This window comes from Arthrobacter sp. Alg241-R88 (genome assembly GCF_900537115.1).
GTDB lineage: Bacteria > Actinomycetota > Actinomycetes > Actinomycetales > Micrococcaceae > Arthrobacter.
This window is the reverse complement of sequence record NZ_UNRG01000001.1, coordinates 567,252-624,048: the sequence shown is the minus strand read 5'-3', so window position 1 is coordinate 624,048 and position 56,797 is coordinate 567,252. Positions and strand designations below refer to the sequence as shown.

Here is a 56,797-nt window from a genome sequence, read left to right as displayed (position 1 = left end):
CCTCACTCCCGGTCCCCGGCCAGCAACTGGCTGCACCCACCACCCTCCCGGCGACGGCCGCCGAGACCACCCCGGACAACCCCTGGCCGCTGCAGCTCCTCTCGCAGAAGCTGAAAGCCCACATCGACCGCACGCCGTCGGCCTGGGTCGAAGGCCAGGTCATCGAACTGAACCGCCGCGGCAGCAACGCGTACCTCACCTTGCGGGACGTTGACGCGGAAGTATCGCTGCCGGCCTCGGTGTGGACCAAAGTGCTCGAGCGCCAGAACATTCCGCTGGAACGCGGTTCCCGGGTGGTGGCCCTGCTGAAGCCGGAGTTCTGGATTAAAACGGGCCGGCTGAACATGCTGGTCAGGGACATCAGGCCGGTGGGCCTGGGCGACCTCCTTGCCCGGATCGAGCGGCTCCGCCAGGCCCTCGCCGCCGAAGGCCTTTTTGCCGACTCCCGCAAGAAGCCGCTGCCCCTGTTGCCGCATCGCATAGGCCTCATCACCGGCCGCGATTCCGATGCCAAAAAGGACATCCTCCGTAATGCCGCCCTCCGCTGGCCCGCGGTGGAGTTCGAAATCCGGGAGGTTGCCGTCCAGGGAAATACGGCTGTCTCCCAGGTGGTGCGCGCGTTGCGGGACCTGGACGCCATGCCGGAGGTGGACGTTATTGTCATCGCCCGCGGCGGGGGTGCCCTGGAAGATCTCCTGCCCTTCAACAGCGAGGAACTGATCCGGGCTGTGGCAGTGGCCTCCACTCCCGTGGTGAGTGCCATCGGCCACGAGGCGGACAGGCCCCTGCTGGATGACGTTGCCGACCTGCGCGCCTCCACTCCCACAGATGCCGCCAAGCGCATCGTGCCGGAAGTCTCCGAAGAACTGGCAGGGGTCCGCCAGGCCCGGGAGCAGTTGCGCCGGTGCATGGAGCGCCTCGTGGACAGGGAATCGGACCGCCTGGCATCCCTTCACTCAAGGCCCGTGATGGCTGCCCCCGAAGGCATGGTGACCAACCGCTCCGAGGAGATTGAGCGGCTGCTCCGACGGTCCTCCGCGGCGGTGAGCTCCACGGTGGTGCGGGCTGCCGACCAGCTGGAGCACCTGAAGGCCCAGGTACGCGCGCTGTCCCCGCAGAAGACGCTCGACCGGGGGTACGCCGTCGTCGAACTCGTCGATGCACTGGCTGCACGCTCCGCCAACTCGGGGCACGCCGTGGTGCGCCGCCCGGCGGAGGCGCCGGCGGGAACACCGCTCTCGGTCCGGGTTGCGGAAGGCCGCTTCGGCGCCACGTCCACGGGCAGGCTTGAACAGCACATATCGGAAACCGGAGAACGCAATGACTGAGCAAAAGCCAGGAAACGACGTCGCAGCACTGAGCTATGAGGAAGCCCGCGAGCAGCTCATCGCGGTGGTGGGCAGGCTGGAGGCCGGAGGAGCCAGCCTGGAGGAATCGCTGGCACTGTGGGAACGTGGCGAGGCCTTGGCTGCACGGTGCGAGGAATGGCTGGAAGGCGCCAGGAAGCGGCTGGCCGCTGCCCGCGACCAGCCGCTGTAAAGCGTCAGGAACGGAGGATCAGCTCCCGCTCGGTGGGGACGTCAAACTCGGCCTTGGGCCACTCAAGGTTCAGTCCGGCCAGAGCTCCCAGCAACAGCTGCTGCACGGCGATCCTGGCGTACCACTTCTTGTTGGCCGGAACCACGTGCCAGGGCGCGTCCGGGGTGCTCGTTACATCGATGGCCGCCTGGTACGCATCCATATAGTCCTCCCAGAACGCCCGCTCATCGAGGTCGCCCCGGCTGTACTTCCAGTGCTTGGCGGGGTCATCCAGCCGGGCCAGCAGCCGGGCCTTCTGCTCCTCGCCGCTGATGTGGAGCATCACCTTGACGACTTTCGTCCCGGAGTCCCGCAGGCGCGCCTCGAACTCGTTGATCGCCCCATAACGTCGCTTGATCTCGTCGGGGCTGGTCCAGCCGTGGACGCGGTGGATCAGCACATCCTCGTAGTGGGACCGGTCGAAAACGCCCACCATTCCCGCGGCCGGTACTTCCTTCTCGATGCGCCATAGGAAGTCGTAGGACTTTTCTTCGTCCGTCGGGGCTTTGAACGCCTTGAACTGGACCCCCTGCGGGTCCATGGCTGCCATGACGTGGTTGACAATGCCGCCCTTGCCCGCGGTGTCCATTGCCTGCAGGATCAGCAGGATCCGCTTCCGGCCTCCGAACCGCGACTCGGCAAACAGCTTTTCCTGCAGCTCGCCCAGCTCGTCGTCCAGGTCCGCCAGGAGGGCCTTTCCGTCTACCTTGCTGCCGCTGTAGCCGGGGGTGGAGTCGGGATCAACGTTTGCCAGTGAGAACCCCTCCCCCGCCCGAAGGGTCTCGGAGGGGTGCTGATCGAACTGGACGACGCCGGCCATTGGGAATCCTTTCCGCGAAGGTTCACGGGACCGAATCGCCCGTGTCCACAGGCTAGTTCCCCTGATACCTGCTTAGGAAGTCCCCCATCCGCCCGACAGCCTCTTCGATGTCCTTGACGTTGGGCAGGGTGACCATGCGGAAGTGGTCCGGGCGTACCCAGTTGAAGGCGCGGCCATGGGAAACCAGGATCTTCTGCTCCCGGAGGAGGTCCAGGACAAATTTCTCGTCATCCCGGATGTGGTAGACCTCGGGGTCCAGCCGGGGAAAGAGGTACAGGGCGCCGCGTGCCTGCTGGGTGCTCACGCCGGGGATGGCGTTCAGCATGTCGTAGGCCTTGTTCCGCTGCTCCAGGAGTCGCCCGCCCGGCAGGATCAGGTCGTTGATGCTCTGGTAGCCGCCGAGCGCCGTCTGGATTGCGTGCTGGGCAGGAACGTTGGCGCAGAGGCGCATGTTGGCAAGGAGGCTGATGCCCTCAAGGTAATCGGCTGCGTCCTTCTTGGGACCGGAGATGGCCATCCAGCCTGCGCGGTAGCCGCACACCCGGTAAGCCTTGGACAAGCCGCTGAAGGTAAGGCACAGGACGTGGTCGCCAGTGAGCTTGGCGAGGTTCACATGGACTGCGTCCTCGTACAGGATCTTCTCGTAAATTTCGTCAGCGAAAATCACCAGTCCGTGCTTCTCGGCAAGCGCCACAATCTTCTTCAGCGTCTCGTCGGGGTAGACGGCGCCGGTGGGGTTGTTCGGGTTGATGACCACGATGCCCTTGGTCCGCGGCGTGATTTTGGCTTCCATGTCCTCGAGGTCAGGCTGCCAGCCGGATTCCTCGTCGCAGAGGTAATGGACCGGCTTCCCGCTGGCGAGTGCCACGGATGCGGTCCACAAGGGGTAGTCAGGAGTAGGGATCAGGACTTCGTCGCCATCATTGAGCAGGGCCATCAAGGACATGGTGATGAGTTCGCTCACCCCGTTGCCCAGGTAAATGTCATCCACGTGGATGTTCTGGATCCCGCGGGTCTGGTAATACTGCGAGACGGCGGTACGTGCGGAGAATATGCCGCGGGAATCGCTGTAGCCCTGGGCGTGCGGCAGGTGGCGGATCATGTCCACCAGGATGGCGTCCGGCGCTTCGAATCCAAACGGGGCCGGGTTTCCGATGTTCAGCTTGAGGATCCGGTGCCCCTCCGCCTCCATCTGCTGGGCGGCCTGGAGGATTGGTCCACGGATGTCGTAAAGGACGTTGTTGAGCTTCGTGGACTGCTTGAATTCTGCCATCCACTAAATATGCCACAGGAGGGATGCGCTTCCGCTGAGACATCAGCCACACCGGTGTCGGGCGCAGCCGGCAGGAAATGCCCTTGGCACCACGACGGCGGCTGCCGGACGTGGATAAGTCCGGCAGCCGCCGTCGTACTGGCACAGCAGGTAAGCAGGCTCCTACTTGACGATGCCCTTGTCCTTGAGCCAGGCCTCGGCCGCTTCCTTGGCACCCTGCTTCTGGTCGCCGCTGACAGCACGGTTGAGGTTGATCAGGTCCTCGGTAGTGAGGATCCTGGAGACAGAGTTGAGCGCTTCCTTCGCCTTGTCCGTCATCTTTGCTTCGTTGTACAGCGGGATGACCTGCTGGGCAATGAAGTTGTTCTTCGGGTCCTCCAGGACCACAAGGTCGTTGTCCGTGATGGACGGGGTGGTGGTGTAGATGTCCGCCACCTGCACCTGGTCTTCAAGCAGGGCCTTGAGCGTCACCGGACCGCCGCCGTCGCTAAAGGGCTCCAGCTTCTTGGGCTCGCAGTTGTAGTTGCTCTTCAGGCCCGGCAGCCCGTAGGCGCGCTCAGCAAAGGTGGCCGGGGCTCCCACCACAATCTCGCTGCAGACCTTGGCCAGGTCCTCGATGGACTTCAGCTGGTACTTCTCCGCGGTTGCCTTGGTGACCACCATGGCGTCCTTGTTTTCGGCCTTGGAAGCTTCCGCAACCGCAAGGCCGTCGGGCAGCTTCTCCGGCAGGGCCTTGGCGATGTCTTCCGCCGATTCCTCTGTGGCTTCCTTGTCCACATGCAGCAGCAGGTTTCCGGTGTAGTCCGGAACCACGTCCACCGAGCCGTCCTGGACAGCCTTGAAGTACACCTCGCGGGAGCCAATGTTCGGTTTGGTGGTGGCGGTGACGCCGGCCGCCGTGAGCGCCCCTGCATACAGCTCAGCGATGATCTGGCTCTCCGGGAAGTCCGCCGAACCGATCACCAGCGACGTGGCGCCCCCCGACGCCGTGCCGCTGGTTGCCGGGGCGTTGCTCAGCGGATCTGACGATCCGCCGCAGGCGGACAGCGCCATGGCCAGGCCAATTCCAGCGGCCACGCCGCCGAACGCCCGCCTGCCAAAACCTTGTGGTCGGCTTTCTTTCATGACTTACCTCCTTGTGCCACAGTCTCCGCAACAACGGGGACGGTGAGATCGACCGCAGCCTGCTGGCCGCGGTGGGACTGCTTCGAGGCCCCTGATGACAGGAACAGCCTCTGGATGAGGGCGAGGACAAGATCGACGCCGATGGCCAGCGCGGCGATCAGCAGCGATCCTCCCAGCATTTGCGGGAAGTCGCTGAGGACCAGCCCGTCGAACAGGTACCGGCCCAGGCCACCCAGGTTGATGTAGGCCACCACTGATACGGTGGCGATCACCTGGAGCACACCGGTCCGGAAGCCGCCGAACATCACCGTCAGGGCGTTGGGCAGCTCCGCCCGGAACAGGACCTGAAGTTCGGTCATTCCCATGGCGCGGGCGGCGTCCACCACGTTGCGGTCCACGCTGGAGATGCCCGCATAGGTACCGGCCAGCAGGGGCGGCACGGTGAGGATCACCAGCGCCCAGACGGGAGGCATCAGGCCAATTCCGGCGAGCAGGACAAACAGTGTCAGCAGGCCGAGTGTGGGCAGGGCGCGCAGGGCACCGGCAAGGGCCACGATGGCCACTCTCCCCCGTCCCGTGTGGCCGACGTAGAGGCCGACGGGGACGGCGATTGCGGTGGCGATCAGCATCACGAGCCCCGTGTACTGCAGGTGCTCGCCCAATCGTGCGGGAATACCGGCGCTCCCGGTCCAGTGCCGTGGGTCGGCCAGCCAGGCGAAGGTATCGGAGAAGACGTTGCTCATGTCGATCCTCCCGCTGGCGCAAGGCTCAGCCGGCCGGGATCAGTCCTGTCTGTGCCGGCCCGCCCATGGTTGCCCCGCTGGCCGGCCCGCTCCCACGGTGTCAGCAGCCGCTCAAGGATGACCAGAATGGCGTCCATCAGCAGTGCGAGGACGAGGATGGCAACGATGCCCACCACTATTTCCGTCACAAAGCCCCGCTGCAGACCCGAGGTGAAGAGCATGCCCAGGTTGCCGACTCCGAGCAGGGCGGCCACGCTGACAAGCGAAATATTGCTCACGGAAACAACCCTCAGGCCGGCGAAGAGCACGGGCAGGGACAACGGGAGGTCCACGTGCACGAAGCGGGCGAGCGGCTTGTACCCCATGGCGACGGCGGCCTGGCTGACGTCCCCGTCCACTGAGTCGAAGGCATCAAGAGCAGCCCGCACCAGCAGGGCGACCGCGTAAATGGTCAGGGCCACCACCACATTGAGTGGATCGAGGATCCTGGTCCCCAGGATCGTTGGCAGAATGATGAACAGTGCCAGCGAGGGAATGGTGTAGAGCAGCGACGACGCCGTGAGCACCACCGAGCGAAGCACGGGATGCTGCCGCGCCAGCTGGGCCAGCGGGATGGCCACCACCAGTCCCAGCACCATGGGCACCAGCGCAAGGACCATGTGCTGGCCGGCCCGTTCCAGGACCATGCCGCTGTTGGCCAGGAACCACTGCATCAGAGCGCAGCCTGCCGTACCTGGCGGGCCTCTTCGATGAGGGCCAGGACTTCGCCACCCCTTACGACGCCGAGCACCCGGCCGTCCGAATCCACGGCAACGCCGAGGCCGGACGGCGAGGACAAGGCGGCATCAAGGGCACGGCGCAGGCTCTCGCCGGGACGGAAGAGTGATCCGCCGGGAATCAGTCCGGCACCGGTTCCGGGGCCGGTCCAGCCGAGCGGATGCCCGTCGGCATCCACCACGAGCTGCCAGCCGGCGGCGGGATTGGACTCCAGGCTGCCGCCCGGACCGCGGACCACCGTCGGCACCTGGTGGACGGTGACGCCGTCGGACGCCGTAAATCCCAGGTGGCGGAATCCGCGGTCGCGCCCCACGAAGGAGGCCACGAAGTCGTTCGCGGGCGCCCTCAGGATCTCCTCCGGAGTGGCATACTGCGCGAGCTTGCCGCCGGTGGCAAAGACGGCCACTTTGTCGCCCAATGTTGTGGCCTCGTCGATGTCGTGGGTAACAAAGACGATGGTTTTGGCCAAGTCCTTCTGGAGCCTGAGGAGTTCCTGCTGAAGCTCGTCACGGACCACGGGATCCACGGCGCTGAACGGTTCATCCATCAGGAGGACAGGCGGGTCTGCGGCGAGGGCCCGGGCTACGCCCACGCGCTGTTGCTGGCCGCCGGAGAGCTGCGACGGGTAGCGCTTCCCCAGGGAAGGGGCCAGGCCGACGACGTCGAGCAGTTCCTGGGCGCGTTTCCTGGCGTCGGACTTGGAGACGCCGTTGAGCCTGGGCACGGTGGCGATGTTGTCCAGCACCGAGCGGTGCGGCAAAAGTCCGGAGGACTGCATCACATACCCCATGGAACGGCGGAGTTCCGGCGCCGGGACGGTGGTGACGTCCTTGCCCGCTACCGTGATGACGCCTGAGGTGGGCTCGACCATGCGGTTGATCATGCGCAGCGACGTGGTCTTCCCGCAGCCGGAGGGCCCCACAAAGACGGTGATGGAACCTGGGCTGATGGACATGGTGAGCTGGTCCACGGCCGGCTGCCCGCCCTGGTACTGCTTGGTGACGCTCTGAAACTCGATCATGGCCTGGTCCATGCGGACTTACCTGTTCTGTTGGACGGCTTCGGAAAGCAACGCGAAATTGTCACAGCACGCTGATAGTTACGGTAGCCCAAACCGGACGCGGCAACACCTGCAGCACACCCCAATTCCGGCAAAGGAATCCCTAACTGTAATCATTCGGTGCCGGTTCCCGGCCGGATGGGTAGGGGTTGGGCCGGGGGCGGGGACGGACATACCGCGGGGTGGTATCCGGGCCTAAAGTGGGGAGGTGACCAACTTGGAAGTTTCCCCGCAACAGGAAGTTTGCCCGCCGGCGAAGCCGGAAGGGAGCTCGGGCCCCTGCCTGCAGCTATGGCCTGAACGTGAAGTACCGCTGGGCGGGGTGCGTGCCATGAATGTCCAGCGGACGCTGCCTCAGCGCGGGCTCCCGACCATCGGCGCCTGGTGCTTCCTGGACAGCTTCGGCCCGGACCGGACTGCGATGTCCGTGCTTCCGCACCCGCATATCGGGCTGCAAACGGTGACCTGGCCGCTGGCCGGGACCATCCGGCACCGGGACAGTGTGGGCAGCGACGTGGTGGTGCGGCCCGGCGAGCTGAACATCATGACGGCGGGGCACGGGGTTTCCCATTCTGAGTTCGCAGTGCTTCCACCCGGGGGCGAACTGCCCCTGCAGCGCGGCCTTCAGCTCTGGGTGGCCCTTCCGGATGGGGAACGGCACCGGCAGCCGGCGTTCGAGCAGCATCGTGACCTTCCCACAGCGGCCGGCGAAGGTTTTACCGCCACCGTGATGGTGGGCGAACTCGGCAGTGCGGTCTCGCCGGCAACGATGTATTCCCCGATTGTGGGAGCGGATGTTTCCTGCGAAGGCAGTGCCGTACTCCCCCTCAACGAGCACTTCGAACACGGCATCCTGGTGCTCGACGGCGGGCTGACGCTGGACGGGCAGGAACTTTCTCCCGGGCCGCTGGGCTACCTTGGCATCGGCCGGCGGGAACTTCAGGTCCAGGCGAAGCCCGGTACGCGTTTCCTCCTGATCGGCGGTGAGCCCTTCCAGGAGGAGCTGCTGATGTGGTGGAACTTCGTGGGACGTACGCACGATGAAGTCGAGCAGGCCCGGGATGCCTGGGAAGCGCAGGCGGCCCTTCCCGACGGCGGGATGGCAGCAGCCCGCTACGGCCTGGTCCGCGGGCACGGTCCTGACGCCGGCCCGGAGGCCGGGCGCATCCCCGCTCCCCCGCTGCCGGCCGTACGGCTTACTCCGCGGAAGCGGTCCGTGTAGGAACCCGGCCCGGCGAGGGCGCCCTGCTCACGCTCCGCGTCAGGCCTGTTCTGCCAGCAGCTGCAGCACACCGAAAACGGGTTCCTGGTCCAGGACCCGGACATCTGTCACCCCGGCTTCCGCAAGGTGCCGGCGGAAGGAGTCCTGGAGGGGCACCACGTTCATGCCCAGCCCGCCGCCCAGGATGACCGGCCCGGGGATCTCCAGCTGGTGCAGCACCTGCAGGGCCAGCCCGGCAAGGTCCTGGCCCGCCTGCTCCAGCAGTTCCTGGCTTGCCGGGTGGCCCGCTGCTGCCGCCTCCACCACGTGCCGGGCCTGCTGCGCCCAGAAACGGCGGCCGGTGTCCGGGGAATGGAACTGCGCAATGAGGCGGTTCGGATGGTCCACTCCGCAGGACGCCAGCAGGGCCGCACTCAGCTGGTCCACTGGAAGGCCCTGGTTCATCCGCCGCAGGCTGTACCGCACAGCCTCCCGTCCCAGCCAATAACCGCTGCCTTCGTCGCCCAGCAGGTAACCCCAGCCTCCCGCCCTGGCCTCGGCGCCGTCGGCGTTCCTGCCCCAGGCTGCCGAACCTGTGCCGGCGATCACCGCCACGCCTGTCCCGGCGTGGCCTGCAGCGAGAAGCAACCGGGAATCATGCACCACCGTGATGTGGGCGTCGGGAACGTGCGGTTCGATCAGCCCGGCAAGGGCTGCGGCGTCCTCTTCGGTATCGATGCCGCCGGATCCGGCGTAAACATGGGACACCGTTCCCCCGCCGATCCTGCCAAAGAGGCTGGCCAGGTTGCGGGCAGCCTCGTCACGGGTGACGTTTTGGACGTTCGAACTCCCAGCAGACTCATCGGCCACCGGGATCCCGTTTTCAAACCGGATGCCGTGCGTTTTCGTCCCGCCGATGTCCAGGCCAATGATGACGCCACCGGGCGGATTCGACGGGGGGTTAAGCGTCTGGGCGGGCAGGGCAGATGGATTCTCGGTGTTCGTCACGTCACAAGGGTACTGGTCACAGGACCATTGAAGTTTCGGGTCCCTGGTCACGGGTGTTGACCAGCCGGGACCGCCGTTCCACCAGCCCGGCCAGGAGCTCCGGTCCGTCGGTGAGGACCATGTCCCGGAACAGCCGGACGGCAGCCGGTTCAACCTCAGCTTTACGCTGCCGCCAGCTCAGGCCGACCTCACGGAAGGCCAAAGCCGAGTCGAGGGGCACTTCCACCCAGCCCAGGTTGCCTGTTTCCGCACTGACGTTCCGGCCGGGGTCATCCCCGCCGGGTGGCAGGATGCTGACGCCGAGTCCGGCCGAAACGAGGCCCCGGACGGTATGGGAGTCCTGGCTTTCGAAGGCGATGCGGGGACGGTATCCGGCCTCACGGAACAGGGCATCGGTCAGCGAGCGCATGCCGTAACCGGGGCCGAGTGCCACAAACGGTTCGGAGCGGATGTCCGCCACGGACGCCACAGCCCTGCCCGCAAGCGCATGGGTGTGGTGGACCACCAGGCGCAGGGGTTCCCGGTAGAGCGGGGCGGACAGAAGGCTCTTACCGGGAGGTGCCACCGGCGCGGTCAGCGCCAGGTCGGACCCGCCGGCCGCCAGCTCGGCGAGGCAGGAGTCGCGCGCTCCCTGGCTCAGCGTAAACACGGCGCCCGGGTGGCGGCTGCGGAACGCGCTGATGAGGAGCGGGAGCGTGGACTCGCCAAAGGTGTGCTGGAACGAGACGGAGATTTTGCCGCGGACAACATCGGATTCGTTGCGGACCAGGTCCAGCCCGGCCTGGAACTCCGTCAGTGCCCGCTCGATGTAGGGCAGCAGGGACCGGGCAGCCGGGGTGAGGCGCACTCCCCTGCCGTCCCTGACCAAGAGTTCGGTACCGACGACGGCGCTGGCCCGCGCCAGTGCCCTGCTCACCGTGGACTGGGGTACTCCGAGGAGTTCGGCGGTTTCGGTGACATGTTCGGTCCGGCCAAGTTCAGCGAGCAGCGGCAGGAGCGGAAGAAGCTGCGCCAGCTGCTTGTGGTCGGGCTCCATAGGTCCTTCCTGGTTCCAAGGCTGCGAAGGGGGCATTGTTCCCGATTTGATATGAGTCTGGCACAAAAGATGCATTGGAAGCAGGTATTGGGCCGGGTCTACGCTTGCCACATGCCACACAGCCAGCAGCACCCCGGGCACCAAACGTCCCTGCCGGGCTGGGAAGGACACGCGAAAGGCTCCACGGCATACGGCCGGATCATTGCCGGCCTGGCCTTTGCCGGGGTGGCGACTTTTGCCCAGCTGTATTCCACCCAGGCCGTCCTGCCGATCCTTGCCTCTGACTTGCACGTCACTGCCGCAGAGGCCGCGCTGACCATCTCGCTGGCTACGGTAGGACTGGCCGTCACGGTGATCCCGTGGTCCTTCCTTGCCGACAGGATAGGCAGGGTCAAGGCCATGATGTGGGGAATCTCCGTGGCAACAGTGCTGGGGCTGCTGGTGCCCCTGTCCACCAGCTTCGCCATGCTGCTGGGGCTGCGGCTCCTCGAAGGGATGGCGCTTGGCGGGATCCCGGCCATTGCAATCGCCTACCTCAACGAGGAGGTTACCAAGGCCCATGCCGCAGTGGCAGCGGGAAGCTACGTAGCAGGCACCACGCTTGGCGGCTTGGCCGGCCGCCTGGTGGCCGGACCTGCCGGGGAGTTGTGGGGGTGGCGTGCCGCAGCCCTGGCCGTTTCCGTGCTGGCGACGCTGGCCGCGGTCGCCTTCCTGGTCCTGGTGCCGCGGGCGCGGGGATTCACCGCCGCCAAGGCTCCCGGGCTCCGCGGAGCCGCCCGTACCCTTGACGGCCACCTGCGCAACGTCCGGCTGCTCGCCCTCTACATCCAGGCTTTCCTGATGATGGGCGGCTTCGTGGCCGTCTACAACTACCTCGGGTTCCGGCTCTCCGGCGAGCCCTTTGGCCTGCCCACCACCGTGATCAGCCTGATTTTCCTTGCCTACCTTTCGGGGACCTTCTCCTCCCGCTGGGCAGCAGGGCTGACGATGCGTTTCGGGCGCCGCAACGTACTGCTCGCCGGGCTGGCCCTCTCGACGGCGGGCCTCGCCCTCACGCTGACCCCGTCACTTGTGCTGATCCTCGCGGGGCTGGTCATTTTCACGGGCGGCTTCTTTGCCGCGCACAGTATCGGCGCAGGCTGGACGGGTGCGATTGCCAGCACCGGACGTGCCCAGGCCGCCTCGCTCTACAACCTCGCCTACTATCTGGGATCAAGCCTCATCGGCTGGGCCGGCGGGCTGCTCTTCCAGTCCTATGGCTGGAACGCCCTGGCCGCCGCCGTCATGATCCTCGCCTGCCTCACTGCGGTGACTGTCGCCGTCGTCCATCCGAAGGCAGCGGGCACCGCCGCAGCCTGAACGCGGGCCCGCGGGCGTCTAGGATAAACGCAGGAACTTTGTGAGGAGCCGCCGTGAGCACCAATGCCAGGAACGTCAGGCCGGGAGTGCATCTGGAGCCCCTTGATGCCATCGACGAACGCCTTCTTGCCGCTTTGGTGGAGGACGCAAGGATCTCGAACAAGCAGCTTGCCGAGCTGGTGGGCATCGCCCCCTCCACAGCCCTGATGCGGACCCGTGCGCTCACGGAGCGGGGGATCGTGCAGGGCTTTGAGGCGAAGCTCAACCTGTCATCCATCGGCAGGTCGGTCCAGGCCCTGGTCGCTGTGCGGCTGAGGGCGCACGACCGGGACCAGATCGACCGCTTTACGGCGCGCGTCCCACGTCTCCCGGCAGTGCTGTCCACGTTCCATACCTCGGGCTCGGTGGATTACCTGCTGCACATTGCCGTTGCCACCACCGAGGACCTGCGGGACTGGGTGCTGGACAACCTGGCCACCGATCCTGTGGTGGGCCACACGGAAACCACGTTGGTGTTCGAGCACATCCAGGGCAACCACGGGCCACTCCCGGAGTAACCGGACCTGCGGCCGCTAGCCCCGTGTGCGAATAGCCTGACGGAGTGTGACGGCAGCCAAAATGAGCGCTGCGGAGCCACACAGCACCACGAATCCGGCCACCGAAGGCGCCAGGCCGAACACGCCGGCGGCCCAGCCGAGCCCCAGCACCGGGACAGCGCTGCCAAGGTAGGTGATGACGTACACCGTGCTGATGGTCTGGGCCTGGCGGATTGGCTCCACCCGGGCGGCAACATCATTGAAAACGGTGCGGAAGGCGAGGCCCTGCCCCACACCGGCGGCAGCGCTTGCAACCACCAGCAGCACCGGGCTGTTCCACACTCCTGCCCCGCCCAGCAGGAGTACCGAGATGCCCAGGACCGCCAGCCCGCACGGGACAACGAAGCGGCCCCGAAGGGTCACCAACTGGGTCAGCGCCGATGCCGCGAGGGTCAGGCCGGCCAGCACGCCGATCAGGGGTCGGCTGTCCACGGCCAGGATCCGGGCGAAGTAGCCAGGGGCCAACGAGAGGCAGAAACCAAACACTGCGAAGCTGAGGAAGCCGACGCCGGCTGCCAGCCAGAATGCGCCCCTTGCCGCCCGCGTCACGGAAGGACGGCGGGGTGCGAGCAACTGCAGCGGCTTGGGGCCTGCGGGCGGCTGGATGGCGGGGCGTGCCCGCAGGAGGTACAGCGGGACCAGCAGCGCGGCGAGGACGGCAGCATGGACGTAGTACGGGGTCGACGTAGCCCCGGGAAGCAGGGACAGCAGCCCGCCGATCACCGGGCCGGCGGCCACTCCCCCCGCTGAAGCCAGTAGCGTAAAGCGGGAGGCCCACTCGGGGCGTGAGGGCAGCAGTTCACGCAGGGCAGCGGCGCTGGCCCCTGTGGCGAGGGCGACCGCAACTCCCTGGAGCGCGCGCCCGGCGCACAGCGCACCCAGCGTGTGTGCCTCGGCAAATAGCCAGCCGCCGCCGAGACCGGCAACAACGGCGAGGATGAGGGCCGCCCTCCGCCCGATATGGTCCGACCAGTGCCCCGCCAGCATCAGCGTGGCCACAAGCGCCAGCACGTAGCTCGTGAACGCGGCGGTTACATCCAGCGGGGACAGCCCGAGTTCCGCCTGCAGGAGGGGGTACAGGGGCGTAGCAAGGTTGGCACCAACCAACAGCGTGAAAATGACGGCGCCCGCCAGCACCAGCCGGGCAGTAACCGACGCGTCCCACCCGGCCGTTGTGGCTGGAGCCGGACGCATGCGGAGTTCGCTGAAGACCGTCATTGTGCCGCCTCTGCTGCTGCCGCGGCAGGTGGTCCTTGTGGGAGCCCGGCGCGGATGTATAAGTGATAGGTCCAGAGTGCAGCATTTCTGCTCTTTCGGGCGGAAAGTGGTGCCACAATTGAGCATCATCATCAATATTCTGATGCCGAAGTGATGGAGAGTGATCATTTGAACAACCTGGACCCCGTTGACCTGAAGATCCTCCTGGAGCTCATCCGGGACCCCAGGATCCAGATCGGTGAGCTCAGCGATTCGCTGGGGGTTGCCCGCAATACGGCCCAGTCGCGGGTCCGGCGCCTGCTCCGGGCCGGGGTTTTGCGGTCCGGGGGCCGCGAGGTGGACCTGGAGGCTGTGGGCTACGACGTGGTGGCGTTCGTGACCATTGAGGTGTCGCACCGCGAACTGGACGGGGTGGTAGGGGGACTTAGGCTCATTCCGCAGGTCCTGGAGGTCCACGAGATCTCCGGACGCGGTGACGTCTGGTGCCGGGTGGTGGCCACCGACACCCACAACCTCCAGGCAGCCCTGCGGCAGGTCCTAAGGATTAAAGGGGTTATCCGGACTGAAACCGTCCTGGCGCTGCACACACATATCCCTTACCGGACGGAGCCACTCATCAGTGGCCTGGCCAAAGCTGCCGGGGCCGGGCAACACGGCCCGGCGAAACCCTCCCGGGCGGCCGGGGTGGAGACGGACAGCTAGGATTTTCAGAATGGATTGGCTCTCGTACGTTTCACAGATCAACTGGCTGGCCGTGCTGCTTGCCTTCATCGCCACCATGGCCATCGGCTTTGTCTGGTACATGCCTGCCGTCCTGGGCAACCGGTGGATGGCCGCGATCGGAAAAACCGAGGACGATCTCAAGAACATCAGTGGCGGTGCCGGAATCTGGGTGCCCATGATGGTGGCGGCGGCCTTGACGGCCATCCTGCTGGCAGTTTTGATCAGCAAGCTCGGGCTGGACACTGCCCTGGCGGGCGGCTGGTTCGCTTTGGTTCTGGCGCTGGTCTTCCGTGCCGGCGGCCACGTAATCCACAACGGCTTCGCGGGCCAGCCTGCCGCCGTCACCCTTATCGATTCCGGCCACGACCTGCTGGCCATGACAGTGTCAGGTGCCATCATCGGGGCGATGTCCTGATGACCCGGACCCCCTCGGCGAAGGACAGCCGGCCATGACCATCATTGACAATGCGGTTTACGTGGACGGCGTGCGGCACGCCGAACCCGAAAACCTGGAACAAACTTTTGAGACCCTTGCGCAGCACGGCGGAATGGCTTGGATCGGCCTCTACCGGCCCACCGCCGAGGAAATGGCAGCGGTGGCCACCGAGTTCGGACTGCATGCGCTGGCGGTGGAAGACGCGATCTCCGCGCACCAGCGACCCAAACTGGAGCGCTACGAGGACAACCTTTTCACCGTCCTGCGGCCTGCGCGGTACCTGGACGCCACGGAAACGGTGGAGTTCGGCGAGCTCCATATTTTTACGGGCAAAAACTTCGTAGTTACTGTCCGGCATGCCGAGACTGCTGGTGTGGCACGGGTGCGGCAGCGCCTGGAAAGCCGGCCGGACCTGTTGCGGCACGGGCCCGAGGCCGTCCTTTACGCCCTGCTGGACCGGGTGGTGGATGACTACGGGCCCGTGGTCGCCGGGCTGGAAAACGACATCGACGAAATTGAAGACCAGCTGTTCAGCGGCGACACCACCGTGTCGCGCCGCATTTATGAACTCGCCCGCGAGGTCATCCAGTTCCAGCGGGCCATCCACCCCCTGCCGGACATGATGCACCAGCTTAAGCGGGGGTTTGAAAAGTACGATGTGGAAACCGACCTCCGGCACAGCCTGCGCGACGTGGAGGACCACGTGGAGCGGGTGATCTCACGGGCAGATTCGTTCCGCGACCTGTTGCAGAATGCCCTGACCCTGGACGGCACCCTCACCGCGAACCGGCAAAACGAAGCAAGCGCGCAACAGAACGAACAGGTAAAGAAGATCTCCTCGTGGGCCGCCATCCTCTTCGCGCCGTCGTTCGTGGCCGGCGTCTACGGCATGAACTTTGACCACATGCCCGAGCTCCACTGGCAGCTGGGCTATCCCATGGCCATTGGGCTGATGGTGGCTACGGCGGCACTGATGTACGTCATCTTCAAGAAGAAGGGCTGGCTGTAGGGCGGCCGCCACGCGGCGAGGGCCGCAGTACTCCGGCAGGGAGAGATGGGTGGAGCTAAGGGGATTCGAACCCCTGACCTCTTCGATGCGAACGAAGCGCTCTACCAACTGAGCTATAACCCCGGAACCAGCCGCTTGGTCAACAGGAGCGGCACCGGTGAACCTAGGCTACAAATTTTCCCGGCCCAATGCCAACCGGCGCCCGGAAGCCGTCACGGGAAACCTTCCGCGGGACCCAATGTCAGGCGCGGCGGCGCTGCAGGACGTCGTCGAGATTGCTGAGGGCGCTCTGGGCCTTGGTGAGCTGCTGCGCTTCCGGAGCCGGCACGGCGGGGACGGCGGCAGCACCCTGCTTGAGGGACGGCTTGCCGGTGGCCTTGGGTGCTTCCGGCAGCTCCAGCGGCTCGGGTGCCGGGCGCTCGGCCTTGGCCGCCTCAACGTAAACAGGCTTGGGCACCTCCACGGGCTCCCAGGTGGTTGCGGGTGCGGGCAGTGCTGCACTGGTGTCACCGGCAGCCACGGCAACGGCAAGGGCGGCTTCGCGAAGTTCCACGGCTGTCAGGGGTTTGATCTTGGGCTTGCCGGCCTCCGCGTCGAAGAGCGGGCTTTCCGGGCGCACCGGCGCGGATTCCGGCTTGGGCGGAACGTGCTCGGCTGCGGGCCGGGGGGCAGGTGCGGTCATCGCGGAGCGGAAAGCAGCGTTGACTTTGGACTTGCGGTCCCGGACGGCCAGCCAGCGGAGAAGGACTACGGACGCCACCGTCAGGGCTACGCATGTCAGGGGGAGAACCGGAGATCCCAGCCCAAATGCCAGCAGGGCCGCAGAAACGATCGCGGTCAGCAGGGAAACCAGTCCCACGAGGGCGAGTGCCGTGCGGCCGTATCGGATCCGGAACTGGCCCGTGGGGGCAGCGCTGGCCGCTGTGGCCGCAGTGGATCCGGTGCTCTTCCTGGTGTCCATGGCTTTCTCCTGCTGGGCGGCGACCTTCAAGACCAGCCCTGCTCGAGGGTCCGGTATTTCATCGGCGGGGGCGTCTGCCAGGAAGTCGCCGGCGGGTTGGAACTGGTGCCGGCGGTTCCGGAGGACGTAGGGGGCAACCCATACAATCCAGAGCACAACGGCAACCACAAGGATCACTGAGCTGCTAAGGGGGAAGTCCACACTCAAAACCGTATGAGCATCACGTCGGCTCCAGCCGCATTAGCCCCGGTGTGTCGTGGCGCGGCTGGCAAATCAATGGATTTATGACGGCCTGGAAGCAAGCCAGCGGTGCAGCAGCCCCTCGGGAACTTCCTCTGAGGTCAAGGCAAACGACCGGTGGTCGGCCCACTCGCCGTTGATGTGCAGGTAGCGCGGCCGGTATCCCTCATCCCGGAATCCCAGTTTCTCCACCACCCGCAGGCTGGGTCCGTTCTCGGGCCGGATGTTGATTTCCATCCGGTGCAGCCCCAAGGTCCGGAAACAGTGGTCCGTTACGAGGGCGACAGAGGTGGGTGCTATCCCCCGCCCCGCGCGCGCCTGGTCCACCCAGTACCCAAGGGTTGCCATCATGGCCGAACCCCACACAATCGATGAAACAGTCAACTGGCCAACAATCGCAGGGTTCCTGCTGGCAGGAACGCGCTCGGTGATCACAAACGGAAGGGCCGTTGCCTGGGCGGCCTGTGAGTTCAGCGAGCGGACCATTTGCCGGTAGTCGGGCAGGCCGCCGGCGGGGTCCGGGTTGGAAGCCTCCCACGGTGCCAGCCACTGGCTGTTGCGGGCGCGCACTTCCGTCCACTCTTTTTTGTCCCGGTACCTGATGGGCCTCAGGACCAGGTCTCCGCACTCGAGGGTCACGGGCCAGATGGGGCCGGGGCGCACAGTGCTACTTGGACAGGCTGGCGGTGAAGCCCGGCAGCCACTCCCGCAGGCCGGGGCCCAGGTCTTCGCTGTCGATGGCGAGCTGGACGCAGGCCTTGAGATAGCTCAACTTGTCCCCGGTGTCGTAGCGGCGGCCGCGGAAGACAACGCCGTACACGCCGTGCCCCTCGCCCTCTCCGGACGCAAGCTCCTGCAGGGCATCGGTGAGCTGGATTTCGCCGCCCCGCCCGGGACCGGTGTGCTCCAGTACGTCAAAGACGGCGGGATGCAGTACGTAGCGGCCAATAACGGCGAGGTTGGAAGGGGCTTCGTCCGTGGCCGGCTTCTCTACCAAGCGGTTGACCCGAACGTAGTCCTCGCCGTCAATCTCCGCAATGTCGGCGCAACCGTAAGCGCTGATCTCTGACGGCTCCACCTCGATGAGGGCAATCACGGACCCTCCCGTTTTCGCCTGCACCTCAATCATGGTGCTGAGGAGTTCGTCGCGGGCATCGATGAGGTCATCGCCCAGGAGGACGGCGAAGGCCTCGTTGCCCACGTGCTGCTTTGCGCGGAGGACGGCGTGGCCCAGACCGTTGGCGTCGCCCTGGCGGACGTAGTGGATGTCACCGAGATTGCTGGCAGCCTGGATGGAGGCCAGTTTCGTCGTATCCCCTTTGTCTTCAAGGGTGGACTCCAGCGCCGGCACCCGGTCAAAATGGTCCTCCAGGGCCCGCTTGTTCCGCCCGGTGATCATCAGCAGGTCGTTGAGGCCCACGTTTACGGCTTCCTCAACCACGTACTGGATGGCAGGCTTGTCCACGACCGGAAGCATTTCCTTGGGCATGGCCTTGGTGGCGGGCAGGAACCTGGTGCCGAGTCCGGCAGCGGGTATAACGGCTTTGCGAACTCTGGGGTTACTGGTAGTCACCCGACTAATCTAACGTCAGCGTCAAGCATTCAGTAATCATTAGGCAGCGGAAGGTCCCTGTGACTGCAGGGCCCAACGCCGCAATGCAACGATGGAGGAAGACACAGTGCTTGAGGACGCAAAGGCAACCAAGACCAGGATCCGCACTGCCCACCGCCAGCGGCGTGCCGCCCTAAGCCCGCAGCAACTGGAGGCGGCAGGGGCTGCCATCGCCCGCCACGGCGCAGGCTGGGCTGCATCCCTCGCCGGCGGTTCCCCTGCCACATTCTGCGTCTACTTCGGTGTGGGCGTCGAACCGCCAACCCTTCCACTGATCAGCGCACTCCATACCGGCGGCCATCAGGTCCTGTTGCCCGTCTGCGAGCCCGGGCGGGAGCTCGCCTGGGTGTTCTGGAACCCCGAAGCCGGCTTCGAGCAAAGCCGGTACGCCCCGATCCTGGAACCCAAGGGCGACAGGCACGGGCCGGACGTGGCCGGAACGGCAGCCGCCCTCTTCATACCGGCCACCGCCGTCGACCTTTCCGGCAACCGCGTTGGGCAAGGCGGAGGGTACTACGACAAGTTTTTGGGCCATCTCGCCACCGCAGGGAAGAACATCCCACTGGCTGCCGTTATCTATGACGAAGAACTGCTCCCCGCCGGCGAGATCCCCGAGGAGGAATTCGACCGCCCCGTCCCTGCCATCCTGGCGCCGTCCGGGTTCCTGCCGCTCGACGGGCACCGCTGAGCCCCACAGCCCAACGCTGCGGGGATGATAGAATTAGCACTCAGGCCCTGCGACTGCTAACGGGGACATCCGTCCAGGCAGCACGGGACCTCTCGTTTGCCCAAGAGGAGGAGCACCAGTGCCAACGTACGCGTACGCCTGCAAGGATTGCGGCCATGCCTTCGACATCGTCCAGTCGTTCTCTGACAGTACTTTGACCTCGTGCCCCGAGTGCCAGGGGACGCTGCGCAAGAAGTTCAACAGCGTCGGTGTCGTCTTCAAGGGATCCGGCTTCTACCGCACCGATTCCCGGGACTCCAAGGGAAGCACCGTCTCGCCGGCGCCTGCAGCATCAGCTCCTGCAGCGGCACCTGCCGCGTCCGCTCCGGCGGCTGCTGCAGCCAGCTAAGCAGGACTGTCCGACGCCGGCGCCCCCGGCTTTGTCCACATAGCACACCGCGCTCCTGTTGCGGGTATTACCGTCGCCATAGCGTAGGCGTATGCCTGCAAACCTTCTCCGCCCCGGCCGCGCTGCCTCCCGATATCCGCGCACCCCCCGCCGTTCCGGCCGTGCCGGTCGCCGGCCCGCAGCGGTCCGCTTTGGCGGGTGGCTGAGCCGGAACCGCCGGCTCGCTGTGGCGTTGCTGCTTTGCGCGGCGGCTGCAATCACCGTCCATCAGCTCACTCCCGCGCCGGTCCACACCGTCACAGCTCTGGCTGCCGCGAGGGACTTGCCTGCCGGCTCGGCCATGGCGGCCTCAGACCTTGCCCACGTGCAGGTACCGCCGGACATGATGGCCGCGGGATTCCTGGACGAAGAAAACGAATTGGCCGGCAAGCAACTCGCGGCTCCCCTGCGCAAGGGCCAACTCCTGACGGACGCCCAGCTGCTCGGTCCCGGGCTGCTCGCCGGCACGCCTCCCGGCTCGGCCGCCGTGCCCCTTCGGATGGCCGATCCGTCATCCATCCAGCTCGTCTCGCCCGGCCAGCTGGTCAACGTAGTGCTGACGGCGGCGAACGGCTTTGACCAGCAGGCACCGTCCGAGGTCCTGGCAGCATCCGTGCCCGTGCTCTGGACGTCCGGCAAGGGTGGCCAGAGCGGGCAGTGGCTGGGCACCGCCGAGACGGACGGGCTTATCGTGGTGGCGGCAAGCGCAGAGCAGGCTGCCCGGCTGGCCGGGGCCTCCACCCAGGGCAAACTGTTCTTCGTCCTGGTTGGGCCCTGAGCCGGCGCAAAGCTGCCGGCCCCGTCACCCAGGCCCCGTCACCCAGGCCCGGTCACTCAGCCCCAGTGCGGCGGCTTTTGTTCCTTCAGCCAGGCGTCGTGGTCGTCGTCAGCATCGCCCCAGCGCCGCGGGTCGTCTTCGGCGGCCTTGGTGGGCAGAATGCCTTCCGTCACGCCCTGGCCCTTGGCGTCCCCTTGGCCCTGTTCGCCTTCGGGGGCCGGACCGGCAGGGGCGGACTGCCCGGCCACCTGGCCGTTGCTGTTTTGTTCAGTGGCCACGGAGACCGCCTCCTTGCTGTCCAATTTTTTCTCCTGCGGCCGGCGGCGTGCGTGCTCTCCGGCGTCGATTCCATTGAGCGCCTGGTCCACGTCGTCGTCAAGGAACCCTGTTGACGTTGACGTCCGGTCCCGCAGCACCGCCCGTTCAAGGCCCAGGTAGGCGGCAATCCGGTCTGCGCAGGCTGACGGGTCAGTGAACACCTCGATGGTCCACAACGGCATGTACCGCCACCCCAGGCGCTCCAGCAACTGCGGACGCAGCCGGCTGCGTTCACGCACGCTCATAGTGCGGTACTGCTCGGTACCGTCCGACTCGATGGCCACCGGCCAGGGCAGGTCGGTCTCGTCCTGGCCCATGGTGCTCAGCGGATCGGCGGCCGCCACGACGTCGATCGCACCGTCGTACTGGTGCCAAACCCGCGCGCCGCGTGCCCGGAGCCTGTCCCCCAGGTCAGCGACCAGGGGATCGGCACCAAGTGCCTGTTCGCTGGCGGCGGCCCGGGAAGCGGGAGTTCCCAGATCAGTATTCCCCGATATTTCGCGGTCCAGCAGCGAGTACAGGTCCACTGCGCCGTGCGTCAGCCGCGTGTGGTCCAGGTCCTCCGGCCGGAAGCAGGTCAGCACGTGTATCGACCGGCGTGCGCGGGTCATGGCCAGCGCGAATTTTTCCCTGCCCCCTTCAGCGGAGAGCGGGCCGAAGTTGTGCAGGGCGCGGCCGTGCGGGGTGCGGCCAAAACCGGGCGAGAAAATGACGTGGTCGCGCACCAGGCCCTGGGCCCGTTCCAGGTCAACTACCCGGAAAGACTCCGGTCCGGCACCAAAGAATCCGGCCAGGCCGGGGTGGTTGGGCAGCTGGAGCCGGATGGATTCCCCGATCCGGGCAGCATGGCGGAGGCTGGCCGTAACCACTGCCAGTGAGGTGCGGGGGCGCGTGCGTGCGTGTTCGAAAACCAGCTGCACCACCCGGTTGACCTCGGCCACCACCGACTCCACGCCTTCGTGGTCCGCGCTTGGCAGCCCGGTGCCGTCCGGCAGGTACTCCACCAGCAGGGACCGGTCCAGGCCGGTAGCGGACTGGCCCTCCGGAAGGCGGCGCAGGGCGCCGTCGTAAAAGTTCTTGCTGAGCTGGAGGACCAGGTCCTCGTCCACGGCGCGGTACACGAAGTTGAGCCGCCACACGGGGAGCACGGCAGACAGCGCTTTGAATGCACTCTCCACCCGCTGGTGTGCCGTCTCGCCTGCGGCCAGCCGCTCTACGCCCACGGTAAAGGTGCGGGGGCTGGCAATCATGGCGTCGCCGAAGGCAATGACCTGGCGGGCACGGGCGATGGATGGCAGCACCGCCTGGAGCGACGTCGCCTCGGCGTCCAGGATGACCACCGCGTCGAAGTGTTGCTCCGCGGGCAGCAGGCCGGTCATCAGGTACGGGCTGACGGACCAGACCGGAACGAGGGTGCCGATCAGGTCCGGAGCCTGTGCAGTCAGCGCTGGCAAGGACACCCTGCCGTCCTTCAGGAGGCTGCGCAGGAGGTCTGCCTGGCGGGGGTGGGCCGCGATGCCGGCCCGCCACCGTTCCGCCAGGTCCCACCGAAGGCGGGCAGCACCGCTGGCGATGTGCGCGTTGTCGGCCAGCCGGTACTCGGCCTCCAGCTGCCGCAGGGCGTCGCCGTCGGACATGGCGAGGTAATCGTCCCCGCTGATCATGGCTTCCAGCGCCGACTGCCACCAGGCGAGTTCGAGTTCCGCCGCGACCGAGCCTGCCGGAACCTCCCGCTCCGCCAGGTCTGCCAGGAGCTCCCCCAGCCCGTGCTCGCGCATGTTCTCCACCAGGAGGGTTCGCTCGGGCAGCGTTTTGAGGGTGTCGGTGTCCGCCACGAGGCGCTCGAGCCGTTCCATCAGCTCTTCATAGCGGACCGTGGACAGCGAGCCGCCTGCCTCCGTGTGCCGGAGCGCCTCGCCCAGCTGGGCAAGTTCGCGTTCCAGTGCACGGTACATCATGCTGATCTCGGCAAGTCCGGACGGCACTGCCGGGTGGCGCTGCGTGGTGGCATAGCCCGCCCACAGTGCACGCTGTTCCTGGACAAGGACCAGGGAGCTGTGGAGGTCGGCGATGTGGACGCCGGGCCGGACGTATTCCTTGGCGACCCTGCGCAGGCGTGACCGCTGCATGGAGGTCATCTCGATGCCCCGCTCACGGCGCCAGGCCGACGGCGCCGTGGCCGAAATGAGGTCGGTGACCGGGCGGTCGAAGATGTCGGGGGTGAACTTGTCCAGGCTCCCCCGTACGGCCACCAGGAGCTCGAGCTGTTCGCCCCATTCGGCGAAGGAAGCACCCAGCCGGATCTCGGCGTGCTCCGCCACGGCGTTCATGCGTTCCCGCAGGGCCGGCAGGCTCTTCTCAACGGACCGGACCAGGTCCTGGGCTTCCTCGGTCTCCTTGCGTGTGAGGAGGCGCGCACCGTGCCAGGGACTGGTGGTGGAGGCCTTGCTGAAGCTTCCCAGCTCTGCGGCACGCCGGAGCCTGCCGGCAAGCTCATCGCGGTCCCGGATGCTGTCCAGGACACTGCGTTTCAGCCGCACGGTGGTGGCGGGTGCCGGGTGGATCGACGTCAGCTCAGCGAGCGACTGCATGGCCTGGTAGGGCGAGCAGCCCCAGCGCTGGCGGACGTTATGCAGCGACGCCACATGGTCCATTAAGGCGTGGCGGTGCTCAGTCAGGGTGTTGTGCAGGTTCCCCAGCTGGGGTTCCAGGGATTTTTCGTTGCGGACAATCGCCCGGACCAGCTGGCCCTTCAGCTGCTGCGGGGTAACGTTCCCGGACAGCTGGAACAGGATGGACTCAAGGCCCAGGCTCTCCAGTTGCGCAGACACTTCATTGAGGCTGGCACGGCGGTCGCCCACCACCAGCACCGTTTTTCCGGCGTCCACCAGGGCACCGATGGTGTTGATGGCCGTTTGGGTCTGGCCGGTTCCCGGAGGGCTGCTGACCACAAGGGAATCGCCGGCGCGGGCGGCATCAATGACGTACTGCTGGTCGATGTCCGCGTCCAGCAGGAGCATCTCCTCGCTGGGGTGCCTGCTGTCCAGCGGCGGGAAACGGGACGGGTCAGGCTCCTCAACATCCACCACTTCCCCGCCTGCTGCGGTGGCCAGTGCGGACACCAGGGGGTTGGAGTCGTTGATCCACGGATCGTCCAGGTTCCCGGAAAGGTCCGCGAAGGTGGAAACCAGCAGGTTGTGCTGCGCCTCCGCACCGTGGATGGGCCGGATGAGGGCAGCCAGCTTGTCCAGGACCGGCTGGGGATCGAAGCGGGCCGTGCTGTAGGCCAGCCGGGTGACGGCATTGACGTCAAAGACAATGCCGTGGATGTTCTTCAGGTGCCGCACCAGGGCCGGGTTGATGTGGGCCTGCTCGGTCAGCTGCAGTTCGTAGTCGTCCTCCCCCGGACGGACGGTGAGCGAGATCGCCGTGAGCATAACGGGAGCAGAGATGCGCTGGGGCTTGCCGCCCACCGCAGACGTCCACACCACCGTGCCCGCCGAGAAATAGCCGGCATCGATGCCGCGGTCGTTGGCAAGCTCGAAAATCTTGGACCGGATGTTGCGCGAAGCCCTGGCCGCGACGACGTACTGCTGGCGGTCCCGGATCAGCGTGGAAAGCCGGGTCTTCCGCCCGGCCATCAGCTGGGCGAGGCCGGACGGGTGCGCGTGCGTCAGGTCAATGGAGCCCTCGGGGGTCTTGGTGAAGCGCAGCATCGTATCCGCCCCGGTGACGGGCTTGAGCCCGGACAACCATTTACGGAGCTCCTCGGAGCCTTCCGGGTGGCCTTGACCAACTGACACTACTGCCTTCTTTTCTGCGCTTGCGCGTGACGCCCTGGACCATACCGGCATAGATTCGAGCGTAGCCGCTTCGATGCCCGGACTGAGAGACCGCAACACTGGAGCAGGCTAAATTGCGGAGTTTTCGGTACTGGAAAACAGCAGTGACCGGCCTCCTTCACCGGAGGCCGGCCACTCATGATGCTATTCCCACTCGATGGTTCCCGGCGGCTTGCTGGTGACATCGAGCACCACGCGGTTGACACCCTCCACCTCGTTGGTGATGCGGTTGGAGATCCTGGCGAGGAGCTCATACGGCAGGCGTGACCAGTCCGCCGTCATGGCGTCCTCCGAGGAGACGGGACGGAGCACGATGGGGTGGCCGTAGGTGCGGCCGTCGCCCATGACACCCACACTGCGGACGTCGGCGAGCAGGACCACCGGCATCTGCCAGACTTCGTTGTCCAGCCCGGCGGCGGTGAGCTCGGCCCGGGCAATCGCGTCGGCTTTGCGCAGCAGGTCCAGTCGGTCCTTGGTCACTTCACCAACGATGCGGATTCCGAGGCCCGGTCCGGGGAACGGCTGGCGGCCCACGATCTCCTGCGGCAGTCCAAGCTGGGCACCCACAGCGCGGACCTCATCCTTGAAGAGGGCGCGCAGCGGCTCCACGAGCTCGAACTGCAGGTCCTCGGGCAGGCCGCCCACGTTGTGGTGGCTCTTGATGTTCGCGGCACCTTCGCCGCCGCCTGATTCGACGACGTCCGGGTACAGCGTGCCCTGGACCAGGAACTTGATCTTCTCGCCGTGGGCGGCTGCCTCGGCGATGATGGCAAGTTCTGCCTCTTCGAAGGCCCGGATAAATTCGCGGCCGATGATCTTGCGCTTGGTTTCCGGATCGCTGACACCAGCCAGGGCTGAGAGGAAGCGTTCCTGCTCGTTGGCCACGTAGAGCTTCACCCCCGTGGCGGCGACAAAGTCGCGTTCCACCTGTTCGGCTTCGCCTTCGCGCAGCAGGCCGTGGTCCACGAAAACACAGGTGAGCTGGTCGCCAACGGCACGCTGGACAAGGGCAGCGGCGACGGCGGAGTCCACGCCGCCGGACAGGCCGCAAATGACCCTGGCATCGCCGATCTGCTTGCGGATGCGCTCCACCTGCTCTTCGAGGATGTTGCCCGTGGTCCAGTTCGGTTCCAGCTTGGCGCCCTTGAAGAGGAAGTTCTCCAGGACCTGCTGGCCGTAGGCGGAGTGCTTGACCTCGGGGTGCCACTGGACACCGAACAGGCCCTTCTCCTCGTTGGCGAAGGCAGCCACTTCAGCACCCGCCGTCGTCGCCAGGACTTCAAAACCGTCCGGAGCCTCGTGGACGGAGTCGCCGTGGCTCATCCACGTGTTCTGGTGCTGGGGCATGCCCTCCAGGACCGAGCGACCCTCGCCGAGAAGGGTGGTTTCCGTGGAGCCGTACTCCCGCAGCCCGGTCTTGTCCACCTTGCCGCCCAGGGCGTTGGCCATCGCCTGGAAGCCGTAGCAAATGCCGAAAACGGGAACACCGGCCTCAAAAAGGTCGGCCCCGACGCTCGGGGCACCGTCAGCGTAGACGCTGGAAGGGCCACCGGAAAGGATGATGGCGGCGGGGTTCTTGGCCAGGAGCTGCTCGGTTGTGTAGGTATGCGGAACCACTTCCGAATACACATTCGCTTCCCGGACGCGGCGGGCAATCAGCTGCGCGTACTGGGCACCGTAGTCAACAACCAGCACCGGCTTCTGGGAAGTCTGGGATGCAGTGGGAGTAGTCACCGTACTAGCCTACTGGGCGCCGTTGCACCGGCGCACCTTGAGAAGCTGCGCTGTGACGCAGCGAACTCCCCACTTCCAGCGGCTGCTTAGTACCTCTGCGGCGCCTGGGGGTTGGCCGCGAGCTCAGCTTCCACCTCGGCGTGGAACTTCTTCTCCACAATGAAGGACAGGAAGGGAACCACTCCGCCCAGTGCCAGCAGGATCAGCTTCAGGAATGGCCAGCGCATGAGGGCCCAGAGCCGGAAGTTTGAAATGAGGTACACCACGTACATCCAGCCGTGGACAATGAGGACGGCGACGGAGAGGTTGACTCCACCCAGCACGCCCTGCGGTTCCGCATCCGCGAAACCAAAGCCGAACGGCTGGCCGCTGACGGCGTCGGTGCCGCCGGCAAAGAGGTACTTTCCAAATCCGTACCGGGCAATCAGTTCGGCACACAACAGCAGCAGCATGGCGCCCGTAAGGTAGGCCAGGACCTTGTAGAACTTCAGGGCGGAGCGGATCTGCGCTTCGGTGCCGCCGAAACGGCGCTTCTTGCCGGACGCCTTGCCGGCAGTTTTGCTGCCGGTGTTGGTGCCTGGGGCCGCGGCGGGGGTGGCCGGTTTCGGATCAATCATGGCTCTACCTTTTGCTGGTTCTGTTCAGGGTGGGTTTCTTCGGGGACGGTGGCATCGTCCTCGTCGTCATCAAGGTCTTCCTCAAGATCCCGGTGGTAGTCGTCCTTGACCAGCCGCCACCAGATGAAGAGGGCAAAGCCGGCGAAGACAACCCACTCAAGGGAGTAGAAGAGGTTGAGCCAATTGATCTGCTGGGCCGGCGGCTGCGGGCCGATCTGCAGGGGAAGCAGATCTCCCGGTACTGCTGCAGGGCTGACGTCCGCGCCATCGGCGATTTCCGCAGTGGCGGCGACGAAGCCCGGATAGCTGCTGACTTCCCAGTAGTTGATCAGCTCGGCCACCGAGACTGCTGTGGCCTCGCCGGGGGCGGCTGCCTTTCCTGCCACGGGCGCCTCGGACGGGAGCAGCCGGCCGGTGAGTTCAACAATGCCCGACGGCGGGGCCGGCGCATCGGCTGGGTCCGCCACCCATCCCCTCGCGACGGGGATCCAGGTTTGGGGTGAGGCGGCAACGCCGCTGAGCGTGGGCGCGCCGTTGACGGAGAAGGCGGAGACTACCCAGTAGCCGGTCTTGCCGCCGTGCAGGCGGCCCGGGACCAGGACCTGCTTGGCCGGGTCATAGGTTCCCTGCGCGCTGACCATCTGGTCGGCGTCGGTACCGTGGAAGAAGTCGCCGGGCTGAAGCGTTTGGATCAGCGGCTGCACCTGCTCGGTGGCGGGGTTGGCAGGCACTTCCGGCTGGGTGGAGCGTCCGAACTGCCATTGGCTGAGCAGCACGAAGACCCCGGAAATGGCGATCGCGAAGATGAAACCTGCGATCCATCGGGGTTTAAGGGCTGTTTTCCACACGTCTTAACCGTACTTCGTCCCGCTGTAGAACAACTAAACGCCCGGGGCCGGAGGGGTCCTTACCAGCGGCAGGAGCCGGCGGGAATGGGCGCAGTGGCCAGGCGTCAGTGGTCGAAAAACACCAGGCTGGAATTGATGAGCTCCGCGATCACTTCGGCGTCGTAAGCACGGCGCAGGGATTCGCGGAAAGACTCCTTTGAGAGTGAGCGGGCCAGGGTGGCCAGGACCTCGAGGTGGTCGGAGAAGGAACTCGCGGGAGTGGCGATCAGGAGGATCACCGTGGCGGGCCCGTCCGTGGCGCCGAAGTCCAGCGCGTGGCCGTACTTGGCGATGCCGACGGCGATAGAGGTGCGGGACACAAATTCGCTGCGGGCGTGGGGCAAGCCGATTCCGCCGGGGAGCCCGGTGGCGAGCTGGTGCTCACGGGCATTGACATGCTTCAGGAACCCGGGCAGATCCGATACCCGTCCAGCGGCGAAGAGGCGTTCCGCGAGCTGGGTGGCGGCGTCCGCCTTGTCCGATGCCTCCAGCTCCAGGATCACCATTTCCGGGGTGGTGAGTTCGGCATCGTACCGGTCAAGTGGTTCCGCCAAGGCGTATCCCTTCAGTCAGCAGTGCTGGTGCCGTGAATCCCTCAGCGCAAGGGCACGATGTCTTCCACACCCAGGCGGGCGGCGTCTGCGGATTCGTCGTCCGGCTGTTGCTGGCTGAGGCGTTCCGCCTCCACCCGTGCAATGTAGTGCCTGACCTCATTTTCACGTTGGGCGTCGCTCCAGCCAAGGACGTCACCCATCAGTTTAGCGACTACCGGCACGGCGGACACACCTCGGTCCCAGGCCTCGATGGAAATCCTGGTCCGCCGGGTCAGCACGTCGTTGACGTGGCGGGCGCCTTCGTGGCTTGCGGCGTATACCGCCTCTGCCTGCAGGTAGTCATCGGCGCCGGGGATGGGTTCGGCAAGGGCAGGGTTCTCTGCGATGATGGCCAGCACCTCGGGCGTCAGGGACCCGTAACGGTTGAGGAGGTGCTCAATCCGGGCGACGTGGACGCCTGATTCCTCCGCCGTGCGGTTCCGGCGGTTCCAGGCGGCCTTGTAGCCGCTCGCCCCCAGCAGCGGGATGGTTTCCGTGCAGCTGGGAGGTACCCGCTCGTCCATGGTCCGTGTTGCCTCATCCACTGCGTCCTTGGCCATAACCCGGTAAGTGGTCCACTTTCCGCCGGCCACCACCACCAGGCCGGGTACGGGGTGTGCCACCACGTGCTCCCGCGACAGCTTGGCGGTGGAGTCGTTTTCGCCGGCCAGCAACGGACGCAGGCCGGCGTACACACCTTCCACGTCTTCGCGGGTGAGCGGGCGCTTCAGGACCTTGTTGACGTGGTCCAGGATGTAGTCGATGTCCTTGCTGGACGCGGCGGGGTGGGCTTTGTCCAGGTGCCAGTCGGTGTCCGTGGTGCCGATGATCCAGTGCCGGCCCCAGGGAATGACAAACAGGACCGACTTTTCGGTGCGCAGGATCAGGCCCACGGTGGACTGGAAACGGTCCCGCGGAACCACCAGGTGGATGCCCTTGGAGGCCCGGACCTTCAGCTGGCCGCGCTCGGTGACCATGGCCTGGGTTTCGTCAGTCCAGACTCCGGTGGCATTGATGACCTGTTTGGCCCTGATGTTGAACTGCGTCCCGTCCTCATGGTTGACCACCTTGGCCCCCACCACGCGTTCACCTTCACGCAGGAAATCCACCACCGCCATCTGGTTCACTGCGTGGGCGCCGTAGTGCGCAGCTGTCCGGATGAGGTTGGCGCAGTATTTCGCGTCGTCCACCTGGCCGTCGTAGTACCGGATGGAGCCAACAAAAGCATCATCCTTCAGGCTCGGCGCCGCCCGCAGCGTACCCCGCCTGCTGAGGTGCTTGTGGAACGGCACTCCCCTGCTGTGGCCGCTGGAGATGGACATGGCGTCGTAGAGCGCAATGCCGGCCCCCACGTAGGGGCGCTCGAGGAAGGGCCTGGTCAGCGGATACAGGAATGGCACCGGCCGGGCCAGGTGCGGCGCCAGTTCGGAGAGCAGCAGCCCGCGCTCCTGCAACGCCTCCTTGACCAGGCCAAAGTCCAGCATTTCCAGGTAGCGCAGGCCGCCGTGGATGAGCTTTGAGGACCTGGAGGACGTCCCGGCAGCCCAGTCGTTGGCCTCGACGATCCCCACGTCCAATCCGCGGGTGACTGCGTCAAGGGCCGCACCGGTACCCACGATGCCGCCGCCGACAATCAGGATGTCCAGTTCCCGTCCTGGCTCAGCGGTTGCACGCAGCCGTTGGATGGCTGCTTCCCTGGCTGCGGGGCCCAGGGCCCCGCCGTTAGCAGGAACACTCTTCATCGAACGCCTCCAGTGCCACTAGTCCCGGTCGTGAAACCACACTACTTCGTTGCGGCACGCTTGGGCAGGGCGGCAGGGAGCGATTAGGCGCAGCCTTGCGTCAGTTTCCTGAGTAGGGGGAAACCACGACGTCGACCCGCTGGAATTCCTTCAGGTCCGAATAGCCGGTGGTCGCCATGGAGCGGCGGAGCGCACCGATGAGGTTCGAGGTTCCGTTGGTGTGGTGGCCCGGTCCGAAAAGGACTTCTTCGAGCGGACCGACAGTACCGACGTTTGCGCGGTCACCGCGGGGCAGTTCGAGGTGGTGGGCTTCCTGGCCCCAGTGCCAGCCCTTGCCGGGCGCTTCTTGGGCCCGGGCGAGCGCGCTGCCCAGCATCACGGCGTCGGCGCCCATGGCAATCGCCTTGACGATATCGCCGGAGGTGCCCATGCCGCCGTCCGCAATCACGTGGACGTAGCGGCCGCCGGACTCGTCCATGTAGTCGCGGCGGGCGGCGGCGACGTCGGAAATTGCCGAGGCCATCGGCGAGTGGATGCCCAGTGCACGGCGGGTAGTGGTGGTGGCGCCGCCGCCGAAGCCCACCAGCACACCGGCAGCACCGGTGCGCATCAGGTGCAGCGCCGGCGTGTAGCCTGCCGCGCCGCCGACGATTACGGGGACGTCCAGTTCGTAGATGAACTGCTTGAGGTTCAGCGGCTCGTGGTCCTTGGACACGTGCTCGGCGGACACCGTGGTTCCCCGGATGACAAAGATGTCGACGCCGGCGGCCACCACGGTCTTGTAGTGCTCCTGCGTGCGCTGCGGGGTGAGGGAACCGGCCACGGTCACGCCGGCGGCGCGCATCTCCGCGAGGCGGGAGGTGATCAGCTCGGGCTGGATGGGGGCCTTGTACAGCTCCTGCATCCGCCCCGTCACGGCGGGGCTGTTGGTCTCGTCCTGCAGCGCACCGATCTCGTCGAGGACGGGCTGCGGGTCCTCATACCGGGTCCAGAGGCCCTCCAGATCGAGGACGCCGAGGCCGCCGAGCTTGCCCAGTGCGATGGCTGTGGCCGGGGACATGGCTGAATCCATGGGGGCGGCGATGACTGGCATGCTGAACTGGTAGGCGTCGATCTGCCAGGAGACGGAGACGTCCTTGGGGTCGCGGGTACGACGGTTGGGGACAATCGCAATGTCATCCAGGGAGTAGGCTCGACGCCCACGCTTGCCACGGCCGATCTCGATCTCGTAAGTCACTGCTCTAGGTTATCCCAGCCGCTGCGGTGTCCTTGGCTACAGTGGCCTGATGGGCAGGCGTTGGATCTTTGATGGGCACATTGCCGGACTCGGGACGGCCTCGGGACTGCGGGCCGTGGTGGGGGTCTGGCAGGAGTCCCCCTTCGGCGCGTTCTCTGATGTAATGGTTCAGCAGCCGTCCGGGCACCGTTTGTTGCTCGCGCCAACGGCGGAGGTGGCCCGCTTCATCTCCGACACCTACTGCTTCGACGACGTCCGCGTGCTGAAGGTGAACACCACGTTGGCCCGCGACCTGCTGACGGTCGACGCCGGCGCCCTGGCTGTCCGCGCCCGGCTCGGCCCGAGGACCCTCCTGGGCAGTGTGCTGCGGGCAGTGCCCCGGCCGCTCGCCGTCCACCCGCGCTGGCTGCGGGTGATCAATCCGGTTGCCGCCGTTCTCAGCGGCGGTTCCCGTACCTCGGGAGCCGCCCTGAGCGGCCGGCACGAGTATTACGGGGTAAGTGACCTGCGGACCATCAGTTCCGCCGTCGTGCAGTGGGACGGGGTGGACGCCGGGGTGCTGACTCCCATCGTGCCGGCGGTGACCTTCGGCTTCAGCAGCGTGCCGCCGCAGCCGAGCCTGGCGCGGGTGCGCACTACCGTGGTGGACACGGGTGCAGCCGGGGACAAGTGCCCATCGCGGCGGCCTGCAGAATGACATAGTTTGGCAGCGGAACCGTTTGGACTGCCGGGAAGATATTTGGGGGAAAACCATGGCGCCGGGAATGTATGGGGCTGACATCAACGAGCTCCGGACGCTGTCCACATCATTGGCAAAGTCCGGTTCGAGCCTGAAAAGTGTGGAAACGACCGTGAATTCGCTACTGCAGTCTGCTGCCTGGAAGGGCACCGACGGCGACAGGTTCCGCAGCGAGTGGTCCTCCACACTGCGTCCGATGCTCCACAAGGCCTCGGAGTCCCTGCGCAGCCAGTCCACTTCGCTGCTGAAGCACGCTGACGAGCAGGATCAGGCCAGTGGCGGGGGCGGTGGTTCCCACTCCGCCCCGTCCGGATCCGGAGGGAGCACAGACCCGGATTCAAGACCAGCTTCCAGCCCCGCCCCCACCTGGGGCGATGCGTTTACTGACCCGGACTATCAGCACGCGCCTTCGGGTATTGAGTGGCTCCTGGAAAAACTGGGGTTCGATGACGGCAGCGCAGCATCCGGAATCGCCACGGCTCTGGTGTTCGTGGCTGACAAGTTCAACTGGAATCTGGAACTCGCGCAGGTGCAGGCCGGAGCCAGTAAGTTTTTCGACTTCATGAAGGGCGCGGGGAAGGTGCTCGGCGTGCTGGGAGGCGCCATCGGCGTCCTGGACGTACTCTCCGGAATCGATGGCAAAGACCCCTTCAGGATCGCGGACGGCGTCATCGGCGGCGGCCTGTCCGTGGCCGCCCTCGCCGCAACAGGGACCATTGTGGGAGCACCGGCCGGGGTGGTCCTGGGCGGCCTTGCCCTTGGGTGGGGACTGCTGGGAATGATGTCAGGGGACGTCCCCGTCACCAAGAGAATCTACGACTTCGGCGCAGGAGTCGTGGGTGCTGTCAAGGATGTGGCCTCCGGCGCCGAAGGTGCCCTCGGGTGGGTGGGCGGTAAGCTCGGTTTCGGCTAGGCAACACCTGCAACACCCTGTGCCCGCCTTTGATGACGACAAGGAAATGATGACCTCAGCTACAGCTACCCGCCCGGAAACTGATGCCGGGCCGGCACTGCCAGACGTGGCGTACCGTATCACCAGCCACGAAATTCTGGCGTTGCTGGCCTTTGAACCCGGTGCGGGAACGTCCCTGACCCGCCGGGTCCTTGGCCTCGCGGAACTTGCTGATGACCACGACCTGGTGCGGGCGGGCCTGGGGACCCTGAACATCAGGAACACGGTGGAGATCAGCGGCGAGGAAGTGACCCTGCTGGCCGAGGCCAAGACCTTGGCACGCATATTCAGCACGTCGACTCAATGGTTCGACATCACGCGGATTGGATCGGAGTCCGCGTCGCCCAGCTATCTGGTGGATTCCCCCGCCGGCCGGGTTGCCGTGTTCCTTCGGCCTTTGAGTGAGTATGTTTGCCTTCCGCTCAGGGACGACGTGGAATTGCTCGATTTCGTGCAGGCCCAGGTGGATGACGCGGTGGCCGCTTTGCGTAACGAGGGCGGCGGCATGGTGAGCACCAGGCGATACAGCGCCAAAACGCCGAACACCATCGTTGCCAACATCAAGGTCACCGACGGCGGTCCTCTTCAACTTGCCTCGGCGCCTTTGGATGAGAACGGGCAGTTGGGCGTCCGTGATTTGGATGCGACCGAGCAACCCGGCCGTGTGGTCCGGACGTTGCTGGTGGCCAGGCCATGATGGATCTCACTCCACCCCGCACCGATCCTTTCCCGGAGCTCGCCTTGGGCTACGCCCATCGGCGGGCGCGTGTCTTCTGGTTCTGGTGGATGGGCATGGTATTCGCTGTCCCTGGTGCGGCCCAGGCAACTGTCCTGGCTGCCACCGGTCAGAACCCGGAGAACGGCCTTGTGCTGGCAGGCCTGGGACTGGGGATTTCAGGAGCGGGCTGGCTGATGGCCATGGGCCCGCGCTTCACGCGAAGTGATCCGCGCCCGGCTGGTGACCTGAACCGCGCTGAGCAGTACATCAGGATAGTTCCATGGACGGCGGTGGGCATGGTGGCGGCCATGCTGTTGATCGTGGCAGCCCTCATGGTCACAACGCCGCGGGGAACTGCCCCTGACGTCCTCCCGGTCCTGGCGTTCCTGGCTGCCTTTCCGTTGCCTGTAGCAGCCGGGATGCTTTATTCGAGGCACCTGCACCAACACCGGGACCGGCTTTACACAAACTGGCTGGAACGCCGGTAGGCCTGGTCCTCCAAGCTCAAACTCCTTCGGCTTCCTCTACAGTGAGCTGGGATTCGAACATCCTGAAGTAGCGGCCGCGCAGCGCCACAAGCTCCTTGTGGGTCCCCTGCTCCACGATCTGCCCGTCTTCCAGCATGTACACGATGTCCGCCTTTTCGATGGTTGCCAGGCGGTGGCTGATGGCGATGATGGTGCTGCTGCGGTCTGCGAAGAGACGGGTGAAGATGCGGTGCTCGGCGAGGGCATCAATGGCCGACGTCGGTTCGTCCATCACCATGAACGAGGCGTCCCGGTAGAAGTTGCGGGCCATTGCCAGCCGCTGCCATTGGCCGCCGGAGAGTCCGCTGCCTTTGCGGCCCCGGGGATCCTCCATCCAGTTGCTGACGTGGTTTTCCAGGCCGTTGGGCAGCTTGTTGATGAAGTCCAGCGCCTCCGCATCTGCTGCTGCCACGCGGATGCGGGCGTCGTCCCGGGGTGAGTCAACATCACCGAAGTAGATATTTTCGGCGGCAGTGGCGAACTCGTACTTGAGGAACTCCTGGCTCAGCACCGCGAGGTGCCTGTGCCAGGAGGTGACGTCGACGGCGGCGAGGTCAACGCCGTCGAGCATTACCTGGCCGGAATCCGGGCGGTAGAGTCCGGCCAGGATCCGGATCAGCGTGGACTTCCCAGCGCCGTTCTCCCCCACGATGGCGATGTGCTGGCCTTCGCTGATGGTCAGGTTGATCCCCCGGATCACCTCGATGTCGCTGCCCGTGTAGGTGAAGCGGATGTCCTTCAGTTCCACGGTTTTCGGCGGCTCGAGCAGCGGGGGCGCGTGCTCGGAATGCACCGGCAGGGCCATAAACAGTTCGTAGTCCTTGAGGTTCGCCAGGTCCTCGTCGATGGAGCTGAGGGAGGACACCAGGTTGTTGGCCGTGGACAGTGCCCGGCTGACGATCTGCTGCACATAGAGGAACTGGCCGACGGGCTGCGCGCGGGCGATGATCTGCCCCACCACCCAGATCAGCGAGACCACCTCGGCGCCGTATTGCAGGGCATCGGCGGCGAGCTGCTTGGGGATGTACCGGCGCTGGAAATCAAGACGGCGGCGCTCGTCAGCGTCGCGGAGGCGGGAGCGGAGGTCCATCAGGAAGCCCACAATTCCGTAGAGGCGCATCTCGGCAATGTGCTGCGGCCGGAGGAGGTTTTGTTCGATCATCCGCCGCTGCCGCCGGGAATCCACCTGCGTGTTCCAGTGCGCTATCTGCTCCCGGGACAGCTTGAACTGCAGGTAGACGCTGGGGACGATGGCCACCAGGACAATCACGGCGATCCACCAGCTGACAAGGAGCAGTGCTCCGACGGCCAGGATGACCGAGACGAGCTGGGTGAAGATCGCCGCGATCCTGTCCAACACCCGGGCGTAGGAGTCGGAGAACCGCTTGGCACGGTCGTACAGGTCAACGGTTTCTTTGTCGTCGTAGCGCCAGAATTCGAGGGCAAGGAACCGCTCGTACATCTGGTCGCCCACGATGGCCCCCACCTTGAAGCTCATCAGCTGCTGGATGTAGCGGTCCACGCTGGTGAACGCACCCCAGAACAGACCCAGGGCGGCGGTGACGATAACGTAAACGATCGCGAGCTGGCCGGCTGCGGCATCACCGGAGTACGCGGCAGCCAGCGCGGTGGTGGTGAGCGCAGCAAAGTAGGTGGTGACCAGGGGCAGCACGGCCGAGATCAGCGAGCCGAGCACCTTCATGACCACTGCACCCGGGGAGGCGCGGAAGCTGACCCGCAGGACCTGGGCTACAGCGCGTGCGTAGGGCCGGAGGGCCAGGCGGCGCTGGGGTTCCCTTTTAGGGCTCAGTTCAACCGGGTGGCTTCGTGCGGGCATAGATTCAGCCTAGTACCGGGCACAGACGCCGGCAGGCCATGGAGTGCGAACTCCATGGCCTGCCGGCTGTGGTGTGGACCGGTGTCAGCGGGAACCGTAGTTCGGCGCCTCGACGGTCATCTGGATATCGTGCGGGTGCGATTCCTTCAGCCCTGCCGGGGTGATCCGGACAAACTTGCCGCGGGCCTTCAGCTCAGGGATGGTGGGGGCGCCGGTGTAGAACATGGTCTGGCGCAGGCCGCCCACCAACTGGTAGGCCACGGAAGCCAGCGGACCGCGGTAGGCAACGCGGCCTTCGATGCCCTCGGGGATGAGCTTGTCGTCGCCCGAGACGTCGGCCTGGAAGTAGCGGTCCTTGGAGTAGGAGGTGTTCTTGCCCCGCGACTGCATGGCACCCAGGGAGCCCATGCCGCGGTAGGACTTGAACTGCTTGCCGTTGACGAAGATCAGCTCGCCCGGTGATTCGTCGCAGCCGGCCAGCAGGGAGCCCAGCATCACCGTATCTGCGCCGGCCACCAGGGCCTTGCCGATGTCACCGGAGTACTGCAGGCCGCCGTCGGCGATGAGGGGAACCCCGGCAGGGATGGCTGCCTTGGCGGACTCGTAGATGGCGGTGATCTGCGGAACGCCCACACCGGCCACCACGCGGGTGGTGCAGATGGAGCCGGGCCCCACGCCTACCTTGATGCCGTCAGCGCCGGCGTCGATCAGGGCCTGGGCGCCTTCGCGTGTGGCGGCCTGGCCACCGATGACGTCAACGTGCGCCGCCACGGGATCGGACTTGAGCCGGCGGATCATATCCAGCACGCCCTGAGAGTGGCCGTTCGCGGTGTCCACGAACAGGGCGTCGACGCCGGCATCAACCAGTGCCATGGCGCGCTCCCAGCCGTCCCCGAAGAAGCCGATGGCTGCGCCAACCCGGAGACGGCCTTCGTCGTCCTTCGTTGCCAGCGGGTACTGCTCCGCCTTGGTGAAGTCCTTGGTGGTGATGAGGCCCTTCAGCCGGCCCTGCTCATCCACCAGCGGCAGCTTTTCGATCTTGTTGGTGGCCAGCTTGTGCGAGGCTTCCTCGCGGCTGATGCCAACGTGTCCGGTAACCAGCGGCATCTTGGTCATGACGTCGCTGACCAGCCGCAGCGGGAAATCGGATTCGGGCACAAAGCGGGTGTCGCGGTTGGTGACGATGCCCAGCAGGCGGTTGTCCTCGTCCACCACCGGCAGGCCGGACACGCGGTACTGGGCGCAGAGGTCATCCAGCTCGCGCAGGGTTGCCTCCGGCCGGATGGTCAGCGGGTTGGTGATCATCCCGGACTCGCTGCGCTTGACGCGGTCCACCTGGTCCGCCTGGTCGGCGATGGACAGATTGCGGTGCACTACGCCCAGGCCGCCCTGGCGGGCCATGGCGATGGCCATCCGGGACTCCGTCACGGTGTCCATGGCTGCGGACAGGAGGGGGGTCTGCACGGTGATGCGCTTGGAGATCCGGGAGGACGTATCCGCTTCGGAAGGGATGACCTCGGTGTGGCCCGGCAGGAGCAGGACGTCGTCGTAGGTCAGGCCGATGAAGCCAAAGGGGTTGTGTTCGGGCTCGGTCATGAATGCGCCTCTTACCATGGTTGCTGTGCGGGTAGGGGTTGCAGCCGATGACCAGCCCGTCATTACGGGACTGGCCTGTGCAGAAGATCGGGACCACCACTGCGTGCGGCGCTCCGGGTTCAGAAAGTGTTGAGTAAATATTAGAACCTCCGCGCCGATCCCCCTATTCCACGCCTGCAATGTGAGCAACCGCACGCCCCACCCGCTCCCTAGCCGTCAGCTCCAGCCGGTCGCGGCCAGGAGCCGCTGTTCGAACATGGGGATCATGGTTTCCACATAGGTCCGGGTGAGGTGGTTGTCGTCCTTGTAAACGTAGACATTTCCCACCACGCCCGGGCAGATGCCGCGCTCGCAGATGAAGTCGCTCAGATCCATCAGGTGCAGCCCCTCCACCTGGCCCGAGTAGTTTTCGAGCGGAGATGGGTCCACCAGGGATTCTTCCAGTGACACGCTGCATTCCGGGGCGTCCGGGCCGTTGCGCTGGATGCACTCGGGCATGTTGAACGTAAAGCGGGGGTTGTCCCGGATGCCGATGATCTCGATCCCGGCGTCAGCAAACGGCCGGATGCCCTCCAGGTAACCCGGGACTTCGGTTTCGAACGGGGTTTCCTCATGGGTCAGTGATGCCACGGTGAACACTGCGTCGGGCTTGTGTTCCAGGACGTAGGCGGCGCTGGCCTGGTTGTAGGCGTTGCATTCCGCGTTCCTTTCCACCGACTCGGCTCCAAAGCGGCACGCCGGCATCAGCAGCGTCACCAGTTCCCAGCCCCGCGCAGCCGCAATCGGTGCCAGCGCACCCAAGTACTGCTGAGAGTGGGAGTCGCCAAGGACCACAATGCGTTTGGTGACCTCCCCTTCCGGGACCTCCTGCCGGCATCCTTCGAGGACGGGGTCACTGGTGGCATTGGCTCCGGTGCAGGGGGCTTGGATGCCGGCCCAGTCGTTGTCCAGCGCGGCCGGCCCCGGAATGATCTTGGCGTCAGGATCGGGCAGCGGGGCGTGTTCCGGGTTCAAGGCTGCCGCCCCGGGCGTGAGCTCCCGCGGCTGGGCCGCCGTCGCGCTTTCCTCTGCGGTGAGCGTAGTCTGCCAGACGGCCACGGGACCGGCGAGGACGGCCCCACAGGCAACAATGACGACGGCGGTGCGCCAGGCCCGGAGTTTGGGCCAGTGCCACTCGCGGAGCGGCTTTTCAACGAAGCGGGTGGTCAGGACAGCGAGGACGACCGATGCGCCCACGATCCCCAGTCCCTGGGCAAGATTGGGTGCGTCCACGCCGGTGGCGGCGAGCGCAAGAACCAGGACGGGCCAGTGCCACAAGTACAGTGCATAGGAGTTATCCCCCAGCGCCACCAGGGGCTTGCTGCCGAGGAACGTGTCCACACCGTAGCGGCTGCCGGATTGTCCCGCCACGATAATCGCAGCCGCTGCCAGGGTTGGCCACAGCGCGACATACCCGGGGAAGGACCGGTCCACCGTCAGCAGCAGGCCGCAGGAGACCATGGCTGCCAGCCCCGCCCAGCCCAGGACCACGCGCAGGGCCCGGGAAGGCTTGAGGTAGGGCAGCGCAAGTGCCAGGAGTGACCCCAGAGCGAACTCCCAGAGCCGGGCCCTGGTATCGAAGTAGGCGTACGCCTGGTTGGTGGCGGTCTGCTCTACGGAGTAGGCCAGCGAAAAGGCGAAGACCGCGCCGAAGACCAGCGCCAGCAGCCCCCGGTAGTTCACCTTGTTAAGTGCCGGGACGCGGCGCACCAGCGCCAGCAGCGCCGCGGTGCCGGCGAAGATCAGCGGCCACAGGATGAACACCTGGCCCTGGATGGACAGTGACCAGAAGTGCTGGAGCGGGCTGGCGCCGGCATGGTCCTGGGCGTAGTAGTCCACAGCGGTATCAGCGAGCAGCCAGTTCTGGTTGTACAGCAGCGACGCCCAGGCCTGGTCCAGCACCTGTGGCCAGCGGCTCTGCGGCAGGATCAGCCACGTCCCCGCGAGGACACCGAGGATGACCACAACGGCGGCCGGCAGCAGCCTTTTGAACAGGTGCAGCCAGTGTCCCAGGAGCCCGAAGGGACGCCCTGATTCGGCTTTCCGGACAAAGGAAAGCGTGAGCAGGAAGGCCGAAATCAGCAGGAATATGTCCACCCCGCCGGACACCCGGCCCAGCCAGACGTGGTACGCAACCACCATCAGGACGGCGAGGGCCCGGAGCCCCTGGACCTCTGGCCGGAACGTTGGTTTCCGGCTCTTGGCATCGGCTCCGGAAGGCGGTCCGGCTGCAACCGCTGTTCTCGCTACTGACACAAAAAGACCTCACAGGCGCATAGGCAAAACATCAATTCTACCCAATTGGGGTATTTTCCCGGCCAGGTAACGCGGACCAGATGACGTCGCAGCCACCTCGCGGACCCAACCCTGGCCGTAACTCCGGCGTCGTTGGCGTGCCCGGGGGGCTCCTTGTCCCGCTACGAACGCAGCAGTGCCCGCAAGGTCTGGATGGTATCGGCTTCGGCCGCCGTCTTGTCGTCGCGGTAGCGCTTCACGCGTGCGAACCGCAGGGCGATTCCGCCGGGATAGCGGGAGGATTGCTGCACGCCGTCGATCGCGATCTCCACCACGGTGACGGGCTCCACCCAGACGGTGCCCGCCGTTCGCCGCACCTCCAGCTCCTGGAAGCGCCCGGTCTGCCATTGCAGCAGGGCGTCGGTGAGGCCCTTGAAGGTTTTGCCAACCATGACGTAACCCCCGGGTTCGCCGAACTCGCCGGTGGGGTCGAGGGCTCCCAGGTGCAGGTTCGACAGCAGCCCGGTGCGCCGTCCTGACCCCCACTCGCACGCGAGCACCACCAGGTCGTAGGTGAGCACCGGCTTCACCTTGACCCAGTTGGAACCCCGACGGCCCGCCGCGTAGGCCGACCCAACGGCCTTCACCACCACGCCCTCATGGCCTGCGGCCAGCGCATCCCGGGCCACTACTTCGGCTACGGCCGCATCCGCCGTGATCTCCCCAGGAATCCGATAGCCGGGAGCGATGCGCTCGAGCACTTCGATGCGGGTCATCAGGGGCTCGTCGAGCAGGTCCCGCCCGTCGACGTGCAGCACGTCAAAGAACCACGGATGCAGCAGGGTGTCGCGCGCGGCGTCCGCCCCGAACCGGGACATGGTCTCCTGGAACGGCCGCGGGCCGCCGTCCTCGTTGAGGGCCAGGGTCTCGCCGTCGAGGATCACATCGCGCACGGGCAGGCGGCGCACCACCTCGACCACCTCGGGCAGCCGGTGGGTTACCTCGGCCAGGGTTCGTGTAAAGATCCGCACATCATCGCCGAGCCGATGCACCTGGATGCGCGCGCCGTCGAGCTTGTATTCCACCGATGCCTCCCCCGTGACTTCCAGCGCGGCACCGGCGCTGGCCGCGGTTGAGGCGAGCATGGGTTGCACGGGGCGGCCGACGACGAGCCCTACCTGTTCGAGCTGGGCCGCCGTGCCCGTCATAGCCAGCAGTGCGGTTTCGCCGAGATCACCGGAGAGCATGGCCGCGCGGCGTACGGCGTCGACAGGCCGGTCGGCGGCGCGGGCGACAGCATCGGTGAGGACGCCCTCGAGTGCACCGGTCCGCAGTTCGCCGAGCAGCACGCCGGCGATGAAGGCCTGCTCGCGCTCGGTGGCGGCCGCTGTCAGCGTCCGGAGGGTCGCGGCGCGCTCGGCGGCAGATCCAGCGCCTGAGGTGACGAGCAGCCGGTCCAGTGCAGCGTCGAGGTCGGCGATGGTCAGGCTCGGTTCAGCGGCCGGTTCCCCCATGGCCGCTGACATGCCGCGCCAACCGACCCCTACCCGGCCCTGCCGCGGCCTGGCGGTCAACAGGCCGACCGCCGTGGCAATGTCAGCGGGCTCGAGCCTGCGCAGCAGAGCTGCGAGTGCATCGACCTTGGCGAGCCGGGAGCGCGTGGACGCCACGGCATCCGTAGTTCTCACAAGCTCATCGAGCAGCATGGCACCAGTGTGCCACGCCGGCCGATGCCGGGCGGGGATGCCGGGCGATGCTGGACAGCTCCGGAGGGCAGTTCCAGACTGGACGCATGGGAATCATCGTCGCGAACCTGTTCCTGACCCTCGACGGCGTCTACCAGGGACCGGGCGGCCGCGAAGAGGACACCGAGGACGGCTTTGACCTGGGCGGCTGGCAGATGCCCGTATCCGACGACGAGGCTGAGGCTGCCATCGAGGCCGAGATCAGCCTCATCGATGCCCTGCTTCTCGGCCGGAAGACCTACGACATCTTCGCCAGCTACTGGCCCCACCAGTCCGGCGACATCGGCGGGACGCTCAACCGGGTGCCGAAGTTCGTTGTTTCCAGCACCCTGACCGCTCCGGCCTGGGCGGGCACGACAGTCCTGCCGGACGCCACCGCCGCTGGCCGGCTCCGTGAGGAGTACAACCAGGTGCACATGTTCGGCAGCGGCGTCCTCATCCGTTCGCTGCTCGCGGCAGATGTACTGGACCGCCTCCACCTCTGGCTTTACCCCGTCACGCTCGGGCAGGGCAAGCGCCTCTTCGACGCCGGGACCATCCCCGCATCCTTCCGCCTCGCCGAGCCGGCCCGCAGCTTCCCGAAAGGGGCAGTGTCGCTGGTGTACGAGCGCGCGGGCAAGGTTGAGACGCAGGACATGCCCGCCACCCAGGGAACGTAATGGCCAAGATCATCGCAGCCATCAGCACGTCGGTAGACGGCTACATCACCGGCCCCGACGACGGTCCCAGGTACGGCCTGGGCAAGGGCGGCGAACGCCTGCACTACTGGGTGATGGGCGGCCCCTGGACCTACGACGGCGGACACAACTTCGCGATGCACGGCCCCGACAAGGACTTCTACGAGGAGCTGGAAGCCGGCTTGGGTGCCGGCATCGTTGGCCGGGGCATGTATGACGCTGCCGGAGCCTGGGGAGGGACCAACCCGTTCCCCGGACCGCTTTTCGTGCTGACCCACCGCACCCAGGACCAGCCCGCTGCTGCGTCCGGGTTCACGTTTGTGTCCGGGCTCGAGGAAGCCCTGGCGCGGGCTATTGCGGAGGCCGGAGGCAAGGACGTGTCGATCGGCGGCGGCGCGGACGTGATCCGGCAGGCGCTGGCCGCAGGACGGGTGGACGAACTGGTCCTGTCCACGGCTCCGGTGATCCTTGGCGCCGGCAAGCGCCTGTTCGACGGCTTCGATTGCGACATCGACCTTGAAATCATCAAAACTGTCAGTTCAACGCTCGCCACACACGTCCGTTACGCCGTAAAGAAGTAGGCGCCTGCCGAGGGTTGTAGGACAAAATGAGCCATCAGCTCCTGCCGCTTTTGGCTCATCGCTCAATCACTAACTAATGAAGTCCGACGGCGGTGCTCCCGCAGGCCTATGCTTTCGGCGCCTTCGGTTCACCCAAAGGTGATGGCGGGTTGCCCAATTTGCTGCAGGACGTAATGGAGCGTCCGACGGCACCAAAGAACCGGCCCAGCTGGACGCTGGACCGGTTCTTTGTGTATGCAGACGTGCTGCGGAGGCTGCAGCCTAGTGGCTGTGGCCTGCGTGCTCGTCTTCCTCGGCAGGCTTCTCCACAACAAGGGTCTCGGTGGTGAGAACCAGTGCTGCGATGGAGGCTGCGTTGCGGAGGGCTGCGCGGGTGACCTTGACGGGGTCGATCACACCGGCAGAGATCAGGTCCTCGTACTCGCCCGTCTTCGCGTTGAAGCCGTTGTTGGTCTCAAGCTCGGCAACCTTGGAAGTAATGACGTAGCCGTCGAAGCCGGCGTTCTGGGCGATCCAGCGCAGCGGCTGGACCAGCGCGCGGCGGACAATGCCCACTGCAGCGGCGGCGTCGCCTTCGAGGGCCTTGACAGCCGGGTCCTCATCCAATGCCTTGAGGGCGTGGATCAGGGCGGAGCCGCCACCGGCGACGATGCCTTCTTCGAGGGCAGCGCGGGTGGAGGAAACAGCGTCCTCGATGCGGTGCTTCTTTTCCTTCAGCTCAACCTCGGTGGCTGCGCCGACCTTGATCACGCCGATGCCGCCGGCCAGCTTGGCCAGGCGCTCCTGGAGCTTCTCGCGGTCCCAGTCGGAGTCGGTGCGGGTCAGCTCGGCACGGAGCTGGGCAACGCGTGCTGCCACGTCTTCTGCCGAACCGGCGCCGTCAACGATGGTGGTGTTGTCCTTGGTGACCGTGATGCGGCGGGCGGTACCCAGCACCTCAAGGCCAACGGTGTCCAGGCTCAGGCCCAGTTCCGGGGAGACAACCTGCGCACCGGTGAGGGTGGCGATGTCCTGCAGCATGGCCTTGCGGCGGTCACCGAAGCCCGGAGCCTTGACGGCAACAACGTTCAGGGTGCCGCGGATGCGGTTGACGATCAGCGTGGACAGGGCTTCGCCGTCAACGTCCTCAGCGATGATGAACAGCGGCTTGGAGCTCTGCAGCGCCTTTTCCAGCAGCGGCAGGAATTCCTGCACGGAGGAGATCTTGCCCTGGTTGATCAGGATGAGGGCGTCCTCGAGGACGGCTTCCTGGCGTTCTGCGTCGGTGACGAAGTACGGGGACAGGTAGCCCTTGTCGAACTGCATGCCCTCGGTGAGGACCAGTTCGGTCTGCGTGGTGGAGGACTCTTCGATGGTGATCACACCATCCTTGCCAACCTTGCCAAATGCTTCGGCGAGGAGCTCGCCGATTTCTTCGCTCTGGGCGGAGATTGCTGCAACGCTGGCTACCTGGGTGCCTTCGACGGGGCGGGCGTTCTCCAGCAGGCGGGCGGCAACGGCTTCAACGGAAACCTCGATGCCGCGCTTGATCTGGCCGGGAGCGGCACCTGCCGCTACGTTGCGCAGGCCTTCCTTAACCAGTGCCTGGGCCAGAACCGTAGCCGTGGTGGTGCCGTCGCCGGCAACATCGTTGGTCTTGGTGGCAACTTCCTTGGCCAGCTGGGCGCCAAGGTTCTCGTACGGGTCGTCCAGCTCAACTTCGCGGGCGATGGTGACGCCGTCGTTCGTGATGGTGGGAGCGCCCCACTTCTTGTCCAGGACGACGTTGCGGCCGCGCGGGCCGAGCGTCACCTTGACGGTGTTGGCGAGCTTATCAATGCCGGCTTCAAGAGACCGGCGGGCAGCGTCGTTAAACGCAAGCTGCTTTGCCATGGTTTTGTCCTTTCAAGACAGAACCCCGCGCAGCTGACCAGCAGAACGCATGACCAGCGGCACGGGGATCCGGGGAGTTACTTTACGACGATCGCCAGGACGTCGCGGGCGGACAGTACGAGGTACTCGGTGCCGCTGTGCTTGACTTCGGTTCCGCCGTACTTGGAGTAGATAACAACGTCGCCCTCGGCAACGTCGAGCGGGACGCGGTTGCCGTTGTCGTCAAAGCGGCCGGGGCCTACTGCGACAACTTCGCCTTCCTGGGGCTTCTCCTGCGCGGAGTCCGGGATAACCAGGCCGGAAGCCGTGGTCTGCTCGGCTTCGAGCGGGCGGACAACAATACGATCCTCAAGAGGCTTAATAGAGACCGACACTCGGACCTCTCCTTTTCGTCAGCAAATTCGTGGACTGGAAAGCTTTCCGCCCTGGCTGGCAAACCGTCGTCGCGGTGCCGGCAGCAGCCTGGCTGGCAGCTCTTCATGTGTTAGCACCCTCCTAGGGAGAGTGCTAATGAAGACTCTATGTAAGGGTTAGCACTCGGTCAAGGCGAGTGCCAGCGTTTCGTCATCTGCGAACCCTCCGCATGTACATTTGAGCGGTGCGAGCTGCCGTATACCTGATCCTTGCCAACCTTTTCTGGGCTGGAAATTTTGTGGTGGGCCAGGCTGCCATGAAGACCATGGAGCCACTCCAGCTGACGTTCTGGCGATGGGTGCTGGCCGCAGTGCCGCTGCTGGTGCTGGCCCACGCCGTTGAGCGGCCGGACTGGCGCGCTGTCCTGCGCCGCTGGCCGGTCCTGCTGCTCCTGAGTTCCCTGGGCATGAGCGGCTACACCCTGTTGCTCTACAGCGCCCTGCAGCACACGTCTGCCCTAAACGCCTCCCTGGTGACCGCCGCGAACCCGGCACTGATCATGGTGCTGGCCGTGGTCCTGCTCCGGGACAGGCCGCGCCCGCTGAGCTGGGTGGGGATCGGCCTGGGCCTGCTGGGCGTCCTGCTGGTGCTCACCGGCGGCGAACTGCAGCGCCTGCTGACATTTTCCATCAGCAAGGGCGAGCTGCTGATCCTTGGGGCCATCACCGTCTGGGGCCTTTACACGATCATCGCCCGCAGGCTGAGCATCCCCGCCATCAGCTCCACAGCGGTGCAGGTGGCGATGGCGGCCGTGGTCCTGAGCCCGCTCGCCCTCGTGGCCGGCGCCGGCCTGCCGAGGACTCCCTCTGAGGGCTGGTCCCTGGCGTTCATTGCACTGTTTCCCTCGTTGGGCTCCTACCTGCTGTGGAACCTTGCCCTCAAACGGACCACCGCGGCCAACGCCGGCAACTACCTGAACCTCATTGCCGTGTTCACAGCCGTCATCACTGTCGCCCTGGGCCAGCCCATCTCTGTGCCGCAGGTGATCGGCGGCGTCCTGGTCATTTCCGGAGTGCTGCTCACCAGTGCGGGCGGCAAGGCGCCTCAGCGTCCCAGATCGTCGAAGTCGACGTCTTCCCCGCCTTCGCCCTCGCCGGCGGCCGAATTCCGCCCGCGGTAAAGCATGACCGCTGCCCCTGCCGCCGTCAGCAGGGCAGCAACCAGGACGGCGATGCTGCCGGCACGGGCGCCGTCGTAAAGCCCGCGGATGTCCCGCGCTTCCTGGGTGTCGCCCGCAATGTCGTCACCGCCCACCGAGTAGACAGTGGCATTGAACGTATCGAGGAAAAAGATCACCACCAGGAGCCCGATGCACACCACCGCCACGAGGGCTCCCGCGATCAATGCCGGCCGCGCGAATCGGGCGGGGCCCCTGTCCCTGGTTGGTTCTCCGGACTGCTGGGGACCTGCGCTCTCTTCCATGCTTTCAACACTATCCGCATCCCGCCGGACGCTCCTCCACTAGGCTGGAACGCATGTCTCACGCTCCCCAGGACCAGATTGCGCCGCTGCTCACCCCCGAGGGATGGGATCTTTTGGCGTCTTTGGGGCCCTACCAGGAGGACACGTCGTTCGAACTCAACTCGGCCCTGCGCAAGGCCGGGCACTCCCCCGCGCTGGTCTCCGCCGTCCTGACCCAGTCCAGGCTCCGGACCAGGGCCGAAGCGAAGTTTGGCGAGTTCGCCCGGAGCATGCTGTTCACCCAGGCCGGCCTGGAGCAGGCAACCAGGCTCAGCGTGGCGGCCCGGCACGCCCAGCGGTTCGCGGAGGCGGGGATCAAGCACGTGGCGGACCTGGGCTGCGGCCTTGCCGCGGACTCGCTGGCGCTGGCTTCGATGGACATTAGCGTGACCGCGGTGGAAATGGACGAGACCACCGCCGCCTGCGCCACGGTGAACCTCATCCCCTTCCCCAACGCCACCGTGGTCCATGCAGATGCCACCGCCGTTCCGCTGGACGGGATCGACGGCGTCTGGCTGGATCCTGCGCGGCGGGTCACCTCCACCTCCGGGACCAAGCGCATCTGGGACCCGGAAGCCTTCTCGCCGCCCCTGTCCTTTGTTCAGTCCCTGGCGGCATCCGGCCGCGCGGTCGGGGTCAAAATGGGGCCCGGGATGCCGCATGACTCCGTGCCGGCGGACTGCGAAGCCCAGTGGGTTTCAGTGTCCGGGGACGTCACTGAAGTGGCACTGTGGTTCAACGCCGTCCGGCGCCCAGGAGTCCGCAGGGCAGCGCTCATCCTGGGGCCTGAGGGTGCGGCCGAACTGACCAGTGGCGAGGATTTCGGCGCAGGACCCGCACCGAAGGTGGGTCCGGTGGAGGGCTACCTGTACGAGCCGGACGGCGCGGTGATCCGTGCGGGGCTGGTGGCCGACGTCGCGCTGCAACTGGGCGGGCACTTGGTGGATGAACACATCGCCTACATCTGCGCGCCGCAGTTGGTGGACACCCCCTTCGCGCGGGCCTACAAGGTCCTGGACGTCATGCCCTACAACGTCAAGGCGCTCAAGGCCTGGGTGAAGGCCGAGGGCATCGGAGTGCTGGACATCAAGAAGCGCGGCACCGCCGTGACCCCGGAGGAACTCCGCAAGCAGCTTCTCCCAGGAGGGAAAAACGCTGCCGGCAAAAACGCAGGCAGCAGGAAGGGCGGCAACAAAACAGCCACCCTGGTCCTGACCCGCATCGGGGAGGACCGGGTGGCCATCGTGGTGGAGCCAGCCTAGAGCGCTACTGGGCGCGCATGAACTCCTCCGCCGCACGGACCTGCTCTGCGGTGGGCCGGACGCCGGTGTACAGCACAAACTGCTCCAGCGCCTGGATGGTGGCCACCTCCGCTCCGGTGATCACCGGCTTCCCGGCGGCCCGCGCCGCCCTAATCAGCGGAGTTTCGGCGGGCAGGGCAACCACGTCGAAAACTACACGGGCGCCGTCGATGGTTTCCTGCGGGAAGGCCAGGCTGTCCACGTCAGGTCCCCCTGCCATACCGCCTGCCATACCAATAGGGGTCACGTTGATGATCAGGTCCGCCGTCCCGCCGTCGAGCGCTGCACGCCACTGGAAGCCGTACTGCTCTGCGAGCGCCCGCCCCGTGGCCTCGTTCCGGGCGAGGACAGTGACATCAGCGAACCCGGCGTCACGGAGCGCAGCGACCGTGGCCTTGGCCATGCCGCCCGCACCCTGGACCAGGACCGAGTAGGTGGTGGGCACGGAATTGGAGGCCAGCAACTGTTCGATCGCCGTGTAGTCCGTGTTGTACGCCTTGAGATGCCCGTCGGTATTCACGATGGTGTTCACCGAATCAATGGCTTTGGCGGAGGGGTCCATCTCATCCACGAGGGCAATCACGTCCTCCTTGTACGGCATGGAGATGGCGCACCCGCGGATGCCCAGCCCCCGCACTCCGGCGATGGCCTGCTCCAGGTTGGTGGGCGCGAACGCCTTGTAGATCCAGTTCAGGTCCAACTGCTCGTACAGGTGGTTGTGGAAGCGGGTCCCGTTGTTGCTGGGACGGGCCGAGAGCGAGATGCAGAGGGTCATGTCTTTATTCAGAATGGGCACCTGACCATTAAACCCACACTCCCCCAACTGAGTAGCGCTAAGTGTCGTTCTGAGCCTCCATAACGGCACTTAGCGCTACCTACTTGGGATCAGGGGCAGCCGGTTCCCGCGGGATAGCTTCCGACGGCGGCGGGCAGCTTCCCGGGCGCCGGCGCCGTCCCGGCCAGGACGGCGGCGAGGGCGTCGAAAGCGCCCTGGCTCCGGCCGTAGAGCGCCACCTTCACCGGAGCCGCAGAGTGCTGCAGCGGCCAAGGTGCGTCGAGGGCAACGGCGATGTCGCCGCCTGCGGGCCGCCCGCCGTACGGGATGAGGCTCACCAAGGGTCCGGAACCGAGGGCGAGCCCGTTACGCGCCGCAGCATCTGCGAAACGGGCCCGGTCCGCCGGACTGCCGCCTGTGACGCGGACGGCACCGGATGCAAGGGCTCCGCCGCAGTGGCCGGAGAGGACAGTAACGGCGGCGGCGGATACCTTGGCGGCGAGCGCGGCCCCGCTGCCGGCAGGGGTGCCTGTTGGGGTGCCGGTGCCCGCTGCTGCCCGGGCGTGCCAGGTCATCATGGTCGCCACCCGCAGGGCCGCTTCGTCCAGGCGGGCGGCGGGCAGGCTGCCGGTGGTGACAGCGTTAACAATCGCGGCATGGGCCTGCCCAACGTCGGCAGGCATCAGCAGGAGGTCGGCACCCGCGGCAAGGGCCATAACGGCGGCAGACCCGGCCGGGTACTGCTTGTGCACCGCCCCCATGTTCAGGGCATCGGTCACGGCCACCCCCTTGAAACCGAGTCCCCGCAGCGCCGCATACGTGGGTTGGGAGAGCGACGCCGGCACTCCGGGTTCCAGGGCAGGCACGGCGATGTGGCCGGTCATCACCATCGGCGCTCCGGCGGCGATGGCGGCCTGGAACGGCTTCCAGTCGCGGGCGGCCAGTTCCGCCACGGTGGCCGGCTGCGTGGGCAGGTTCAGGTGCGAATCAGTGGTCACGGACCCGTGCCCGGGGAAATGCTTAACGGCGGGAAGGACGCCGGCGGTAAGCATTCCCTGGGTAAATGCCACGCCGAGGGTGGACGCTACGTCCGGGTTGGCGGACATGGACCGGGCACCGATGGTGGGATCCGCCGGCCCGATGGTCACATCCGTGTCTGGGGCAAAGTCGGTGTTGAAACCAAGCGGCACCAGTTCCCCGGCGAGCCCCTGGCCGGCCTCCTTGGCAAGGGGCACGCTGCCCGCGGCACCGTAGCTCATGGGAGACGGCCACTCCGTCAGCGGCGCGTTCAGGCGCGCCACTATCCCGCCCTCCTGGTCCACGCCGATCATCCCGGGCCAGGGCCTGCCGTCCGCCGTTGCCGCCGTTGCGAGCCGCTTGTTGATGGCGGCCATGGCGGCGAGGTCCACTTTGCCCTGCGGATCCAGCGGCACGTTGTCGCCCATGATGATGGCTCCGGCCAGGTGCAGGCGTTCGACGACGGCGGCATGCGCACCTGCGTCAGTCCCGGTGAAGAACGGCAGGAGGACCTGCCCGGCCTTCTGTTCCGGCGACATCGCCGCCACCGCAGCGGCTGCGGCGTCCTGGTCCCGCTGCTGCGGCCCCCACCCCAGCGGCCGGGAGCCGGGATCGGCAGTCACGGAAGGTGAGGGGGAAGCGGTGGCGGGTGCCGGCGTCGTACTTGGCGATGCGGAAGGTGCGGCCGGCGTGGACGGTGACTGCGACCGGCCAGGCGCCGGAGCGGCGGTACAGGATGCCAGTGCCACCGCCGCGGATGCTGCGGCCAGGACGGGGAAGGATTTGTGAAAACTGTCACGCAGGTGTTGGAACGGGGCCATCAATACGATGCTACCCCTGCACTAGACTTGAAACACCCGTCCGCCTGCCAGCAGCAGCCTGTGAGCGGCGTGCGCCAGCAGTAAACCGGACAGTGAGGATACGTGTGAAGATTGACTTCGCTTCTTCGAGGCAATCAACCCTCGGTGTTGAATGGGAGCTCGCGCTGGTGGACGGCCGCACCGGCGAGCTCGCCTCCGTAGCCAACGAGGTACTCCGCGGCGTGGCATCCCGCCACCCGGAACTCAACGAAGATGACGAGCACCCGCACATCAAGCAGGAACTGCTTCTGAACACCGTGGAGTTGGTTACCGGCATCTGCGAGACTGCCGCGGAAGCGAAGGAGGACCTCACCCGGTCCCTCGCAGCCGTCCGGGAAATCACGGATCCGATGGGTGTGGAGCTGTTCTGCGCCGGAAGCCACCCGTTCAGCCCCCCGCAGCTGCAGCCGGTGACGGACAAGGCCCGCTACGCAAAACTTATCGACCGCACCCAGTGGTGGGGCCGCCAGATGGTCATCTACGGCGTGCACGTCCACGTGGGGCTGGACCGCCGCGAGAAGGCGCTTCCCGTGCTGGACGGGCTGGTCAACTACTTCCCGCACTTCCAGGCGCTGTCGGCATCGAGCCCTTTCTGGGGCGGCGAGGACACCGGCTACGCATCACAGCGGGCCCTGATGTTCCAGCAGCTGCCCACGGCCGGCCTTCCCTTCCAGTTCAGCTCCTGGGAGGAATACGAGTCTTATGTGCAGGACATGTTCACCACGGGAGTGATCGACACCCTTTCGGAGATCCGGTGGGACATCCGGCCCGTACCGAACCTTGGCACCATCGAAATGCGCATCTGTGACGGCCTGGCCACACTGGAGGAAGTGGGCGCCATCGCTGCTCTTACCCAGTGCCTGGTGGACGAGTTCTCCACCACCCTGGACAACGGGGGAACCATCCCCACCATGCCGCCGTGGCACGTCCAGGAGAACAAGTGGCGGGCCGCCCGGTACGGCATGGACGCCATCATCATCCTGGACGCCGCCGGCAAGGAGCAGTTGGTCACCGACCACCTGCTGGAGACCCTCAACCGGCTGGAGCCCGTGGCCGCCAAGTTGGGCTGCCCGGACGAGTTGGCCGACGTCGAAAAAATCATCCGCCGGGGCGCCGGCTACCAGCGCCAGCGCCGGGTTGCCGAGGAGCACGGCGGCGACCTCCAGGCCGTGGTCCTGGACCTGGTCAAGCAGATGCGGAACGGCCCCACCGCCTGATTTCCATTGCGTTGACCTATCAGTTTTGGTCCCCAAACGCGTGTTTTGGGAACCACAACTGATAGCTCAACTGGAGTTCAGGCGGGGAGGGACACCGCTGTGACCGGCAGGGAGGAATCCGGGGCGAATCGGATTCCGCTCGGCCCAACCCCTGCCATCACCAGCTGTGCGCCCAGTGCCGCCACCATGGCGCCGTTGTCGGTGCAGAGGTCCAAGGGCGGCACATGCAGCCTGATTCCGGCGGAGGCGCAGCGCTGGCCTGTCAGCTCGCGCAGGCGGGAGTTGGCCGCCACCCCGCCGCCGAGCAGCACATCCTTGATGCCGTGCTCCCGGCAGGCCAGCACGGCCTTGGAGGAGATGATGTCCACCACGGCTTCCTGGAACGCGGCCGCGATGTCGGCCACCGGAACTTCCTGCCCGCGTGCCTCGAACTGCTCAACGCACCGGGCCACGGCTGTCTTGAGGCCGCTGAAGGACCAGTCGTAGCGGTGCGGGCCGGGTTCCTCGGATGTTCCCATGTACTTGGGCTGGCTGAGGCCGCGGGGAAAGCGGATGGACTTGGCGTTGCCGGTGCGGGCCACCTTGTCGATGGCCGGTCCGCCCGGGTAGCCCAGCCCCAGGATTCGGGCCACCTTGTCGTACGCTTCCCCCGCGGCGTCGTCGATGGTGGACCCGAGGAGGACTACGTCGTCGGTGATGCTGTTGATTTTCAGGATCTCGGTGTGGCCGCCGGACACCAGCAGGGCGCCGAGGTTTTCGGGCAGCTGCGGCACCTGCCCTTCCTTCCCGTCCAGCAGTCCGACGCCTACGTGCGCGACGAGGTGGTTGATGGCATACAACGGTTTGCCGGTGGCCACGGCCAGCGCTTTCGCGGCGCAGACCCCCACCATGAGGGCGCCGGCCAGGCCGGGGCCGGACGTGACGGCGATCGCGTCCACGTCGTCCAGGGCCACGCCGGCGTCGGACAGTGCCTGCTCGAGGGTGGGCACAAAAGCATCAAGGTGGGCGCGGGAGGCGATCTCCGGGATGACCCCGCCGAACCGGACATGTTCATCCATCGACGAGGACACCGTGTTGGTCAGGAGGGTGGTCCCCCGGACAATGCCCACCCCGGTCTCGTCGCAGGACGATTCGATGCCCAGCACCAGTGGCTGCGAGCGGTTCATGGCTGGCCTGCTTCCGTTGACGTGGCGTCTCCCGTTCCTTCGCCGGCTGCCCCGGTGAGCTGGAGCCGCATGATGAGGGCGTCCACGCCGTCGCGGTAGTAGCGGGGCCGGACATGGATCTGTTCAAAGCCGAACCGCCGGTAGAGCTGCTGGGCACGGGGATTGTCGGCACGGACCTCCAGCAGGAGATCCGCCGCGTGCCTGCGGCGCGCTTCCTCAATGAGCCGGGTCAGCAGCGTGGTGCCAATGCCGCGGCCCTCGTATTCAGGCACGACGGCGATGGTCTGCACGTCGGCGATGGGTTCAATGCACATCAGCCCGGCGTAGCCCACGATGCCGGTGCTGCTCTCCGCTACCAGATATTGGCGGGTCTCCGGCTGGGACAGCTCGTCATAGAACATCTGCAGGGGCCACGCATCCACCGGGAAAAGCCGCTGTTCCAAAACGCTGACGGCGATCACGTCCTCAGCGGTCATCCCACGCACGGAGACGCCATGGCTGCTGATGTCCGGGGCCGTGCTCACAGTGCCCTCTTCCTGGGTCCGGGGACCTGCGCATCGGATTCGCGGAGATACAAGGGGGTGGAGTCGCGGAGCTCGTCACCGGCCGCGAGCCGCGCCAGCGCGAACTGCCCAAGGTACAGGGCGTCCGGCTGTTCCGCCGCGAACTCCGGGTCCGCCTTCAGGGTGTGTGCGTAAAGCCCGGCGCCTGCGCCGTAGGCGGGCAGGTCCGGCAGGTCCGCGGCGAAGCCAACGTGCGGGCCGTCCTCCAGCACGGGAAGCTGGCCTTCGGGAAGGCCGTAGCGCGCCCAGTAGACCTCTTTGCGCCGCGCGTCCGTTACCACCAGGAATTCGGGGGCGGCGGCAGTGGATTCGGCGACTTCCAAAGCAACGGCGTCCAGGCTCATCAGCCCATGGAGGGGCTTGCCCCAGACGAAGGACAGGGTGCGTGCGGTGGCGATGCCTGACCGCAGCCCGGTGAACGGGCCGGGGCCCACGCCCACCACCAGGGCGTCGATATCACTGCCGCTGACACCGGCATCGGCCAGGAGCTGTTCGATTCCCGGGGCGAGCACCTCGGCGTGGCTGCGGGTGTCCTCGGTGGAGAAGCTGGCCACCACGCCTTCGAGGGCGTCGTCTGAAACCAAAGCAGCGCTTGCCACGGCAGAGGTGTCGATGGCGAGGATGAGCATCAGGCTTTCCCTTCAAAGGTTTCGACGGGTTCCGGAACAGCCGGCCAGCGGGGACCGTACCCGCGCATCACAATGGTTCGCGGCTCGTCCGTGTCCTCGTCCTCGAAGTCCAGCATGCCGCCGTCGGTGGTGCCGGGATCATCGGCTGAGGCACCAAGGCCGCCAGTGCCCAGCCCCATGGCACGGTGCAGGTCAATCTCCAGCCGGCTCTCGCTCAGGTGCTCCACCCGGTCATGGCCCCACTCCACCACCGTCACGGACGAGTCCAGGGTGTTCTCGAGGTCGATGTCGTCTATCTCTGCTGCCGACCCCAGGCGGTACGCATCAACGTGCACCAGGTCCGGACCGCCGGGACGGGGCCCCTCGGGCAGGTTGGGATGGATGCGGACCAGGACGAACGTGGGGGAGATAATCCCGGCGCGGACGCCCAGCCCCTCCCCCAATCCTTGGGTGAACGTCGTTTTGCCGGCCCCCAGCTCGCCGGAGAGCACCAGCAGGTCCCCGGCTTCGAGGACCGCCGCAAGGCGTGCGGCGAGCGCATGGGTCTGGTCCGCCGTCGCCGCGGTTAACGTCTTTTCCCAGTTGGGACGAACCCCGCCGGTGTCCCTTAACTCCGCGGAGGGCGCGTTCATGCGGCACCCTCTGCACCGTGAACGACGCCGGCCGGAGCCTGTTCGTTGATGAAGCGGCGGGGCACCCGCGGGCTGATCCTGGTGACGATCTCGTAATTGATGGTTCCGGCCGCGCGTGCCCAGTCGTCGGCAGTGGGTCCGCCGTCGGTGCCGTCCCCGAACAGCTCGGCTTCGGCCCCCAGCAGGCCCGCGCCGGCAGGGCCGGTGTCGCCGAGGTCGATGACCATCTGGTCCATGGCGATTCGCCCCACCACCGGGTAGGTTTTACCGGCCACCCGGACGGGACCGCCCGTAGCGACGCGCGGTACTCCGTCGGCGTAGCCCACCGGGATCAGGCCCAGGGTGCTGGGGCCGCTGGTGTGGTAGCGGAGACCGTAGGAGACGCCTTGCCCGTCCGGCACTTCCTTGCACTGGGAAACTAGGGTCCGCAGTGTCATGGCCGGGCGGAGTCCCAGCTCGGCCGACGTCTGCCCGTCAAAGGGCGACAGCCCGTAAATCCCCAGGCCCACGCGGACCAGGTCGAAGTGGGTGTCGGGCCGGGACAGGGTGGCCGGTGTATTCGCGAGGTGCCGGACCTCCGGGTCCACGCCGGCGTCCTCGGCAACGGCGAGCACTTCGCGGAACGCCGCGAGCTGCTGGTCGGTCTCGGGCCGCTCCGGTTCGTCAGCGACGGCAAGGTGCGAAAAAATGCCCACCACGCGCAGCAGGCCCTGGTCCTGGTATTCCATCGCTTCACCCACGAGGTTGTCCCAGGTATCCAGCGTGGCACCGTTGCGTCCCAGGCCTGTGTCCACTTTCAGGTGGACGCGTGCCGGACGCTCCTGCTCCCGGGCCGCCGCCACGATCCGTTCCAGCTCCCACCCCGAGCAGCCGATGTCGACGCCGGCAGCCACCGCGGCGCCAAAGTTGCTTTCCGTGGTGTGCAACCACGCGAGCAGCGGGGCGTCGATGCCGGCGGCACGCAGGGCCAGGGCTTCGGAGATGTGGGCCACCCCCAGCCAGGAGGCCCCAGCTTCGATGGCGGCCCGCGCCACCGGGACCGCACCGTGCCCGTAGGCGTCTGCTTTTACCACCGCCATGACTTTCGCGGGGGAAGCTGCAGCCGCCAGCCGGCGGACGTTGTGCCGGATGGCGTCGAGGTCAATCACGGCGGACCGTTCATAGCGGGGGCTCCGCGGCGGGGCAGCGTCGAATTCACCGGTTGTTGCTGGGTAAGTCACCTTAGTGATTCTAGTGCGGGCATTTCCGGCCGAATAATCACGCGCTGCCGGGCCCGAATTCTGTCCGCAGGAACTCGGCGAGGTCAGGGGCGTGGGTTGCCGGCCACCAGTGACCGGCGTCCACGTAGGTCACTGTGAGCTCCTGCACCCAGTCTTCGAGGCCATCGACCAGCCGCGGCGAAAGGAACGGGTCCTTGACCGGGACCACCACGCGGACTGGGATTGATACCGGAAGCGGCGGCCGGCGGTATTCGACGGACAGGAAATTCGCCCGGTAGAGGGCAAGGCCGCGCACCGGATTGTCGCCCACCCTGCGCCCGGTGGTCCTCTCGAAGGCGCCGGTCAAGAAGAAGTGCCACACCGCTTCCGGCAGCACAGGAACCTGG

General features: G+C 66.3%; 54 protein-coding genes and 1 tRNA gene (2 of these 55 only partly in view). 20 read left to right on the top strand and 35 right to left on the bottom strand.

Annotated elements, in window-relative coordinates; genetic code table 11:
* On the top strand, positions 1 to 1,328 hold the 3' portion of the coding sequence (gene xseA, locus G6R19_RS02900) for an exodeoxyribonuclease VII large subunit (RefSeq protein ID WP_163162102.1). 13 nt of this gene lie to the left of the window's left edge; only the last 1,328 of its 1,341 coding nucleotides appear in the window; its start codon lies beyond the left edge, outside the window; it ends in the stop codon at positions 1,326 to 1,328.
* Entirely contained in the window at positions 1,321 to 1,539 is a 219-nt protein-coding gene (locus tag G6R19_RS02895; protein ID WP_163162100.1) for an exodeoxyribonuclease VII small subunit, read from the top strand. Before xseA ends, G6R19_RS02895 begins: the two co-directional genes overlap by 8 nt.
* A 4-nt stretch (positions 1,540 to 1,543) precedes the next feature.
* Here the strand turns inward: G6R19_RS02895 and G6R19_RS02890 are convergent, their stop codons facing one another.
* From G6R19_RS02890 to G6R19_RS02865, 6 genes are all read right to left on the bottom strand, one after another.
* Positions 1,544 to 2,398 (bottom strand): PPK2 family polyphosphate kinase, encoded by an 855-nt coding sequence (locus tag G6R19_RS02890; protein ID WP_163162098.1) that lies wholly within the window; start codon positions 2,396 to 2,398, stop codon positions 1,544 to 1,546.
* Positions 2,399 to 2,450: 52 nt separating this feature from the next.
* Positions 2,451 to 3,671: a pyridoxal phosphate-dependent aminotransferase gene (locus G6R19_RS02885; RefSeq protein WP_163162096.1), complete on the bottom strand. Its 1,221-nt coding sequence runs from the start codon at positions 3,669 to 3,671 to the stop codon at positions 2,451 to 2,453.
* 162 nt (positions 3,672 to 3,833) lie between these two features.
* Complete coding sequence (locus G6R19_RS02880) at positions 3,834 to 4,796, bottom strand: ABC transporter substrate-binding protein (RefSeq protein WP_163162095.1); 963 nt, start codon at positions 4,794 to 4,796, stop codon at positions 3,834 to 3,836.
* Entirely contained in the window at positions 4,793 to 5,539 is a 747-nt protein-coding gene (locus tag G6R19_RS02875) for an ABC transporter permease (protein WP_163162093.1), read from the bottom strand. Before G6R19_RS02875 ends, G6R19_RS02880 begins: the two co-directional genes overlap by 4 nt.
* Complete coding sequence (locus G6R19_RS02870; RefSeq protein WP_163162091.1) at positions 5,536 to 6,252, bottom strand: ABC transporter permease; 717 nt, start codon at positions 6,250 to 6,252, stop codon at positions 5,536 to 5,538. The genes G6R19_RS02875 and G6R19_RS02870 overlap by 4 nt, the downstream gene beginning before the upstream one ends.
* A complete protein-coding gene (locus tag G6R19_RS02865; protein ID WP_163162089.1) occupies positions 6,252 to 7,349 on the bottom strand; it encodes an ATP-binding cassette domain-containing protein in 1,098 nt (365 codons plus the stop codon). The genes G6R19_RS02870 and G6R19_RS02865 overlap by 1 nt, the downstream gene beginning before the upstream one ends.
* A 235-nt stretch (positions 7,350 to 7,584) precedes the next feature.
* Between G6R19_RS02865 and G6R19_RS02860 the strand changes: the two genes are divergently transcribed.
* Entirely contained in the window at positions 7,585 to 8,598 is a 1,014-nt protein-coding gene (locus G6R19_RS02860; RefSeq protein ID WP_163162087.1) for a pirin family protein, read from the top strand.
* A 39-nt stretch (positions 8,599 to 8,637) separates the two neighbouring features.
* Here G6R19_RS02860 and G6R19_RS02855 read toward each other — a convergent pair whose 3' ends face one another.
* On the bottom strand, positions 8,638 to 9,585 hold the full coding sequence (locus G6R19_RS02855; RefSeq protein ID WP_163162085.1) for a BadF/BadG/BcrA/BcrD ATPase family protein: 948 nt from the start codon (positions 9,583 to 9,585) through the stop codon (positions 8,638 to 8,640).
* 16 nt (positions 9,586 to 9,601) lie between these two features.
* On the bottom strand, positions 9,602 to 10,621 hold the full coding sequence (locus G6R19_RS02850) for a LysR family transcriptional regulator (RefSeq protein ID WP_163162083.1): 1,020 nt from the start codon (positions 10,619 to 10,621) through the stop codon (positions 9,602 to 9,604).
* A gap of 111 nt (positions 10,622 to 10,732) precedes the next feature.
* On the opposite strand from G6R19_RS02850, the gene G6R19_RS02845 reads away from it, so the two are divergent.
* Together G6R19_RS02845 and G6R19_RS02840 are read left to right on the top strand one after the other, a co-directional pair.
* A complete protein-coding gene (locus G6R19_RS02845) occupies positions 10,733 to 11,980 on the top strand; it encodes an MFS transporter (RefSeq protein ID WP_163162081.1) in 1,248 nt (415 codons plus the stop codon).
* A 53-nt stretch (positions 11,981 to 12,033) separates the two neighbouring features.
* Positions 12,034 to 12,537 (top strand): Lrp/AsnC family transcriptional regulator, encoded by a 504-nt coding sequence (locus G6R19_RS02840; RefSeq protein ID WP_163162079.1) that lies wholly within the window; start codon positions 12,034 to 12,036, stop codon positions 12,535 to 12,537.
* A 15-nt stretch (positions 12,538 to 12,552) separates the two neighbouring features.
* Here G6R19_RS02840 and G6R19_RS02835 read toward each other — a convergent pair whose 3' ends face one another.
* Entirely contained in the window at positions 12,553 to 13,794 is a 1,242-nt protein-coding gene (locus G6R19_RS02835) for an MFS transporter (RefSeq protein ID WP_163162077.1), read from the bottom strand.
* Between the two features lie 168 nt (positions 13,795 to 13,962).
* Between G6R19_RS02835 and G6R19_RS02830 the strand changes: the two genes are divergently transcribed.
* From G6R19_RS02830 to corA, 3 genes are read left to right on the top strand one after another with little or no spacing between them, the layout of a single operon-like run.
* A complete protein-coding gene (locus tag G6R19_RS02830) occupies positions 13,963 to 14,496 on the top strand; it encodes an Lrp/AsnC family transcriptional regulator (protein ID WP_240341738.1) in 534 nt (177 codons plus the stop codon).
* Between the two features lie 10 nt (positions 14,497 to 14,506).
* Positions 14,507 to 14,932 (top strand): DUF1761 domain-containing protein, encoded by a 426-nt coding sequence (locus G6R19_RS02825; RefSeq protein WP_163162073.1) that lies wholly within the window; start codon positions 14,507 to 14,509, stop codon positions 14,930 to 14,932.
* Positions 14,933 to 14,966: 34 nt separating this feature from the next.
* Positions 14,967 to 15,962 (top strand): magnesium/cobalt transporter CorA, encoded by a 996-nt coding sequence (gene corA / locus G6R19_RS02820; protein ID WP_163162071.1) that lies wholly within the window; start codon positions 14,967 to 14,969, stop codon positions 15,960 to 15,962.
* A 50-nt stretch (positions 15,963 to 16,012) separates the two neighbouring features.
* On the opposite strand, the gene G6R19_RS02815 is transcribed toward corA, so the two are convergent.
* The 4 genes from G6R19_RS02815 to galU all read right to left on the bottom strand — a co-directional run bounded on the left by G6R19_RS02815 (position 16,013) and on the right by galU (position 18,736).
* Positions 16,013 to 16,085: transfer RNA gene (locus G6R19_RS02815), tRNA-Ala, on the bottom strand.
* Positions 16,086 to 16,203: 118 nt separating this feature from the next.
* Positions 16,204 to 17,124: a hypothetical protein gene (locus tag G6R19_RS02810; protein WP_240341737.1), complete on the bottom strand. Its 921-nt coding sequence runs from the start codon at positions 17,122 to 17,124 to the stop codon at positions 16,204 to 16,206.
* 81 nt (positions 17,125 to 17,205) lie between these two features.
* A complete protein-coding gene (locus G6R19_RS02805) occupies positions 17,206 to 17,826 on the bottom strand; it encodes a GNAT family protein (protein ID WP_163162069.1) in 621 nt (206 codons plus the stop codon).
* A gap of 4 nt (positions 17,827 to 17,830) precedes the next feature.
* Positions 17,831 to 18,736, bottom strand: a complete 906-nt coding sequence (gene galU, locus G6R19_RS02800; RefSeq protein WP_163162067.1) for a UTP--glucose-1-phosphate uridylyltransferase GalU — start codon at positions 18,734 to 18,736, stop codon at positions 17,831 to 17,833.
* Between the two features lie 106 nt (positions 18,737 to 18,842).
* Between galU and G6R19_RS02795 the strand changes: the two genes are divergently transcribed.
* The 3 genes from G6R19_RS02795 (at position 18,843) to G6R19_RS02785 (ending at position 20,668) form a co-directional block, all read left to right on the top strand.
* On the top strand, positions 18,843 to 19,463 hold the full coding sequence (locus G6R19_RS02795; RefSeq protein ID WP_240341736.1) for a 5-formyltetrahydrofolate cyclo-ligase: 621 nt from the start codon (positions 18,843 to 18,845) through the stop codon (positions 19,461 to 19,463).
* Between the two features lie 118 nt (positions 19,464 to 19,581).
* Entirely contained in the window at positions 19,582 to 19,851 is a 270-nt protein-coding gene (locus G6R19_RS02790; RefSeq protein ID WP_163162063.1) for an FmdB family zinc ribbon protein, read from the top strand.
* A gap of 91 nt (positions 19,852 to 19,942) precedes the next feature.
* Positions 19,943 to 20,668, top strand: coding sequence for an RcpC/CpaB family pilus assembly protein (locus G6R19_RS02785; protein ID WP_163162061.1), 726 nt, complete (start codon positions 19,943 to 19,945; stop codon positions 20,666 to 20,668).
* A 56-nt stretch (positions 20,669 to 20,724) separates the two neighbouring features.
* On the opposite strand, the gene G6R19_RS02780 is transcribed toward G6R19_RS02785, so the two are convergent.
* The 7 genes from G6R19_RS02780 to G6R19_RS02750 form a co-directional block, all read right to left on the bottom strand.
* Positions 20,725 to 24,840 (bottom strand): AAA family ATPase, encoded by a 4,116-nt coding sequence (locus G6R19_RS02780; RefSeq protein WP_163162883.1) that lies wholly within the window; start codon positions 24,838 to 24,840, stop codon positions 20,725 to 20,727.
* Between the two features lie 132 nt (positions 24,841 to 24,972).
* Positions 24,973 to 26,562 (bottom strand): glutamine-hydrolyzing GMP synthase, encoded by a 1,590-nt coding sequence (gene guaA / locus G6R19_RS02775; protein ID WP_163162059.1) that lies wholly within the window; start codon positions 26,560 to 26,562, stop codon positions 24,973 to 24,975.
* 86 nt (positions 26,563 to 26,648) lie between these two features.
* Entirely contained in the window at positions 26,649 to 27,179 is a 531-nt protein-coding gene (locus G6R19_RS02770) for a DUF3817 domain-containing protein (RefSeq protein WP_163162057.1), read from the bottom strand.
* Entirely contained in the window at positions 27,176 to 28,027 is an 852-nt protein-coding gene (locus G6R19_RS02765; RefSeq protein WP_163162055.1) for an SURF1 family protein, read from the bottom strand. The genes G6R19_RS02770 and G6R19_RS02765 overlap by 4 nt, the downstream gene beginning before the upstream one ends.
* Before the next feature lie 104 nt (positions 28,028 to 28,131).
* Entirely contained in the window at positions 28,132 to 28,620 is a 489-nt protein-coding gene (locus G6R19_RS02760) for a PTS sugar transporter subunit IIA (RefSeq protein WP_163162053.1), read from the bottom strand.
* Positions 28,621 to 28,661: 41 nt separating this feature from the next.
* Positions 28,662 to 30,401, bottom strand: coding sequence for a glycerol-3-phosphate dehydrogenase/oxidase (locus tag G6R19_RS02755; protein WP_163162051.1), 1,740 nt, complete (start codon positions 30,399 to 30,401; stop codon positions 28,662 to 28,664).
* Positions 30,402 to 30,501: 100 nt separating this feature from the next.
* Positions 30,502 to 31,638, bottom strand: a complete 1,137-nt coding sequence (locus tag G6R19_RS02750; RefSeq protein WP_163162049.1) for a GuaB3 family IMP dehydrogenase-related protein — start codon at positions 31,636 to 31,638, stop codon at positions 30,502 to 30,504.
* 49 nt (positions 31,639 to 31,687) lie between these two features.
* Between G6R19_RS02750 and G6R19_RS02745 the strand changes: the two genes are divergently transcribed.
* The 4 genes from G6R19_RS02745 to G6R19_RS02730 all read left to right on the top strand — a co-directional run bounded on the left by G6R19_RS02745 (position 31,688) and on the right by G6R19_RS02730 (position 34,535).
* Positions 31,688 to 32,335, top strand: a complete 648-nt coding sequence (locus tag G6R19_RS02745; protein WP_163162047.1) for a hypothetical protein — start codon at positions 31,688 to 31,690, stop codon at positions 32,333 to 32,335.
* 154 nt (positions 32,336 to 32,489) lie between these two features.
* Complete coding sequence (locus tag G6R19_RS02740) at positions 32,490 to 33,290, top strand: hypothetical protein (RefSeq protein WP_163162045.1); 801 nt, start codon at positions 32,490 to 32,492, stop codon at positions 33,288 to 33,290.
* A 49-nt stretch (positions 33,291 to 33,339) separates the two neighbouring features.
* Complete coding sequence (locus G6R19_RS02735; protein WP_163162043.1) at positions 33,340 to 34,026, top strand: hypothetical protein; 687 nt, start codon at positions 33,340 to 33,342, stop codon at positions 34,024 to 34,026.
* Positions 34,023 to 34,535, top strand: coding sequence for a hypothetical protein (locus G6R19_RS02730; protein ID WP_163162041.1), 513 nt, complete (start codon positions 34,023 to 34,025; stop codon positions 34,533 to 34,535). Before G6R19_RS02735 ends, G6R19_RS02730 begins: the two co-directional genes overlap by 4 nt.
* Positions 34,536 to 34,551: 16 nt before the next feature.
* Here the strand turns inward: G6R19_RS02730 and G6R19_RS02725 are convergent, their stop codons facing one another.
* The 4 genes from G6R19_RS02725 to G6R19_RS02710 all read right to left on the bottom strand — a co-directional run bounded on the left by G6R19_RS02725 (position 34,552) and on the right by G6R19_RS02710 (position 41,987).
* Positions 34,552 to 36,411 carry an ABC transporter ATP-binding protein gene (locus G6R19_RS02725; protein ID WP_163162039.1) on the bottom strand — a complete coding sequence of 620 codons (1,860 nt, stop codon included), beginning with the start codon at positions 36,409 to 36,411 and terminating at the stop codon, positions 34,552 to 34,554.
* An 84-nt stretch (positions 36,412 to 36,495) separates the two neighbouring features.
* On the bottom strand, positions 36,496 to 38,007 hold the full coding sequence (gene guaB, locus G6R19_RS02720; RefSeq protein WP_163162037.1) for an IMP dehydrogenase: 1,512 nt from the start codon (positions 38,005 to 38,007) through the stop codon (positions 36,496 to 36,498).
* 216 nt (positions 38,008 to 38,223) lie between these two features.
* A complete protein-coding gene (locus tag G6R19_RS02715) occupies positions 38,224 to 40,302 on the bottom strand; it encodes an acyltransferase family protein (protein WP_163162035.1) in 2,079 nt (692 codons plus the stop codon).
* Positions 40,303 to 40,463: 161 nt separating this feature from the next.
* Complete coding sequence (locus G6R19_RS02710; protein ID WP_163162033.1) at positions 40,464 to 41,987, bottom strand: ATP-dependent DNA ligase; 1,524 nt, start codon at positions 41,985 to 41,987, stop codon at positions 40,464 to 40,466.
* 86 nt (positions 41,988 to 42,073) lie between these two features.
* Between G6R19_RS02710 and G6R19_RS02705 the strand changes: the two genes are divergently transcribed.
* Positions 42,074 to 42,685 carry a dihydrofolate reductase family protein gene (locus G6R19_RS02705; protein WP_163162031.1) on the top strand — a complete coding sequence of 204 codons (612 nt, stop codon included), beginning with the start codon at positions 42,074 to 42,076 and terminating at the stop codon, positions 42,683 to 42,685.
* A complete protein-coding gene (locus G6R19_RS02700) occupies positions 42,685 to 43,284 on the top strand; it encodes a dihydrofolate reductase family protein (protein ID WP_163162029.1) in 600 nt (199 codons plus the stop codon). The genes G6R19_RS02705 and G6R19_RS02700 overlap by 1 nt, the downstream gene beginning before the upstream one ends.
* A 261-nt stretch (positions 43,285 to 43,545) precedes the next feature.
* Here G6R19_RS02700 and groL read toward each other — a convergent pair whose 3' ends face one another.
* Positions 43,546 to 45,156, bottom strand: a complete 1,611-nt coding sequence (gene groL, locus G6R19_RS02695; RefSeq protein WP_163162027.1) for a chaperonin GroEL — start codon at positions 45,154 to 45,156, stop codon at positions 43,546 to 43,548.
* Positions 45,157 to 45,233: 77 nt separating this feature from the next.
* A complete protein-coding gene (gene groES / locus G6R19_RS02690; RefSeq protein ID WP_050054380.1) occupies positions 45,234 to 45,530 on the bottom strand; it encodes a co-chaperone GroES in 297 nt (98 codons plus the stop codon).
* 224 nt (positions 45,531 to 45,754) lie between these two features.
* Between groES and G6R19_RS02685 the strand changes: the two genes are divergently transcribed.
* Positions 45,755 to 46,690 (top strand): DMT family transporter, encoded by a 936-nt coding sequence (locus G6R19_RS02685; protein WP_163162025.1) that lies wholly within the window; start codon positions 45,755 to 45,757, stop codon positions 46,688 to 46,690.
* On the opposite strand, the gene G6R19_RS02680 is transcribed toward G6R19_RS02685, so the two are convergent.
* Positions 46,615 to 46,992, bottom strand: coding sequence for a hypothetical protein (locus G6R19_RS02680; RefSeq protein WP_163162023.1), 378 nt, complete (start codon positions 46,990 to 46,992; stop codon positions 46,615 to 46,617). The genes G6R19_RS02685 and G6R19_RS02680 overlap by 76 nt on opposite strands.
* A 53-nt stretch (positions 46,993 to 47,045) precedes the next feature.
* Between G6R19_RS02680 and G6R19_RS02675 the strand changes: the two genes are divergently transcribed.
* Positions 47,046 to 48,293: a class I SAM-dependent methyltransferase gene (locus tag G6R19_RS02675; RefSeq protein WP_163162021.1), complete on the top strand. Its 1,248-nt coding sequence runs from the start codon at positions 47,046 to 47,048 to the stop codon at positions 48,291 to 48,293.
* A 4-nt stretch (positions 48,294 to 48,297) separates the two neighbouring features.
* Here G6R19_RS02675 and G6R19_RS02670 read toward each other — a convergent pair whose 3' ends face one another.
* Positions 48,298 to 49,128, bottom strand: a complete 831-nt coding sequence (locus G6R19_RS02670) for a shikimate 5-dehydrogenase (RefSeq protein ID WP_275898051.1) — start codon at positions 49,126 to 49,128, stop codon at positions 48,298 to 48,300.
* Between the two features lie 89 nt (positions 49,129 to 49,217).
* Positions 49,218 to 50,663, bottom strand: a complete 1,446-nt coding sequence (locus tag G6R19_RS02665) for a glycoside hydrolase family 3 N-terminal domain-containing protein (protein WP_163162880.1) — start codon at positions 50,661 to 50,663, stop codon at positions 49,218 to 49,220.
* A 386-nt stretch (positions 50,664 to 51,049) separates the two neighbouring features.
* Here G6R19_RS02665 and G6R19_RS02660 point away from each other — a divergent pair, with 386 nt between their 5' ends.
* Positions 51,050 to 52,201 (top strand): glutamate--cysteine ligase, encoded by a 1,152-nt coding sequence (locus G6R19_RS02660; protein ID WP_163162019.1) that lies wholly within the window; start codon positions 51,050 to 51,052, stop codon positions 52,199 to 52,201.
* Between the two features lie 77 nt (positions 52,202 to 52,278).
* On the opposite strand, the gene tsaD is transcribed toward G6R19_RS02660, so the two are convergent.
* The 6 genes in view from tsaD to G6R19_RS02630 are tightly spaced (at most 44 nt apart) and all read right to left on the bottom strand, a layout consistent with a single transcriptional unit that may run on beyond the window.
* Positions 52,279 to 53,367, bottom strand: a complete 1,089-nt coding sequence (tsaD, locus tag G6R19_RS02655; RefSeq protein WP_163162017.1) for a tRNA (adenosine(37)-N6)-threonylcarbamoyltransferase complex transferase subunit TsaD — start codon at positions 53,365 to 53,367, stop codon at positions 52,279 to 52,281.
* On the bottom strand, positions 53,364 to 53,843 hold the full coding sequence (rimI, locus tag G6R19_RS02650; RefSeq protein ID WP_163162878.1) for a ribosomal protein S18-alanine N-acetyltransferase: 480 nt from the start codon (positions 53,841 to 53,843) through the stop codon (positions 53,364 to 53,366). Before rimI ends, tsaD begins: the two co-directional genes overlap by 4 nt.
* Before the next feature lie 44 nt (positions 53,844 to 53,887).
* Positions 53,888 to 54,559: a tRNA (adenosine(37)-N6)-threonylcarbamoyltransferase complex dimerization subunit type 1 TsaB gene (gene tsaB / locus G6R19_RS02645; protein WP_163162015.1), complete on the bottom strand. Its 672-nt coding sequence runs from the start codon at positions 54,557 to 54,559 to the stop codon at positions 53,888 to 53,890.
* Entirely contained in the window at positions 54,559 to 55,191 is a 633-nt protein-coding gene (tsaE, locus tag G6R19_RS02640) for a tRNA (adenosine(37)-N6)-threonylcarbamoyltransferase complex ATPase subunit type 1 TsaE (RefSeq protein ID WP_163162013.1), read from the bottom strand. Before tsaE ends, tsaB begins: the two co-directional genes overlap by 1 nt.
* The gene (alr, locus tag G6R19_RS02635) at positions 55,188 to 56,411 is read right to left on the bottom strand and encodes an alanine racemase (protein WP_163162004.1); all 1,224 of its coding nucleotides are present in this window, start codon (positions 56,409 to 56,411) and stop codon (positions 55,188 to 55,190) included. Before alr ends, tsaE begins: the two co-directional genes overlap by 4 nt.
* A 37-nt stretch (positions 56,412 to 56,448) precedes the next feature.
* Positions 56,449 to 56,797 carry the end of an alpha/beta fold hydrolase gene (locus G6R19_RS02630; protein WP_163162002.1) on the bottom strand. It continues 509 nt past the right edge of the window, so only the last 349 of its 858 coding nucleotides appear in the window; its start codon lies beyond the right edge, outside the window — the gene reads right to left on this strand; its stop codon occupies positions 56,449 to 56,451.

Coding starts and splice junctions, on each gene's coding strand:
- G6R19_RS02895 (WP_163162100.1), top strand. CDS start 1,321: ATGACTGAGCAAAAGCCAGGAAACGACGTCGCAGCACTGAGCTATGAG.
- G6R19_RS02890 (WP_163162098.1), bottom strand. CDS start 2,398: ATGGCCGGCGTCGTCCAGTTCGATCAGCACCCCTCCGAGACCCTTCGG.
- G6R19_RS02885 (WP_163162096.1), bottom strand. CDS start 3,671: ATGGCAGAATTCAAGCAGTCCACGAAGCTCAACAACGTCCTTTACGAC.
- G6R19_RS02880 (WP_163162095.1), bottom strand. CDS start 4,796: ATGAAAGAAAGCCGACCACAAGGTTTTGGCAGGCGGGCGTTCGGCGGC.
- G6R19_RS02875 (WP_163162093.1), bottom strand. CDS start 5,539: ATGAGCAACGTCTTCTCCGATACCTTCGCCTGGCTGGCCGACCCACGG.
- G6R19_RS02870 (WP_163162091.1), bottom strand. CDS start 6,252: ATGCAGTGGTTCCTGGCCAACAGCGGCATGGTCCTGGAACGGGCCGGC.
- G6R19_RS02865 (WP_163162089.1), bottom strand. CDS start 7,349: ATGGACCAGGCCATGATCGAGTTTCAGAGCGTCACCAAGCAGTACCAG.
- G6R19_RS02850 (WP_163162083.1), bottom strand. CDS start 10,621: ATGGAGCCCGACCACAAGCAGCTGGCGCAGCTTCTTCCGCTCCTGCCG.
- G6R19_RS02845 (WP_163162081.1), top strand. CDS start 10,733: ATGCCACACAGCCAGCAGCACCCCGGGCACCAAACGTCCCTGCCGGGC.
- G6R19_RS02835 (WP_163162077.1), bottom strand. CDS start 13,794: ATGACGGTCTTCAGCGAACTCCGCATGCGTCCGGCTCCAGCCACAACG.
- G6R19_RS02825 (WP_163162073.1), top strand. CDS start 14,507: ATGGATTGGCTCTCGTACGTTTCACAGATCAACTGGCTGGCCGTGCTG.
- corA (WP_163162071.1), top strand. CDS start 14,967: ATGACCATCATTGACAATGCGGTTTACGTGGACGGCGTGCGGCACGCC.
- G6R19_RS02785 (WP_163162061.1), top strand. CDS start 19,943: ATGCCTGCAAACCTTCTCCGCCCCGGCCGCGCTGCCTCCCGATATCCG.
- G6R19_RS02780 (WP_163162883.1), bottom strand. CDS start 24,840: ATGCCGGTATGGTCCAGGGCGTCACGCGCAAGCGCAGAAAAGAAGGCA.
- G6R19_RS02770 (WP_163162057.1), bottom strand. CDS start 27,179: ATGATTGATCCGAAACCGGCCACCCCCGCCGCGGCCCCAGGCACCAAC.
- G6R19_RS02755 (WP_163162051.1), bottom strand. CDS start 30,401: ATGAAGAGTGTTCCTGCTAACGGCGGGGCCCTGGGCCCCGCAGCCAGG.
- G6R19_RS02745 (WP_163162047.1), top strand. CDS start 31,688: ATGGGCAGGCGTTGGATCTTTGATGGGCACATTGCCGGACTCGGGACG.
- G6R19_RS02735 (WP_163162043.1), top strand. CDS start 33,340: ATGACCTCAGCTACAGCTACCCGCCCGGAAACTGATGCCGGGCCGGCA.
- G6R19_RS02730 (WP_163162041.1), top strand. CDS start 34,023: ATGATGGATCTCACTCCACCCCGCACCGATCCTTTCCCGGAGCTCGCC.
- G6R19_RS02725 (WP_163162039.1), bottom strand. CDS start 36,411: ATGCCCGCACGAAGCCACCCGGTTGAACTGAGCCCTAAAAGGGAACCC.
- guaB (WP_163162037.1), bottom strand. CDS start 38,007: ATGACCGAGCCCGAACACAACCCCTTTGGCTTCATCGGCCTGACCTAC.
- G6R19_RS02710 (WP_163162033.1), bottom strand. CDS start 41,987: ATGCTGCTCGATGAGCTTGTGAGAACTACGGATGCCGTGGCGTCCACG.
- G6R19_RS02705 (WP_163162031.1), top strand. CDS start 42,074: ATGGGAATCATCGTCGCGAACCTGTTCCTGACCCTCGACGGCGTCTAC.
- G6R19_RS02700 (WP_163162029.1), top strand. CDS start 42,685: ATGGCCAAGATCATCGCAGCCATCAGCACGTCGGTAGACGGCTACATC.
- groL (WP_163162027.1), bottom strand. CDS start 45,156: ATGGCAAAGCAGCTTGCGTTTAACGACGCTGCCCGCCGGTCTCTTGAA.
- G6R19_RS02680 (WP_163162023.1), bottom strand. CDS start 46,992: ATGGAAGAGAGCGCAGGTCCCCAGCAGTCCGGAGAACCAACCAGGGAC.
- G6R19_RS02675 (WP_163162021.1), top strand. CDS start 47,046: ATGTCTCACGCTCCCCAGGACCAGATTGCGCCGCTGCTCACCCCCGAG.
- G6R19_RS02665 (WP_163162880.1), bottom strand. CDS start 50,663: ATGTCGCCGGAACAGAAGGCCGGGCAGGTCCTCCTGCCGTTCTTCACC.
- tsaD (WP_163162017.1), bottom strand. CDS start 53,367: ATGAACCGCTCGCAGCCACTGGTGCTGGGCATCGAATCGTCCTGCGAC.
- rimI (WP_163162878.1), bottom strand. CDS start 53,843: ATGACCGCTGAGGACGTGATCGCCGTCAGCGTTTTGGAACAGCGGCTT.
- tsaB (WP_163162015.1), bottom strand. CDS start 54,559: ATGCTCATCCTCGCCATCGACACCTCTGCCGTGGCAAGCGCTGCTTTG.
- tsaE (WP_163162013.1), bottom strand. CDS start 55,191: ATGAACGCGCCCTCCGCGGAGTTAAGGGACACCGGCGGGGTTCGTCCC.